Origin of the sequence: Amycolatopsis sp. cmx-4-54 (assembly GCF_046548895.1) — a bacterium.
In the GTDB taxonomy this organism is placed as follows: Bacteria; Actinomycetota; Actinomycetes; order Mycobacteriales; family Pseudonocardiaceae; genus Amycolatopsis.
On record NZ_JAEBEJ010000001.1, the window covers coordinates 1 to 56021 of the forward strand.

The 56021-nt window shown below is 68.4% G+C and carries 54 protein-coding genes (1 of these 54 running past the window's edge); 31 read left to right on the plus strand and 23 right to left on the minus strand.

The genetic code is table 11. The features are described from left to right. Nucleotides 1-198 precede the first annotated feature (198 nt). The gene (locus ACLJQ7_RS00005; protein WP_410645986.1) at nt 199-645 is read right to left on the minus strand and encodes a cupin domain-containing protein; all 447 of its coding nucleotides are present in this window, start codon (nt 643-645) and stop codon (nt 199-201) included. A gap of 75 nt (nt 646-720) precedes the next feature. Between ACLJQ7_RS00005 and ruvC the strand changes: the two genes are divergently transcribed. From ruvC to ACLJQ7_RS00050, 9 genes are all read left to right on the plus strand, one after another. Next, nucleotides 721-1320, plus strand: coding sequence for a crossover junction endodeoxyribonuclease RuvC (gene ruvC, locus ACLJQ7_RS00010; protein ID WP_410645987.1), 600 nt, complete (start codon nt 721-723; stop codon nt 1318-1320). Continuing rightward, complete coding sequence (gene ruvA / locus ACLJQ7_RS00015) at nt 1317-1916, plus strand: Holliday junction branch migration protein RuvA (protein WP_410645988.1); 600 nt, start codon at nt 1317-1319, stop codon at nt 1914-1916. The genes ruvC and ruvA overlap by 4 nt, the downstream gene beginning before the upstream one ends. Before the next feature lie 8 nt (nt 1917-1924). Next, nucleotides 1925-3001 (plus strand): Holliday junction branch migration DNA helicase RuvB, encoded by a 1077-nt coding sequence (gene ruvB, locus ACLJQ7_RS00020; protein WP_410645989.1) that lies wholly within the window; start codon nt 1925-1927, stop codon nt 2999-3001. Nucleotides 3002-3146: 145 nt separating this feature from the next. Continuing rightward, nucleotides 3147-3554: a preprotein translocase subunit YajC gene (yajC, locus tag ACLJQ7_RS00025; RefSeq protein WP_410645990.1), complete on the plus strand. Its 408-nt coding sequence runs from the start codon at nt 3147-3149 to the stop codon at nt 3552-3554. Nucleotides 3555-3933: 379 nt separating this feature from the next. After that, nucleotides 3934-5631, plus strand: coding sequence for a protein translocase subunit SecD (secD, locus tag ACLJQ7_RS00030; protein WP_410645991.1), 1698 nt, complete (start codon nt 3934-3936; stop codon nt 5629-5631). Between the two features lie 56 nt (nt 5632-5687). Next, nucleotides 5688-6830 carry a protein translocase subunit SecF gene (secF, locus tag ACLJQ7_RS00035; RefSeq protein ID WP_410646982.1) on the plus strand — a complete coding sequence of 381 codons (1143 nt, stop codon included), beginning with the start codon at nt 5688-5690 and terminating at the stop codon, nt 6828-6830. Between the two features lie 108 nt (nt 6831-6938). Beyond that, nucleotides 6939-7397 (plus strand): adenine phosphoribosyltransferase, encoded by a 459-nt coding sequence (locus ACLJQ7_RS00040; protein WP_410645992.1) that lies wholly within the window; start codon nt 6939-6941, stop codon nt 7395-7397. A 78-nt stretch (nt 7398-7475) separates the two neighbouring features. After that, entirely contained in the window at nt 7476-9806 is a 2331-nt protein-coding gene (locus ACLJQ7_RS00045; RefSeq protein ID WP_410645993.1) for a RelA/SpoT family protein, read from the plus strand. Nucleotides 9807-9836: 30 nt separating this feature from the next. Beyond that, nucleotides 9837-10616, plus strand: a complete 780-nt coding sequence (locus ACLJQ7_RS00050; RefSeq protein WP_410645994.1) for an enoyl-CoA hydratase/isomerase family protein — start codon at nt 9837-9839, stop codon at nt 10614-10616. Between the two features lies 1 nt (nt 10617). On the opposite strand, the gene ACLJQ7_RS00055 is transcribed toward ACLJQ7_RS00050, so the two are convergent. Continuing rightward, nucleotides 10618-11403, minus strand: a complete 786-nt coding sequence (locus ACLJQ7_RS00055) for an aminotransferase class IV family protein (RefSeq protein WP_410645996.1) — start codon at nt 11401-11403, stop codon at nt 10618-10620. A gap of 1 nt (nt 11404) precedes the next feature. After that, nucleotides 11405-12262: a peptidylprolyl isomerase gene (locus ACLJQ7_RS00060; RefSeq protein WP_410645997.1), complete on the minus strand. Its 858-nt coding sequence runs from the start codon at nt 12260-12262 to the stop codon at nt 11405-11407. Between the two features lie 156 nt (nt 12263-12418). On the opposite strand from ACLJQ7_RS00060, the gene ACLJQ7_RS00065 reads away from it, so the two are divergent. Both ACLJQ7_RS00065 and ACLJQ7_RS00070 read left to right on the plus strand, forming a co-directional pair. Further along, entirely contained in the window at nt 12419-13027 is a 609-nt protein-coding gene (locus ACLJQ7_RS00065) for an MBL fold metallo-hydrolase (RefSeq protein ID WP_410645998.1), read from the plus strand. After that, on the plus strand, nt 13027-13683 hold the full coding sequence (locus ACLJQ7_RS00070) for a hypothetical protein (RefSeq protein ID WP_410646000.1): 657 nt from the start codon (nt 13027-13029) through the stop codon (nt 13681-13683). Before ACLJQ7_RS00065 ends, ACLJQ7_RS00070 begins: the two co-directional genes overlap by 1 nt. A 158-nt stretch (nt 13684-13841) precedes the next feature. Here ACLJQ7_RS00070 and ACLJQ7_RS00075 read toward each other — a convergent pair whose 3' ends face one another. From ACLJQ7_RS00075 to ACLJQ7_RS00085, 3 genes are all read right to left on the minus strand, one after another. Beyond that, entirely contained in the window at nt 13842-14084 is a 243-nt protein-coding gene (locus ACLJQ7_RS00075; RefSeq protein WP_410646001.1) for a hypothetical protein, read from the minus strand. A 98-nt stretch (nt 14085-14182) separates the two neighbouring features. Beyond that, complete coding sequence (locus ACLJQ7_RS00080) at nt 14183-15592, minus strand: YibE/F family protein (protein ID WP_410646002.1); 1410 nt, start codon at nt 15590-15592, stop codon at nt 14183-14185. A gap of 41 nt (nt 15593-15633) precedes the next feature. Beyond that, nucleotides 15634-16611, minus strand: a complete 978-nt coding sequence (locus ACLJQ7_RS00085; protein ID WP_410646003.1) for a GlxA family transcriptional regulator — start codon at nt 16609-16611, stop codon at nt 15634-15636. A gap of 98 nt (nt 16612-16709) precedes the next feature. On the opposite strand from ACLJQ7_RS00085, the gene ACLJQ7_RS00090 reads away from it, so the two are divergent. Both ACLJQ7_RS00090 and ACLJQ7_RS00095 read left to right on the plus strand, forming a co-directional pair. Beyond that, nucleotides 16710-17420 carry a DJ-1/PfpI family protein gene (locus ACLJQ7_RS00090; protein ID WP_410646004.1) on the plus strand — a complete coding sequence of 237 codons (711 nt, stop codon included), beginning with the start codon at nt 16710-16712 and terminating at the stop codon, nt 17418-17420. An 86-nt stretch (nt 17421-17506) separates the two neighbouring features. Then, on the plus strand, nt 17507-20473 hold the full coding sequence (locus ACLJQ7_RS00095; protein ID WP_410646005.1) for a BTAD domain-containing putative transcriptional regulator: 2967 nt from the start codon (nt 17507-17509) through the stop codon (nt 20471-20473). 174 nt (nt 20474-20647) lie between these two features. On the opposite strand, the gene ACLJQ7_RS00100 is transcribed toward ACLJQ7_RS00095, so the two are convergent. Beyond that, entirely contained in the window at nt 20648-21766 is a 1119-nt protein-coding gene (locus tag ACLJQ7_RS00100) for an erythromycin esterase family protein (protein ID WP_410646006.1), read from the minus strand. Between the two features lie 412 nt (nt 21767-22178). Between ACLJQ7_RS00100 and ACLJQ7_RS00105 the strand changes: the two genes are divergently transcribed. From ACLJQ7_RS00105 to ACLJQ7_RS00115, 3 genes are all read left to right on the plus strand, one after another. Next, nucleotides 22179-23036 carry a helix-turn-helix domain-containing protein gene (locus ACLJQ7_RS00105; RefSeq protein ID WP_410646007.1) on the plus strand — a complete coding sequence of 286 codons (858 nt, stop codon included), beginning with the start codon at nt 22179-22181 and terminating at the stop codon, nt 23034-23036. 67 nt (nt 23037-23103) lie between these two features. Then, entirely contained in the window at nt 23104-24615 is a 1512-nt protein-coding gene (locus ACLJQ7_RS00110) for a CHAD domain-containing protein (RefSeq protein WP_410646983.1), read from the plus strand. A gap of 120 nt (nt 24616-24735) precedes the next feature. Next, on the plus strand, nt 24736-25044 hold the full coding sequence (locus tag ACLJQ7_RS00115) for an STAS domain-containing protein (protein WP_410646008.1): 309 nt from the start codon (nt 24736-24738) through the stop codon (nt 25042-25044). A gap of 61 nt (nt 25045-25105) precedes the next feature. Here ACLJQ7_RS00115 and ACLJQ7_RS00120 read toward each other — a convergent pair whose 3' ends face one another. From ACLJQ7_RS00120 to ACLJQ7_RS00135, 4 genes are all read right to left on the minus strand, one after another. Continuing rightward, nucleotides 25106-26563 carry a DNA polymerase ligase N-terminal domain-containing protein gene (locus tag ACLJQ7_RS00120; protein ID WP_410646984.1) on the minus strand — a complete coding sequence of 486 codons (1458 nt, stop codon included), beginning with the start codon at nt 26561-26563 and terminating at the stop codon, nt 25106-25108. A 111-nt stretch (nt 26564-26674) separates the two neighbouring features. Further along, the gene (locus ACLJQ7_RS00125; protein WP_410646009.1) at nt 26675-28717 is read right to left on the minus strand and encodes an ABC transporter ATP-binding protein; all 2043 of its coding nucleotides are present in this window, start codon (nt 28715-28717) and stop codon (nt 26675-26677) included. Next, complete coding sequence (locus ACLJQ7_RS00130; protein WP_410646010.1) at nt 28717-30450, minus strand: ABC transporter ATP-binding protein; 1734 nt, start codon at nt 30448-30450, stop codon at nt 28717-28719. Before ACLJQ7_RS00130 ends, ACLJQ7_RS00125 begins: the two co-directional genes overlap by 1 nt. 30 nt (nt 30451-30480) lie before the next feature. Next, complete coding sequence (locus tag ACLJQ7_RS00135) at nt 30481-31128, minus strand: TetR/AcrR family transcriptional regulator (protein ID WP_410646011.1); 648 nt, start codon at nt 31126-31128, stop codon at nt 30481-30483. A gap of 271 nt (nt 31129-31399) precedes the next feature. Between ACLJQ7_RS00135 and ACLJQ7_RS00140 the strand changes: the two genes are divergently transcribed. From ACLJQ7_RS00140 to ACLJQ7_RS00170, 7 genes are all read left to right on the plus strand, one after another. Further along, on the plus strand, nt 31400-32626 hold the full coding sequence (locus tag ACLJQ7_RS00140) for a sensor histidine kinase (RefSeq protein ID WP_410646012.1): 1227 nt from the start codon (nt 31400-31402) through the stop codon (nt 32624-32626). Next, nucleotides 32623-33057: a roadblock/LC7 domain-containing protein gene (locus ACLJQ7_RS00145; protein WP_005159022.1), complete on the plus strand. Its 435-nt coding sequence runs from the start codon at nt 32623-32625 to the stop codon at nt 33055-33057. The genes ACLJQ7_RS00140 and ACLJQ7_RS00145 overlap by 4 nt, the downstream gene beginning before the upstream one ends. A gap of 19 nt (nt 33058-33076) precedes the next feature. Further along, nucleotides 33077-33460, plus strand: coding sequence for a DUF742 domain-containing protein (locus ACLJQ7_RS00150; protein WP_034307728.1), 384 nt, complete (start codon nt 33077-33079; stop codon nt 33458-33460). Then, on the plus strand, nt 33435-34091 hold the full coding sequence (locus tag ACLJQ7_RS00155) for a GTP-binding protein (protein ID WP_410646013.1): 657 nt from the start codon (nt 33435-33437) through the stop codon (nt 34089-34091). The genes ACLJQ7_RS00150 and ACLJQ7_RS00155 overlap by 26 nt, the downstream gene beginning before the upstream one ends. 24 nt (nt 34092-34115) lie before the next feature. After that, nucleotides 34116-35342 carry a styrene monooxygenase/indole monooxygenase family protein gene (locus tag ACLJQ7_RS00160; RefSeq protein WP_410646014.1) on the plus strand — a complete coding sequence of 409 codons (1227 nt, stop codon included), beginning with the start codon at nt 34116-34118 and terminating at the stop codon, nt 35340-35342. 118 nt (nt 35343-35460) lie between these two features. Beyond that, on the plus strand, nt 35461-36315 hold the full coding sequence (locus ACLJQ7_RS00165) for a Ku protein (RefSeq protein ID WP_410646015.1): 855 nt from the start codon (nt 35461-35463) through the stop codon (nt 36313-36315). Nucleotides 36316-36464: 149 nt separating this feature from the next. Further along, nucleotides 36465-36677, plus strand: a complete 213-nt coding sequence (locus ACLJQ7_RS00170) for a hypothetical protein (protein WP_410646017.1) — start codon at nt 36465-36467, stop codon at nt 36675-36677. 157 nt (nt 36678-36834) lie between these two features. On the opposite strand, the gene ACLJQ7_RS00175 is transcribed toward ACLJQ7_RS00170, so the two are convergent. The 6 genes from ACLJQ7_RS00175 to ACLJQ7_RS00200 all read right to left on the minus strand — a co-directional run bounded on the left by ACLJQ7_RS00175 (nt 36835) and on the right by ACLJQ7_RS00200 (nt 41191). After that, nucleotides 36835-37056 carry a DUF2795 domain-containing protein gene (locus ACLJQ7_RS00175; protein ID WP_410646018.1) on the minus strand — a complete coding sequence of 74 codons (222 nt, stop codon included), beginning with the start codon at nt 37054-37056 and terminating at the stop codon, nt 36835-36837. A gap of 147 nt (nt 37057-37203) precedes the next feature. Further along, nucleotides 37204-37359: a DUF6131 family protein gene (locus tag ACLJQ7_RS00180; RefSeq protein ID WP_007034891.1), complete on the minus strand. Its 156-nt coding sequence runs from the start codon at nt 37357-37359 to the stop codon at nt 37204-37206. 294 nt (nt 37360-37653) lie between these two features. Further along, on the minus strand, nt 37654-39129 hold the full coding sequence (gene ahcY / locus ACLJQ7_RS00185) for an adenosylhomocysteinase (protein ID WP_410646019.1): 1476 nt from the start codon (nt 39127-39129) through the stop codon (nt 37654-37656). A gap of 245 nt (nt 39130-39374) precedes the next feature. After that, nucleotides 39375-40427, minus strand: coding sequence for a DNA polymerase IV (locus tag ACLJQ7_RS00190; RefSeq protein ID WP_410646020.1), 1053 nt, complete (start codon nt 40425-40427; stop codon nt 39375-39377). Nucleotides 40428-40437: 10 nt separating this feature from the next. After that, the gene (locus tag ACLJQ7_RS00195) at nt 40438-40863 is read right to left on the minus strand and encodes a YciI family protein (RefSeq protein ID WP_360135041.1); all 426 of its coding nucleotides are present in this window, start codon (nt 40861-40863) and stop codon (nt 40438-40440) included. A 61-nt stretch (nt 40864-40924) separates the two neighbouring features. Further along, entirely contained in the window at nt 40925-41191 is a 267-nt protein-coding gene (locus ACLJQ7_RS00200) for a DUF3040 domain-containing protein (RefSeq protein ID WP_410646021.1), read from the minus strand. A 229-nt stretch (nt 41192-41420) separates the two neighbouring features. Here ACLJQ7_RS00200 and ACLJQ7_RS00205 point away from each other — a divergent pair, with 229 nt between their 5' ends. Further along, nucleotides 41421-42479: a cobalamin-independent methionine synthase II family protein gene (locus ACLJQ7_RS00205; RefSeq protein ID WP_410646022.1), complete on the plus strand. Its 1059-nt coding sequence runs from the start codon at nt 41421-41423 to the stop codon at nt 42477-42479. A 24-nt stretch (nt 42480-42503) separates the two neighbouring features. Here the strand turns inward: ACLJQ7_RS00205 and ACLJQ7_RS00210 are convergent, their stop codons facing one another. Together ACLJQ7_RS00210 and ACLJQ7_RS00215 are read right to left on the minus strand one after the other, a co-directional pair. Next, nucleotides 42504-43130, minus strand: coding sequence for a LysE family translocator (locus tag ACLJQ7_RS00210; protein ID WP_410646023.1), 627 nt, complete (start codon nt 43128-43130; stop codon nt 42504-42506). Beyond that, nucleotides 43127-43693 (minus strand): GNAT family N-acetyltransferase, encoded by a 567-nt coding sequence (locus tag ACLJQ7_RS00215; protein WP_410646024.1) that lies wholly within the window; start codon nt 43691-43693, stop codon nt 43127-43129. The genes ACLJQ7_RS00210 and ACLJQ7_RS00215 overlap by 4 nt, the downstream gene beginning before the upstream one ends. Before the next feature lie 51 nt (nt 43694-43744). Between ACLJQ7_RS00215 and ACLJQ7_RS00220 the strand changes: the two genes are divergently transcribed. Further along, complete coding sequence (locus ACLJQ7_RS00220; protein ID WP_410646025.1) at nt 43745-44521, plus strand: alpha/beta fold hydrolase; 777 nt, start codon at nt 43745-43747, stop codon at nt 44519-44521. 204 nt (nt 44522-44725) lie between these two features. On the opposite strand, the gene ACLJQ7_RS00225 is transcribed toward ACLJQ7_RS00220, so the two are convergent. Further along, nucleotides 44726-45541, minus strand: coding sequence for a MerR family transcriptional regulator (locus ACLJQ7_RS00225; protein ID WP_410646026.1), 816 nt, complete (start codon nt 45539-45541; stop codon nt 44726-44728). 45 nt (nt 45542-45586) lie between these two features. Beyond that, nucleotides 45587-46741 carry an epoxide hydrolase family protein gene (locus ACLJQ7_RS00230; RefSeq protein ID WP_410646027.1) on the minus strand — a complete coding sequence of 385 codons (1155 nt, stop codon included), beginning with the start codon at nt 46739-46741 and terminating at the stop codon, nt 45587-45589. Between the two features lie 136 nt (nt 46742-46877). Here ACLJQ7_RS00230 and ACLJQ7_RS00235 point away from each other — a divergent pair, with 136 nt between their 5' ends. From ACLJQ7_RS00235 to gcl, 3 genes are read left to right on the plus strand one after another with little or no spacing between them, the layout of a single operon-like run. Next, nucleotides 46878-47705 carry a hydroxypyruvate isomerase family protein gene (locus ACLJQ7_RS00235; RefSeq protein ID WP_410646028.1) on the plus strand — a complete coding sequence of 276 codons (828 nt, stop codon included), beginning with the start codon at nt 46878-46880 and terminating at the stop codon, nt 47703-47705. Then, nucleotides 47702-48589: an NAD(P)-dependent oxidoreductase gene (locus ACLJQ7_RS00240; RefSeq protein WP_410646029.1), complete on the plus strand. Its 888-nt coding sequence runs from the start codon at nt 47702-47704 to the stop codon at nt 48587-48589. Before ACLJQ7_RS00235 ends, ACLJQ7_RS00240 begins: the two co-directional genes overlap by 4 nt. 3 nt (nt 48590-48592) lie before the next feature. Then, nucleotides 48593-50287 (plus strand): glyoxylate carboligase, encoded by a 1695-nt coding sequence (gcl, locus tag ACLJQ7_RS00245; RefSeq protein WP_410646030.1) that lies wholly within the window; start codon nt 48593-48595, stop codon nt 50285-50287. Nucleotides 50288-50332: 45 nt separating this feature from the next. Here the strand turns inward: gcl and ACLJQ7_RS00250 are convergent, their stop codons facing one another. Both ACLJQ7_RS00250 and ACLJQ7_RS00255 read right to left on the minus strand, forming a co-directional pair. Continuing rightward, the gene (locus ACLJQ7_RS00250; RefSeq protein WP_410646031.1) at nt 50333-50761 is read right to left on the minus strand and encodes a pyridoxamine 5'-phosphate oxidase; all 429 of its coding nucleotides are present in this window, start codon (nt 50759-50761) and stop codon (nt 50333-50335) included. Nucleotides 50762-51066: 305 nt separating this feature from the next. Continuing rightward, nucleotides 51067-52227, minus strand: coding sequence for a lytic transglycosylase domain-containing protein (locus ACLJQ7_RS00255; protein ID WP_410646033.1), 1161 nt, complete (start codon nt 52225-52227; stop codon nt 51067-51069). Nucleotides 52228-52477: 250 nt separating this feature from the next. Here ACLJQ7_RS00255 and ACLJQ7_RS00260 point away from each other — a divergent pair, with 250 nt between their 5' ends. From ACLJQ7_RS00260 to ACLJQ7_RS00270, 3 genes are all read left to right on the plus strand, one after another. Next, nucleotides 52478-53056 (plus strand): ArsR/SmtB family transcription factor, encoded by a 579-nt coding sequence (locus ACLJQ7_RS00260; RefSeq protein WP_410646034.1) that lies wholly within the window; start codon nt 52478-52480, stop codon nt 53054-53056. A gap of 97 nt (nt 53057-53153) precedes the next feature. Beyond that, on the plus strand, nt 53154-55475 hold the full coding sequence (locus tag ACLJQ7_RS00265) for a penicillin acylase family protein (protein ID WP_410646035.1): 2322 nt from the start codon (nt 53154-53156) through the stop codon (nt 55473-55475). Beyond that, nucleotides 55472-56021: the 5' portion of an alpha/beta hydrolase family protein gene (locus ACLJQ7_RS00270; RefSeq protein ID WP_410646036.1), read on the plus strand. The gene runs 776 nt beyond the window's last position; the window shows 550 of its 1326 coding nt (coding positions 1-550); its start codon is at nt 55472-55474; the stop codon falls past the right edge of the window. Before ACLJQ7_RS00265 ends, ACLJQ7_RS00270 begins: the two co-directional genes overlap by 4 nt.

Sequence of the window (56021 nt, forward strand, 5' to 3'; positions counted from 1 at the left end):
AAAACCCAGGCCTCACGAGTGCTCACCCGCCAGCAGCCACCACATCCAAGCCTGCCAAACCCAGCCCGGACACAACCCATTAGGCCTCCTTGAGGGACCCAGAGTCCCTCAAGGAGGCCTTCACGGACTCTTGCTGCGCGTGAAGGCCCCTTACCTCGGCTCAGCGGGAGAAACTCGGCCTTCACGGATTTCAGAGGACTAAACGCGCCAGGGCGCCAGGTCCTCCGCTGCCTCCGGCCACTCAGCGGCCAAAGCGGCCGCCGAGCGGAACTCCACGCAGTCGTCCGTGTAGGGCGGCACCACCACGGTCCCGGCCAGGCTCCACTCGCCGGTGCTCACCGACGCCTGCCACACCCCGGCGGGCACCACCACCTGCGGCCGCTGACCTGCGGCGACGTCCGGGCCCAGCACCGGCCGCGAGATCCGCCCGTCCGGTAACAACAGCAGCATCCGCACCGGCGCTCCGGCGTGGTGGGCGTAGATCTCCAACCGGTCCAGCCGGTGCGGCGCGGAGGTCTCCGGAGGCGCAAGCAGGTAATAGATCGCCGAAGCGGTCTCGTCTCGCCAGCTCTGCGCCCAGCGGCCACCTTCCACGGGCAGCGGCCGGAGACCCAGATGAACGGTGAACTCGTCGAGGCTCGGCATGTCCTCATCTTGCCCGGAGGCGGCTCCGGGTAGCCTCAGCCTCGAACGGATGTTCGCCGGAGCGGAGGAAAACGCGTGCGGGTACTCGGGGTCGACCCCGGTCTGACCAGGTGCGGGCTCGGAGTGGTCGACGGCGGTACGGGCCGCGCCGTCCGCGCCGTGGCCGTCGACGTCGTGCGGACCCCGCCGGACGCCGATCTTTCCGTGCGGCTACTGGGGATCTCCGACGCCGTCGAGCGCTGGCTCGATCGCTACAAACCCGAGGCCGTCGCCGTGGAACGGGTTTTCGCGCAGCACAACGTGCGCACCGCGATGGGCACCGCGCAGGCGGGCGGCGTCGTCGCGCTCGCCGCGGCCAAACGCGGGCTGCCGGTCGTGTTCCACACCCCGAGTGAGGTCAAGGCCGCCGTCACGGGCTCCGGCCGTGCGGACAAGGCGCAGGTCACCGGTATGGTCATGCGGCTGCTCGGCCTCGAGGTCAAACCGCATCCGGCGGACGCCGCGGACGCGCTCGCGCTCGCCATCTGCCATCTGTGGCGCGAACCGATGCGGGTCCGGCTCGCCGAAGCCGAGGCCAGGGCCGCCGAGATCGCCAAGAACCACAAGGCCAGGCTCGCCGCCGCGGCCAAGCGCGCCAAGAAAGACGAAGCGAAAACGCAGGGAGCGGCTCGATGATCTCCTCGGTACGCGGTGCAATCCTCTCCATCGGGCTCGACCACGTCGTGATCGAGGTCGGGGGAGTGGGCTTCGCCGTGCAGGCCACTCCCGCCACCCTCGCGACGCTTCGCCGCGGCGAGGAGGCGATGCTGCACACCGCGCTCGTGGTCCGCGAGGATTCCTTGACGCTGTTCGGTTTCGCCGACGCGGACGCCCGCGAACTGTTCGGCCTGCTGCAGACGGTCTCCGGGATCGGCCCGCGGCTCGCGCTCGCGACCCTCGCCGTCCTCGACCCCGACAAGCTGCGCTCCGCGCTGGTCGAAGGCAACATCACCGTGCTCACTCAGGTACCCGGCATCGGCCGCAAGGGCGCCGAGCGGCTCACGCTCGAACTCCGGGACAAGGTCACCGCGCTCGCGGGTCCGACGGACGGTTCGCCCGCGGTCGTCGCGCCCGGCGCGCTGCGGGGCGAGGTCGTCGAAGCGCTCGCGGGTCTCGGATTCCCGGCCAAACAGGCCGAGCAGGCCGTCGACAAGGTGCTCGGCGAGGGCGAAGGCCACACGACGTCGTCCGTGCTGCGCGCCGCGTTGGCCACCCTCGGGCGTAAGCGGTAGCCGGCCACATGGACCATGAGGCCGTGACGGATTTCGACGCCGAAGACGAGACACTTTCGGCGCTGCCGCAGACCGGCGAACGCGAGGTCGAGACCACGCTGCGCCCCCGCAAGCTGGACGAGTTCGTCGGCCAGCCACGGGTACGCGAACAGCTCGAACTCGTCTTGGAAAGCGCGCGACGCCGGGGGGTCCCGCCGGATCACGTCCTGCTCTCGGGGCCACCCGGGCTGGGCAAGACAAGTATGGCGATGATCGTCGCCGCCGAACTCAACGCCGCCATCCGGATCACCTCCGGACCGGCGCTGGAACGCGCGGGCGACCTGGCCGCGATGCTGTCGAACCTGGCGCCCGGCGACGTCCTGTTCATCGACGAGATCCACCGCATCGCCCGCCCCGCCGAGGAGATGCTGTACCTCGCGATGGAGGACTTCCGCGTGGACGTCGTCGTCGGCAAGGGACCCGGCGCCACCAGCATCCCGCTGGAGATCGCGCCGTTCACCCTGGTCGGCGCCACGACGAGGTCCGGTTCGCTGACCGGCCCGCTGCGTGACCGGTTCGGTTTCACCGGCCAGATGGAGTTCTACAGCGACAGCGAACTCGAACTCGTCGCCCGGCGCGCCGCCACGATCCTCGACATCGACATCGACCGGGACGGCTGCGCGGAGATCGCCCGCCGGTCGCGCGGCACACCCCGGATCGCGAACCGGCTCCTGCGCCGGGTGCGCGACTATGCCGAGGTCCGGGCCGACGGCAAGGTCACGCGCAAGATCGCGCGTGCCGCGCTGGAGGTCTACGACGTGGACGAACTCGGCCTCGACCGGCTCGACCGCGCGGTGCTGACCGCGCTGGTCCGCTCCTTCGGCGGCGGCCCGGTCGGAGTGTCCACGCTGGCCGTCGCCGTGGGGGAAGAACCGACCACCGTCGAGGAGGTGTGTGAGCCTTACCTGGTCCGCGCCGGTATGCTCGCCCGCACTCCTCGCGGCCGGGTCGCCACAGCGGCCGCGTGGGAACACCTCGGCCTGCCGGTCCCCGCCGGTGCCACGCGCGGCGAGCAGGGCGGACCGAACCTGTTCGACCAGGACTGACCGGACCGTTCACGCGGTCCGAGGCCCGTGGTGACGACGGGTGGTGGTGGAGTTTCCGCTGGCACCTGGCACACTCGGAGAGAGCACACCCCGCCAAACCGGACAAAACAGCGCACCGCGCGGCGTCCGCTCGAAATGGAGAATCATGAACCAGTTATTGCTGCCGCTGCTCCTGATGCTCGTTGTGGCGATTCCGCTCGTCATGGGCACCCGTAAGCAGAAGAAGGCGGCGGCAGCGCAGCAGGAGCTGCTCTCGAGCCTCGCTCCCGGTGACCGGGTGATGACCACCTCCGGTCTCTACGCGTCTGTCGCCGACGCTTCCGCCGACACCACGATCGACCTCGAGATCGCTCCGGGCGTCGTGACCACCTGGCTGCGCCAGGCCGTCCGCGAGAAGGTCGAGCCGGTCGTCGAGACCGACGTGGACGACGCTGACACGATCGACGACGAGGCCGTCGTCGAGCAGCCCGCCATCGAGTCGAAGGACGACGAGCGCGTCGAGGAGAAGTCCGGCGCTCAGATCGCTCCTCCGCTGGAGCACGGCAAGAAGTAGCACGTAGTGTCCGGTGAACCCGCGACCGCGATCGACGTCGCCACGGCGCTGGCTGGTCTCTCCGCATACAGTCGGCGGATCGGGGCGCCGTGGCACCGCGATAGCGGGGCCTTCGGCCGGGGCGGGTTCACGCGTCTGGTCACTTCTGGCGGGGCATCTCAGCTCCGCCGACAGGGGCTGTAAGGCCATCCCCGACACCAGACTTTCGTAGGTGCGGGGCCAACGCCGGGCTCACGCAGCACCGAGTAGTGTCTCGGTGCTGCGTGCGTGTCCGTCGTCATAGTCGTGCCCGTTCGCGGTACCACCGGACTCCCGTCCGGTGTGTGAACAGCCAAGTCCATTGGGGAACACCCAGTCCGTCCGAGGAGACCGAAGCACAGTGGCCGCACCGGCCGGGCATCTCCGCCCGGGACGCTATCTCGCCTTCTTCGCCCTGATCTTGGTGGCGCTGTACGCCCTGGTGTTCTTCACCGGTAGCGGCAAGCCGACGCCGAAGCTCGGCATCGATCTGCAAGGCGGCACGAGGGTTACGCTGACCGCCCGCAATCCCGACGGCGGCGACCCCCCGCGAGAGTCCCTCGAACAGGCCCGCTCGATCATCGAGCGCCGGGTCAACGGTATCGGCGTCAGCGGCACCGAGGTCGTCCTCGACGGCAGCAACGTCGTGATCACCGTCCCCGGCGAGCAGGGCGACCAGGCCAAGGCCCTGGGCAAGACCGCGAAGCTGGGCTTCCGAAAGGTCGTGACGTCGCAGCCGGTGACCCCGGTTCCGCAGCCGTCGACCCCGCCCGCTTCGGGCACGCCTTCTTCGGCCCCGCCGGCCTCGCCGGGCGCGAGCGCCCCGCCGAGCAGCCCGGCCAACGGCGGCGGTGGCGCGGTCGGCGCGCCGCAGCAGCAGCCGGACGAGAACGCGGACGAGAAGACCAAGAGGGAGATCGAGGAAGCCCGGAACCTCCGGCAGAACCCCGATCTGCTGTCGACGGACCAGGCGAAGCAGGCCGCGGCCGCCGAGAAGGCCTTCGCGGCGCTCAACTGCGACCCCAAGGTGTCGGACCCGCTGGTCGGCAACGACCTCACCGACAAGCCACTGGTCGCCTGCGGTGACAAGAACACGATGAAGTACCTGCTGGAGCCGGAGTTCCTGCCCGGAACGCAGATCTCCGACGCTTCCTCGGCCTACGACACCCAGAACTCCCAGTGGGTCGTCAACCTGAACTTCAAGAGCGAGGGTTCCCAGATCTGGGGCGACTTCACCTCGAAGAACACCCAGAAGCAGGCGGCGTTCGTCCTCGACACGCAGGTCGTCTCCGCACCGACCATCCAGTCCGCGATCCTCGGCGGTCAGACGCAGATCACCGGCCGGTTCAGCCAGACCGAGGCGAAGGACCTGGCGGATGTGCTGAAGTACGGTTCGCTGCCGCTGTCGTTCGAGTCCTCGGACGCGACCACGGTGTCCGCGACGCTGGGTCTCGCGTCGCTGCAGGCGGGCCTCATCGCCGGCGGTATCGGCCTGCTGGCCGTGTTCATCTACTGCATGTTCTATTACCGGCTGCTCGGCCTGCTGACGATTCTGTCGCTCGGCTTGTCGTTCGCGATCGTGTACGGGGTACTGGTGCTGTTGGGGCGGTGGATCGGGTACACCCTCGACCTCGCCGGCGTGGCGGGCCTGATCATCGCGATCGGTATCACCGCGGACTCGTTCGTCATCTACTTCGAACGCTTGAAGGACGAGATCCGCGAAGGCAGAACCTTCCGATCCGCGGTACCGCGCGGCTGGTCCCGGGCCCAGCGCACGATTCTCGCGGCGGACGCGGTCAGCTTCCTCGCCGCGGCGGTCCTCTACCTGCTGGCCGTCGGTGACGTGAAGGGCTTCGCGTTCACTCTCGGCATGTCGACGGTGCTCGACCTCGTCGTGGTCTACCTCGTGACGCATCCGCTGGTCGCGATGGTGTCCCGGTCGAAGTCGAAGTTCCTGTCCAACCCCAAGAATCTCGGCCTCGGCGCCGTGCAGCAGCTGGGCTCGGAGCGCAAGGCGGCCCGTCCCGCCACCGGTCGCCCGAACGTCAAGGAGGCGTGACCGTGGTCGACGAGAAGAACACCACCGAGACCAAACGCGAGAGCGTCTTCCACCGGATGTATGTGGGCAGCGGCGTGTTCAACGTCGTCGGCGTCCGCAAGCGCTGGTACCTCTTCTTCGGCGCGCTGGTGCTGGTGTGCATCGCGTCGATGGGGGTCAAGGGCTTCAACTTCGGCATCGACTTCGAAGGCGGCACCCAGATCCAGCTGCCCGCCAACGGCAAGAGCGGGCAGATCACCGAAGAGCGGGCCAAGGAGGTCTTCGCCGCCTCGCTGGGCAAGCCCGCCGACGAGGCGCAGAAGGTCGGCAGCGGCGTCTCGTCGACCATCCAGCTCCGTTCGGACACCCTGGACGCGGCCGAGGTCGCCAAGGTGAAGCAGGCCCTGTTCCAGGAACTGGGCCCGATCGGGACCTCCGGCCAGCCCAGTGTCCAGGCGATCAGTGACAGCGCGGTGAGCGCGTCCTGGGGCGGGGAGATCTCCCGGCAGGCGCTGATCGCGCTCGGGGTGTTCCTGCTTGCGGTCACGTTGTTCCTGGCGTTGTACTTCGACCCCCGGATGGCGGCCGCGGCACTGGTCACCCTGCTGAACGACATCGTGGTGACGGCGGGCGTGTACTCGCTGATCGGTTTCGAGGTCACGCCGGCGACGGTGATCGGTCTGCTGACGATCCTCGGGTTCTCGCTGTACGACACGGTGGTGGTGTTCGACAAGGTCCGCGAGAACACGCGCGGCCTGCTCGGCCTGACCCGCCGGACCTACGCGGAAGCGGCGAACCTGGCGTTGAACCAGACGCTGATGCGTTCGTTCAACACGTCGTTGATCGCGGCGCTGCCGATCCTCGGCTTGCTGGTGATCGGCTACCTCCTGCTCGGTTCAGGCACCCTGCAGGAGCTCGCGCTCGTGCAGCTCACCGGCACCGTGGTCGGCGTGCTGTCGTCGGTCGCGCTGGCCACCCCGCTGCTGGTCGACTTCAAGATGCGTGACCCGAAGTACCGGCAGCAGGCCGATCGGGTCGCTTCGCGGCGCGCGAACCAGGCCCGCAAGGCCGCCGAGCGCGACGACGACTTCGACCCGAACGACGAGGACGCCTTGGCCGCCGAACTCCGTAAGGAGAAGGCGTACGCCGCCGCGGCGAGCGTCCCCGCCAGGAACCAGAAGGCCCACAAGGGCCGTCCGTCGGGCAAGCGCAAGAGGTAACCGGCTTTCAAGCGCTATGAAGGGGCCTTTTATTGCAAAATTTGCAATGAAAGGCCCCTTCATAGCGACCGGTCACGGAACACAGGCGAGTTGGAGAGCAGGAAGAACATGGAGCTGGACAAGGCACTCGACCTCATCGCCGACGTGCCGGACTTCCCGGAACCCGGCGTGCTGTTCCGGGACCTGAGCCCGTTGTTCGCCGACGCGGCGGGTTTCCGGGCCGTCACCGACGCGCTGGCCGCCACCGTCGATCCCGAGGCGGCCCTGCTGGCGGGCGTGGAAGCACGCGGTTTCCTGCTGGCCGCCGCGGTCGGTTATGCCCGTGGCCTCGGTGTCGCGTTGATCCGCAAGCCCGGCAAGCTGCCCCGGGTCGCGGGCAGGGTCGGTTACACACTCGAGTACGGCACCGCGGCCGTCGAACTCTCCGAAGGCGTCGTCGAGCCCGGCCAGCGTGTCGCGGTCCTCGACGACGTGCTCGCCGGGGTTTCGGTGGTGATGGAACTCGGCGCGCTCGGTGGTCGTTCCGTGCTTGAAGGGCGTCGTGTGGAGGCCCTCCGGGTGTGTTGAACGGGCGTACCAAGTGAGCCGCGAGGGGGAGCGGTTACTCTTGATGTCCGAAGGCCGCACGAAGCGCAGGAGGTGCGGGTGAGCCAAGAGCTCGATGCCGCGGTGTCCTCGAAGGACGGCACCGAGCAAAGCGGTGCGGCGCGACAGGGGGCAGCGCCGACGCCGTCCGCGACGCGCCGTGTGCGTGCCCGCCTCGCCCGCCGGATCACCGCGCAGCGTGCCGCGCCGGTCAAGCAGGTTCTCGAACCGCTCGCCGTCATCCACCGCGAGCTGCATCCCAACGCGGACCTCGCGCAGCTCCAGCGTGCCTACGACGTAGCCGAAGAGCTCCACCGGGAGCAGCGGCGCAAGTCGGGCGACCCGTACATCACGCATCCGCTCGCGGTCGCGACCATCCTCGCCGAACTCGGGATGGACACCACGACGCTGGTGGCGGCGCTGCTGCACGACACCGTCGAGGACACCGGATATTCGCTGGAGAGCCTGAAGGCCGACTTCGGTGAGAAGGTCGGCGAGCTCGTCGACGGTGTCACCAAGCTGGACAAGGTCAAGCTCGGCACGGCCGCCGAGGCCGAGACCATCCGCAAGATGGTCATCGCGATGGCGCGCGACCCGCGCGTGCTGGTCATCAAGCTGGCCGACCGGTTGCACAACATGCGCACGATGCGTTTCCTGCCGCCGGAGAAGCAGGCCCGAAAGGCTCGCGAGACCCTGGAGGTCCTCGCTCCGCTGGCGCACCGGCTCGGCATGGCGACGGTCAAATGGGAGCTGGAGGACCTGGCGTTCGCCATCCTGCAGCCGAAGAAGTACGACGAGATCGTCCGCCTGGTCGCCGATCGCGCGCCTTCGCGCGACACGTACCTGCGGTCGGTGATCACCGAGCTGACCGGCAATCTCGAAGGCTCGCGGATCACCGCCAAGGTCGAGGGCAGGCCGAAGCACTACTACTCGATCCACCAAAAGATGATCGTCCGCGGTCGCGACCTCGACGACATCCACGACCTGGTGGGCGTGCGGATCCTGGTCGAGGACGTCCGTGACTGCTACGCCGCGATGGGCGTCGTCCACGCGCTGTGGCAGCCCGTGCCCGGCCGGTTCAAGGACTACATCGCGCAGCCTCGGTTCGGTGTGTACCAGTCGTTGCACACCACGGTGATCGGACCGGACGGCAAACCGCTGGAAGTCCAGATCCGGACCTACGAGATGCACCGCACCGCCGAGTACGGCATCGCCGCGCACTGGCGGTACAAGGAGACCAAGGGCACCCACAACGGGAACGCCATGGACGTCGACGAGATGGCGTGGATGCGCCAGCTCCTCGACTGGCAGCGTGAAGCGGCGGACCCGGGAGACTTCCTCGAGTCGCTGCGCTACGAGCTCGCTTCGCGGGAGATCTTCGTGTTCACGCCCAAGGGTGACGTGATCACGTTGCCGGTCGATTCGACGCCGGTCGACTTCGCCTACGCCGTGCACACCGAGGTCGGGCATCGCTGCATCGGGGCCCGCGTCAACGGCAGGCTCGTCGCGCTCGAGCGCAAGCTGGAGAACGGCGAGGTCATCGAGATCTTCACCTCGAAGGCCGAGACGGCGGGGCCGAGCCGCGACTGGCTGCAGTTCGCCGGTTCGCCCAAGGCCCGCGCGAAGATCCGGCAGTGGTTCGCCAAGGAACGCCGCGACGAGGCGATCGAAGGCGGCAAGGAGGCCATCACCAAGGAGGTCCGCAAGGTCGGCCTCCCGATCCAGCGGCTTGTCTCCGCGGAGTCGATGGGCGCGGTCGCCACCGAACTGCGGCATCCCGACATCAGTTCGCTGTACGCGGCCGTCGGCGAGGGCCACACCAGCGCGAAGCACGTCGTGCAACGCCTGGTCGCGCTCATCGGCGGGGTCGACGAGGCGGAGGAGGAGCTCGCCGAGCGCGCGACACCGTCCACGGTCACCCGCCGGCGTGGTTCGAACGACGTCGGCGTCGTGGTGAAGGGCGCCAGCGACGTCTGGGCCAAGCTCGCCCGTTGCTGCACGCCGGTGCCCGGCGACGAGATCCTCGGTTTCGTCACCCGCGGTGGTGGCGTCAGCGTCCACCGGACCGACTGCACGAACGCGGACGACCTGACGGCGCAGCCCGAAAGGCTGGTCGAGGTCGAATGGGCGCCGTCGGCGTCCTCGGTGTTCCTCGTCGCGATCCAGGTCGAGGCGCTGGACCGGCACCGGCTGCTCTCGGACGTCACGAAGGTGCTCGCGGACGAGAAGGTCAACATCCTGTCCGCGTCGGTCACCACGTCGCGGGACAGGGTCGCGGTCAGCCGGTTCTCGTTCGAGATGGGCGACCCGAAGCATCTCGGTCACGTGCTGAAGGTGGTCCGTGGTGTCGAGGGCGTTTACGACGTGTATCGGGTCACTTCGGCTTCGTGACCTCCGGTGGGTCCCGGCTAAAGTCCGGGCATGACTGACGGGTTCGAGTTCACTCGCGACGGCGAGGTCGCGCGGCTGACGTTCACCAGGCCGGAGAAGATGAACGCGATCACCTACGGGATGTGGTCGGCGATCCCGGACGTGGTGGCGCAGGTGGAGGCGGACCCGGCGGTCAAGGTCCTCGTGCTGACCGGCGCGGGCGCGCATTTCTCGGCGGGCGCGGACATCAGCGAGTTCCAGGAGCTGCGGTCCACCGCCGACGCGGCCGAGACCTACGACAAGGCCGTGGACGGGGCCGTGGCGGCGCTGATGGCGGCGCGGAAGCCGACCGTCGCGATGATCCAGGGCAACTGCATCGGTGGCGGATGCCAGATCTCGGTCGCCTGCGACTTCCGCTTCGCCGCGGAGGGCGCACGCTTCGGCATCACGCCGTCGAAGCTCGGGATCGTCTACCACTTCGGCTCGACCCGGCAGCTGGTGTCACTGGTCGGTCCCGCGCACGCGAAGTACTTCCTGCTCTCGGGTGAACTCGTCGACGCGCGGCGGGCGCGGGAGATCGGGCTGCTGAACGACGTCTTCCCGGCCGATGAGCTGGAGGCCGCGACCGGCAAGTTCGTCGACACGCTGGCTTCACGTTCGCAGGCGTCGGTGCGCGGGATGAACCGCATCATCGAGAAGATCGTGGCGGGACAGAAGGAATCCGATACCGAGGTCGACGAGATCCGGCTCGGTGCCTTGCACGGCGAGGACTACGCGGAGGGAGTCGCCGCGTTTCTGGCGCGGCGGCCGCCGAAGTTCACCTACCGCTGAGCTAGATCTCGTCCCAGGGGTTGCTTTCGTACGCTTCGGCGAGGAGCCGGCCGGTCTCCGGAGCGAACGGCAGCACGACGTCGTCCACCGACGCCACCGGCCAGCCGATCGACTCCGAGTTCGTCAAGAACATGGCGTCGAACTCGGAAAGGTCGGCAGGGCGGACGTCGCGGATCTCCTGTGGGATCCCGTTGCGCTCGAGGCCGCGGCGCACCAGTTGCTGACTGATGCCGTCGAGCACCGGCGCTTGCGGCCAGACCACCGTGCCGCCGTCGAGGAAACCGACGTTCCAGATCGACGCCTCGCTGACGCGGCCCTGGTAGTCGACGAACAGCGCGTCGTCGTATCCCGCCAGCTTCGCTTCGCGCGTGTGGTGGAGCAGGCCGAACGTACCGACGTGTTTGACCTCCGGCAGCACCCGTTCATAGCGCACGGACCGCAGGCGCAGCGGTGTCATCTCGTGCTCTTTGGGCGGCCCGACCCGGACGAGGACATCCGGTTTCGCCGGTGCGCCGGGGTCGGACCAGTCCATCGCCCGGGAGAAGATCAGCACCCGCACGGACAGCGCGTCCTCACCCCGGATGGCCTGCCGTACGTATTCGCGCACCGCCTCGGTGTCGAGATCGTGGGCGAACATGCGCCGGGTGCTCGTCGCGAGACGGCGTAGGTGGACGTCCAGGCCGCGGACCTTGCCGCCGCGGACCTGCATCGCGGTGAAGTGGCCATAGCCGAACGCGCCCGCCAGGTCTTCCGACCGGGCGGGCGCGCCGTTGACTTCCAGCTTCACGTCAGGCGTTGACCGTGACGCCGGTGAACTTGACCTCCGTGTTGGGCGGGCCGGTGCCGTCGCCGTTGCCGGCCTGCGCGTTCGCGCCCGCCTTGGCGACCTTGTCGAGCACCTTCAGCCCCTCGTCGGAGATGCTGCCGAAGACCGAGTAGTCCGGGGACAGTTCGGCTTCGCCGTAGACCATGAAGAACTGGCTTCCGCCGGAGTTCGGCTGCTGCGTCTTCGCCATCGCGAGGATGCCGCGGCCGTACTTGATCTCCTTGAACGCCTCGTCCGGCATGGTGTAGCCCGGGCCGCCCATGCCGCTGGCCTCGGGGTCACCGCACTGCAGCATCTGCAGGCCGGTGGTGCCGAGCCGGTGGCACTTGGTGTCGTTGAAGTAGCCCTGCTGCGAGAGGCTGATGAAGCTCTGCACGGCACACGGGGCGAGCGCGCGGTCGAGCGTCAGCGGGATGTCGCCCGCGGTGCTCTTCAGCACGACGTTCACCGTGCCGTTCGAAGAGACGTCCTTGCCTTCCGGCTTGTTCACCTTCTTCGAAGCCGGCTTGCCGGCGTCGTCCTTGTAATCACAGGCCACCGGGCTCGCCAGCGGCGTCGGCCGCTTCGGCATCGGAGCGCGCTCCGTGGGGATGGTGACCTCGGGGGTCGGAGGGGCCGAGCTCGGGGAAGCGTCGGAGGCGGCATCGTCACCACTGTTGCTGCTGACGATCCACCACACCGCGCCCGCCACGATGGCGACGACACCGACGACCGCTACCGAGCCGACGATCCTGCGCCGCTTGGCCTGTTCGGCCCGTCGCACGATCTGTCGCTCGAGCTTGCGCTTCGCGGCTTCGCGGCGCTGCTGGTTGGTCGGCACCCGCCCTCCCGGTTTCCACTCGATGTCACACGTCTGAGGTAGCGGGAGTCTATTGGCACAGCCTGTGAGGCCCCCGTACAGGGGCCGCTACTCTTACTTGATCGTGATCAGGGCCATCCTGTCACCTGTTCGGTGGAAGAATTGAGGAGGCGTTTCGTGCTGGTTGTCGGTTTTCCGGCAGGCCCCCTCGAAGCCAACTGCTATCTGCTCGCCCCGGAGGGCGGCGGGGAGTGCGTGATTGTCGATCCCGGTGAGGACGTCGTCGAACCGCTCGAGGCCGCGCTTTCCACGCACGGCCTCACGCCGGTCGCGATGCTCGCCACCCACGGCCACCCCGACCACGTCGCTTCGGCGGGCGAGATCGGCGCGCGCCACGGAATACCTCTCTATCTGCACGAGGCGGACCGGCCACTCCTCGGCCGGGACGCCGGAGAACGGAAGGACGGGATCGTGCCACTCGCCGAGGGTCCGCTCGGGCTGGCCGGACTGGAGATCACGGTGTCCGCTACACCGGGGCACACTGCCGGTTCGGTGGTCTTCGGGCTGACCTCCGCCGAGGGCGGCCGGATCGTGTTCACCGGGGACAGCCTGTTCGCCGGTTCGATCGGCCGGTCCGCCGGGGCCGGTGACGAGCTCGTGCGGTCACTCGATGCCAAGGTGATGACGATGCCGGACGACACCGTCGTCCTCCCGGGCCACGGTCCGGCCACCACGATCGGGCAGGAGCGGGCGGGAAACCCGTTCCTCGCCGGGACGGGCGCGTGATGACCGAGCCGACCGGGACCCCGGAGACCCCCGAGCGTCTCCCGCTGTTCCACGACGACCCCAAGCTGCGCCGCAGGCGTGGCTGCTCCAGCGTCGCCGGTGTCGTGATCTTCGCGGCCGCGTTCGGTGGGATCGCCGGACTGATCGGCGGTGAGATCGCCGGGCTCGTGGTCGCCGGCGTGATCGCGATACCGCTGCTCTACGTCATGTTCTACAACCTGCGCCGCCGCGTCTGGCTCGAAGGCGACACGCTCATCGTGCGGACCTGGGGCGTGCGGCGGATCGAGCTGACCGCGGCCGAGCGCATCGACCTGGTGATCAGCGACGTGCGCGGTACCCGGACGGTCAGCCTGCTGGTGAACGCGGGCAAGCGCCGCAAGGTCGCGAAGGTCGACCTGGCCGTCTACTCCGGCGCGGGCGGCAGGGAACTGGGCATCCTGCAGCTGCGCAAACTGGCGAACGCGCTGCTGAACAACACCGAGGCGAACGGTCTGGTGTTCTCCGAACTGCTGGTGGCTCAGCTGAAGTCGGAGGCGCGTGGGGACGCGGCGGCGGAGCGGCCGCTCTACCGGCTGGCCTCGGCGGCGCCCGCCGGGAAGTACATCCAGCGCTTCACGATGGAAGCGGTCAGCCGGTTCGTGGCGACGCTGGACTGAAGCTTCGGGCCGGTACGTGAGTCCGTGAAGGCCTCCTTGAGGGACCCAGAGTCCCTCAAGGAGGCCTTCACAGACTCGGGGATCGCCACCGCGCCCCACCTGCACCAGCTGTCCCAGCGGCTGCGCAGGCAAGTACATGAAGGGGACCTTCATGTACTTCAGGCGTCGGTGCGGGTCTCCAGCTTCTCCAGCCGCGCCTTGATCTCCTCCAGCTGGTAGACGATCTCCGGCAGCTCGCCCGCGGCGAAGGTCGCCAGCCGCTCCGAGTGCTTGAGCGTCGACCGCACGTCGTCGAGCGCGGCGGCGATCTTGGGGACCGCCTCGACGGCTTCGAGCGTCGAGACGAGTACGCGCCGCGCGACGGCGGTCAGCTGTCTCGGGACGGCGAAAACGTCGAACATGGCCCCTCCGATCACGCGGCGAATCTCGGGTGCGGCCTCTTCGTACCCGACTCCGGCCCGTGCTCGCGCGGTGGGCTCGCGCTTTGGGGCGCTTGTGTCTACAGGGACTCTTGGGGCTCCCGCGAGGCGATCAGCGCGGCGAGCACGGTGGTGACCGGGACCGCCGCGACGATGCCGACACTTCCGGCCAGTGTCCGGACGATCTCCTGTGCGATTTCCTCCGCGCCGAGGATCGAGCCGAGCCCGACCCCGGAAAGCGACGTGTACAGCAGCACCGGCAGCGCCGCCCCCGCGTACGCCATCACGAGCGTGTTGACCGCCGAGCCGACGTGGTCGCGCCCGATCCGCAGGCCCGCGCCGTACAGCTCACGCCAGCCGAGCGACGGGTTCGCCCGCCGGAGCTCCCACACCGCGCTCGTCTGCGTCACGGTGACGTCGTCCAGTACACCGAGCGCGCCGATCACGACGCCCGCCAGCAGCAGACCGCGCGCGTCGATCCCGTGCCCGAGCGACCCGATCAGCTGGGACGTGCTGTCGTCGAGCCCGGTCAGCGACGCCGCCGCCGAGAAGATTGCGGACAGGACACCGATCAGGACCAGGCTCACCAAGGTGCCCAGCACCGCCACCGAGGTTCTCGCGGACAACCCGTGCGTCAGGTACAGCGCGACGAACATGATCGCGCCGGCGCCCGCGATCGCCACCAGCAGCGGGCTTTCCCCGGCGAGGATCGACGGCAGCACGAAGAACGCCAGCACCAGGAAGCTCAGCCCGAGCGCGACCAGCGCCGCGAGACCCCGCCAGCGGCCCAGCACGATCACCGCGAGCCCGAACAACCCGGCGAGCAGCAGCAACGGCGTACCGCGCTGGAAGTCGACGATCTGGAACGACGAGGGGTTCGCGACGTCGCCGCCGTTGTAGGACAGCACCACCTCGTCACCAGCGGCGAATCGCGGCGTGCTCGGTTCGATGGGAAGCGTCAGCTTCAGCGACTTCCCGGCCCCGGGGCCGTCGGTCATCGTCAGTTCGCTGGTGAGACACGGCTTCGCGTCCGGCGGCGGTTCGCCGACCTGCACCTGGCCTTCGGCGAGACACGGACCGGTGATCGTCCCGGTGACCGTCGCGTTCACCGGTACTCCCTGGGGGAACACGCTTTTCGCCGCATCCTGGCCCCACGGGTAGAGCACGATCATCCCGGCGACGGTGGCGACGGCGAGCGGGATCAGCAGCCACATCAGCAAGAGGCGGACCCGGCGCGACGCGGGCGCGGCCGGCCCGTGGCCGTGCGAATGCCCGTGACCGACCGGTGGTTCTGGCTTCGGTTCCGGGGCGCGACGTCTGCCCGGTTCCGCCTGCCGTGGCCGCTGGGCCGGGGGACGGGGTCGCCGCGCCCCCTCGGGCGGCGGAGTCCGGCGCGGTGAACGGGACGTTCCGGGCGAACGATCGGACGGGGCGTCCGTAACCCGGCGAATCGGGCCGGTGTCGTCGTCGGAGATGTCGCGGCGGTTCACCCGCATATCCTCCACAGTCGGCGCCGCGTGCCGCACACGGCCTAGCCGAACGCCTGCCGAAGGTGGACACGGCGATAGGCCGAAGGCGGGGTGTCGAAGTGATCGAGGAAGGCCTGGCGCAGTGTCTCGGTCGAGCCGAAACCACACCGTCTCGCGATCGACGTCAGCGGAAGTTCGGTGCCGCACAACAGTTTCGCGGCGTTCTCGGTCCTCGCCGCCCGCACGTACCTGCTGGGCGTGGTGCTCAGGTGCGCGTCGAACAGCCTGGTCAGCTGCCGGGTGCTGATCCCGGCCCGGTCGGCGAGGACGGCGGTGCCGAGATCGCCTGCCAGGTGTTCCGCCACGTACGCGGTGATGTCGCGGACGAGCCGGTTCTCCGGCGGCGGCCCGGACAGGAACATGCTCACCTGCGCCTGGTTGCCCGGCCGCTGCAGGTAGGTCACCAGCATGCGCGCGACCTCCCTGGCCACGCTCGGGCCGTGGTCGGCCTCGACGAACGCGAGGGTGAGGTCGATCCCGCTGGTGACCCCCGCCGCCGTGTAGACGTTGCCGTCGCGTACGTACAGCGGCACCGGGTCCACGTTCACCTGCGGATAGCTCGTCGCGAGCCGGTTCGCGAACCGCCAGTGCGTGGTGGCGCGCCGCCCGTTGAGCAGCCCGCACGCGGCGAGCACCGTGGCGCCGGTGCACACCGAAGCGACGCGACGGCTCTGCTGCGCGAGCCTGCGGACGTGGGTGACGACCCTCGGATCGGCGGCGGCCGCCTCGTGCCCGGTGCCGCCCGCGACGATCAGCGTGTCCAGTTCGCCGGTCACCTGGTCGAGCCGGTGCTGTGCCTGCAGCGTCAGCCCGGACTCGCAGCGGATACCGCGTCCGTCGACGCTCGCGAGCATGATCTCGTACCCCGGCTTGCCGCCGAGTTTGGTCGCGGCGTCCAGGACGTCCGACGGACCGGCGATGTCGAGCAACTCGGCGTTGCTGTAGCCGACGATCAACACTCGTCTGGGTGAACCCGGCATGATCGAACGCTACCAGTAGTGCCGGCCGTCGGACGTTGTTCGCAGGAATCCGGACATCCCAGCCGCCGCGGTCGCGTGGCTGCGACACCGTTGTCCCCATGACAGACGACAAGAAGACGATCGCGTTCGTGGTGTACCCGGGGATGACTCCACTGGACATGGTCGGGCCGCTGACCGTGCTGGACGGGATGGCGAGCACGACGCAGGAGTACCGGACGGTCGTGGTCGGCGAGACGAAGGACGCGGTCACCACCGACAACCCGCTGAAGCTCGTGGCGACCCACACCTACGACGAAGTCCCGTCGCCGTACGCGTTGCTCGTACCCGGAGGTGCCGCACCGACGCTGAAGGCGCTCGCCGACGAGAAACTGGTCGGATACCTGCGGACCGCCGCGGCGAACGCGGAACTCGTGACCTCGGTGTGCACGGGATCGCTGCTGCTGGGGCAGGCCGGACTGCTGAAGGGGCGCAAGGCCGCGACCCACTGGATGTTCCGTGAACTGCTGGGCGCTTTCGGCGCGGAGCCCGTCGCCGAACGCTGGGTCGAGGACGGGAACGTGATCACCGCCGCCGGGGTGTCGGCGGGGATCGACCTCGCGCTGCACCTGGTCGAGCGCCTCGTCGGCGCGGAGATCGCGCGGACGATCCAGTTCGTCATCGAGTACGACCCGGAGCCGCCGCAGGGCCCCCTCGACTGGGCGAAGCGGCCGTACGGGGATCTCAAGCCGCTGCTGGAGCACACACTGAACGAGGCGCTCGCGGACGAACCCGCTTTGCGGGACAAGCTGCTCGCGCACACCGGGAACTGACTGGCGGCCATCCGGGTGAGAAGTCGCTGTCACGGGGACGGCACCGGGTTACATTCTGGGTCATCCGTCCTGGTGATAGGTGGTTCGTGGAGTTCAAGGTGCTCGGCCCGCTCGCGGCCTCGGTCCCGCTGCCGTCGGCGGCTCAGCCCCGCCGGGTGCTCGCGGTGCTCCTGGCCCGGCCGAACGAGTTCGTCCACCGGGACACCCTCGTGGACGAACTCTGGCCGCAGGGACCGCCGTCGAGCGCCGCCGCGGTGGTGCAGATGGCGGTTTCCAAGCTGCGTAAGGCGTTGTCGCCCGGCATGCCGGTGGACGACGTCCGGCAGCGGCTGCACTCCGGCCGGAGCGGCTACCGGTTGACCGTCTCGGCGGGGGAGTTGGACGTCACGGCCTTCTCCGAACTGACCGCCGCGGCCGCGAAGGCGACCGGCGCCGAGCGCAGGGCGTTGCTCGAACAGGCCCTGGGATTGTGGCGCGGCCGGGCGTTCGCCGACGTCCCGGTCGGTCCGCTGGTGGAGGCGCACCGGCTGTGGCTCGAGGACCAGCGAAGTTCGGTACTGGGCAAGCTCGTGGAGCTGGAACTGGCGGCCGGTGACCACAAGGCCGTCGCCGACCGGTTGGGATCCGAACTGGCCGCCCGGCCGGGCGATGAGCGCCTGGCCGGGTGGCTGGCCGAGGCGCTGCACGGGACCGGGCGGCGGGACGCGGCACTGGCCGTCCTCGACCGGTGCCGTCAGGCGCTGTGGGAGCACGCCGGTGTCTCGCCGGGGGAGGACCTGCTCGCGGTCCATCGCCGGATCACGGGCACCGGCTGGTCCGCGGGCGGCGCGCCGTGCCGTCTGCCGTCGGCGACGCCGGATTTCACCGGCAGGGCCAGGGAACTGGCGGACGTGGGTCGCGCGCTGCGTGGTCCGGCGCCGGTCGTGCTCCACGGAGCGGCGGGGTCGGGGAAGAGCGCGCTGGCCGTCCAGGCCGCGTGGCGGGTGCGCAAGCGGTTCCCCGACGGGCAGCTCGTCGCCGATCTGCGGGACGCCGGCGACGTACTCGCCGGGTTCCTCCGCGCGGTCGGCCTCGCGGAAGCGGAGATCCCCACCGACCGGGCCGCGCGGATCTCGTTGTGGCAGAGCCACACCGCGGACCGGCGGTTGCTGGTGATCCTCGAGAACGGCCGGTCCGAGGCCGAGGTGCGGCCGTTGCTGCCGAGCGGTCCCGGCTGCGCGGCGATCGTCACGACACGGCGCCGGCTGGCCGGGCTCGTCGGCGCCAGACCCGTCGAGGTCGGTGCGCTGTCCGACGCGGATTCACGGGACTTGCTCGGCGCGATCGCCGGAGAGACCCGGTTGTCCGCCGAACCCGACGCCGTGCGGCGGGTGCTGGCCTCCTGCGACGGTCTCGCGCTGGCGGTGCGCGCGGCGGGTGTGAAGCTGCTGCAGCGGCCGAGGCTGAGCGTCGCCGAGTTCGCGGCGCGCCTGGAGAACGAGCGCCTGCGCCTCGACGAACTCGCCGCCGGCGATCTCGGCGTCCGGCCGGTACTCGCCGATGCCCTCGCCGAGCTGTCGTCACGACAGCGGAAATCTCTGCGGTTGCTCGGTTTCCCCGGTGTCACCGAGTTCGCCGACTGGTTCGCGACGGCCATGCTCGGCCGGTCGAGCGACGAAGCGGCCGAACTGCTCGACGAGCTGGTGGACGACCACCTGCTCCACGCCGAGCCGGATCGAACGGGCTTCGTCCGGTACCGGCTACCGGGCCTGATCCGGCTCGCGCTCCGGGAACCACCGGATCCCGGAGCCCTTCGGCGCGCGCTGACGGCCATGGCGGCGTTGGCCGAACACGCTTCCGCCGCCCTCGGCGCCGAGTACCCGCCGACACGGCGTGCGGACGTCCCGGCGGCGGTGTCGGACCGTGTCGCGGCCGACCCGATCGGCTGGCGTGACACGGAAACGGCGAATCTCGCGCTCGCCGTCCGAACCGCGAAGAACCACGGTTGGACCGAGCTGGCCATGCGGCTGGCCGACGCCTACAGCGATCTCGTCGGCCCGAGGAAGGGCGGATCTCCGGCGTGGCTCGGGTTCGGCATCGTGCGCGATCGTGTCGATCTCCCCGCGGAGGCGGGGAAACTGCTCAAGCTCGGGCATGCCCACGCCGACGCGGGGGATCTGGCACGGGCGCGGACCTGTTTCTCGTTGGCGGAGGGCAGGTTCCGCACCGTGGGTGACCACCCGGGCACCGGGACCGCGCTCATCGCGCTCGCCGACGTCGACGCGGATTCGGGGCGGACCGGCGCGGCGGTCCACGCGCTGAGAGAAGCACTGGACCTGTTGCGGGACTGCGGTGACCTCGCCGGGCAGGCGATGGCGTCGGCCCAGTTCGGCTCGCTGTGGGACGACCTCGGCGACTTCCGCCGGGCGAAGGAATGTTTCGATGCGAGCCTCCTGCTCGCGCTCCATTGCGAGGACGGTCGGCAGCACGACAGGTCCGCCAAGCGCTACGCCGACGTCCTGCGCCGGAACGGCCGCATGGACGAGGCGGGCGAGCTGCTGACGAGCGCGCTGATCGGCACGCGCGGCTCGCGTGAACGCCACTGGGAGGCGCACGTCCTCCGGAGTCTCGGCGATCTCCATGCGAAGACCGGTGACGCGGGGGAGAGCGAAAGATGTCTCTCGCGGTCGCTGGAGCTGTTCGAATACGTCGGACACCGGCATGCGGCCGCCTACACGCACCGGAGTTTCGGCGAATCGCTACGCCTGGCGGGTGAACACGGCCGCTCCGCCGACCACCTGAGCCTGGCGATGAGTACCTTCCGTGACCTCGGAGACCGCCGAGGCGGCGGGTACGCCCTGCTCAGCTTCGGGCGCCTGCGCGCCGACGAAGGCGTCGCGACCGAAGCCGCCGAAGGACTCAAGAGCGCGGCGGGGCTGTTCCGTGAGCTGGGTTTTCCGGTGTGGGAATTGCGCGCGCTCAAGGACCTTTCCGCCGTGGACCAGAGCGGACGCCAGCGGGACCGCGCTCGTGAAGCGTTGACGAAGATCCGCTTCGGGGTTGCTCCGGCATAGCCCGGTGGACGACCGCCGGCCGCGGCGTTTGGCGAAGTTATGGCACCGGTGTGTTGACTCCTGCTCACGTGAGCGGACTTCGCGCCGCCCCGGATCGCGGCACTGGGGGTGGCGGCGCGTACTCGTGGCCGGGTGACGCCTTCCGAGGGCAGGAGGCGTCACCCGGTTCGACGCCTAGGACCGGACGTGCAGGATCGCGTCCGCGTCGTTCAGCATCTCTTGATCGAGCGGGAAATAGCCCTGCCGCGGGATGGGGTCGGTCCGGACACTGGCGGGCGGGATCTCCGACGGGGTGAGCAGGCCCCAGTCCGTGGTGACGTGCTTCTGAAGGAACCCTTCGTAGGTATCGGGCTCCGGCTCCTCAAGCGCTATGGCCTCGCTTCGGCCGAGGCTGGTCGCGACGAAGACGTAGCGGTCACCGAGCAGCGGAGCCACCAGCGCACCGGCGGGGAACCAGGTGGTCTCGGTTCCCGCCACTCGCATCGTGCTCGCCTGGCGGCGCAGGTGAAGATTGTGGGAGAAGACCAGCGTCCTGCCCCGGACGGCTTCGGCGGCGCGGATGTCCAGCAGATTCCGCGCCATGATGGCGTCCCTGGTCGCGACGAGGGGCGCATAACGCTCGTGCGGCTCGAGCGGTTCGGCGCATTGCCGGTGGTAGCGCAGCAGGTCGATGCCCGCCATGAGCTGGATCTCCGCCCGCGACCAGTCCTCCGTGACCGGTTCCGGTTTCCGGGAGCGGAGCGCGGCGAGCAGTTCGGCCGCGATCGCGCGCAGCCGGTAAGCGTCGGCCGTGGCACCGGGCGACGAAGCCGCTTCCATGACGGCTTCCGTGCGGCCCCAGCGTTCGTCGTCGCCCGCCGAGCCCGCGATGTCCACGTCGGAGCCCAAGAAGTCGCGGGCGTACTCGAGATAGGGCCGCGGGCTGGGCGCGGAGGTGTTCTCGGTCTGGGTGTCGAAGCCGTGGAACGAGAGCCGCTCCTCGGGAGGCCGGTTTTCATTGAACTCGCGCATCCAGGCGATCAGTCGCCTGTTCGCGTCCACGCCACCGAAGACGTGTGAAAAGCCTTCGCTCATCGCGAGGTCGAGGGTCCCGGCGCCGTCCCGGACGAAGTCGTTCGCGACGAGCGCGGCCACGCGATCCGTTTCGAGGGCGATCGAGCGGAAGCCGCGCTCGACCAGCTGGGCGAACAATACGTTGCGGACGTCCGCGAAGACGGGGGTCGCATGCGTCGGCTCGCCAAGGGCGAGCAGGTCGCAGGAGGTGGTCACGAAGTCTCGGATGTCTTGACTCATGAGGTTCAAGCGTATCGTTGAAGCCTCGTTTGAAACTTCGGCCGCTTTACCTCGGCCTTAACTCAACAAAGCCTCAAACCGCGTGTCAGATGGTCGAGCCGCCGGGTGCCGGTCCGTGAAGGCCTCCTTGAGGGACCCAGAGTCCCTCAAGGAGGCCTTCACGGACCGGCAGAGCGGGATGACCCCGACGCGAGACAGCGCCCGGGTGCCGTGCCGCAAGAAATCCACTTCCGGATAACTCGCTCTCATTCCTTTCGTCCGCTATAAAGTTAAAGAACGCTTCGCGCGCGAAGGCGCTTCGCTTGCGAAGTGGCCCTTCGCGGAAATGCGCGAGCGCAAGTTATCAGCAGTTGAGGTGAATCACCGCGTGGCAATCGCCGCGCGGCCGGAGTTCGGCCCTATTTTGGCCCGCATGGTTGAGAAGGATTCGACGGCGCGGACCCGGGAACTGGGCCACCGCATGAGGGCGTTCCGGCAGCGCAGGCACTTCAGCGGCGCCGACGTCAGCCGCCGTAACGGCTGGTTGCAGAGCAAGGTCACGAGGTGGGAACAAGGGCTGCGTGAGCTGTCCGTGGTGGACGCGGCGCTGTATCTCGCGACCTGCGGCGAGGCGGAGCCCGAGCGTGACCTGCTGCTGGAACTGACCCAGCCCGGCGGAGACCTGTACTGGGTCCGGCCGTATTTCGACGAACTCGTCGATCCGATGAAATCCCTTGCTATCCAAGAGAATCTCGCGCACACACTGGTGCGTTACGAGTCGCTGACCCTGCCTGGGCTGCTCCAGACCGAACAGTACGCCCGCACCGCCTTCGAGCTGATCGGCAACCGCGACCAGGCTCAGCTGGACCGGGTCGTGAACGCCAGGATGGAGCGGCAGCGGTTGCTGCAGCGTGATCGTCCGCCGCGGTGCCGCTTCTATGTTCACGAGCGCGCGCTGCGTTCGGTCGTCGGCGGTCCCAGGATCATGCACGAACAACTGCTCCACCTCGTCCTGTCGGCGAACCTGCCGTATTGCTCCATTCGTATCGTCCCGGAAAGCTTCGGCTTGGGCGCGGTGCTCGAGAATTCGTTCACCATCATGGAATTCACCGAACATCCCGCGGTGGTGTACACGGATTCCTATGCGGCCGGGGTGTTCATCGACGACCGGGTGGCGGTCGAGGCCTATTATTCCCTCGTCGCGAGACTGGGAAGCGATACCCTGACCGAGGAGAGGTCCCGGCAAACGCTCGCCGAATGGGCGGACCGGTACGACCGGATGGAGGAGTGAGCGTTCCGGGGTTTCCCGCGGTCACCTCCCGGGGTAATCCTTCCTGGTAGCCGAGATGAAGGAGTTCGTGGTGACGAAGACGCAGGGTGGTGCCCCGGTCTCCGAGACGGAAATCGAGCGGAAGTACGACCTGGCGGCCGACAGGCCCATCCCGCCGCTGGTCCCGGCCGGTCCCGTGACGGCCCAGGCCGACCCGAGGGCCGACGTCCTCGACGCCACGTACTTCGACACCCCTGACTTCCGGCTCGCGCAGGCAGGTATCACGTTGCGGCGGAGGCTGGGCGGGAGCGACGAGGGCTGGCATCTCAAACTCCCGGTCGGCGAAGACCGGCGCGAGGAACTCCGTCTGCCGCTGTCCGGCAAACCGGACAAGGTGCCTGGCGCGCTGGCGAAGCTGGTCCGGGCGCACACTCTCGGCGCCAAACTCGTCCAGGCCGCCCACCTGCGTACCGAGCGCACCTCGTACGCCTTGTTCGACGCCGAAGGACATGAGCTCGCGACGCTGACCGACGACGTCGTCACCGGTGAAGCGGGCGGAGAGAAGGCACACCTCGACCGCTGGCGGGAGATCGAGATCGAACTCTCGCCCGGCGCCGACCCGGAAGTGCTCGACAGTCTGGACCAAGCGGTCGTGGCGGCGGGCGCCGAGCGGTCGCGGTGGCCGTCGAAGCTCCGGCGCTTGACCGACGAACTCGTGCCCTCCGCCGGAGGAGCGTCGGGTTCGGTGCTGGCGGACTACCTCGCCGCGGAGCTGGACGCGCTGCGACGCCATGACATCGGGGTCCGCCGGGACGCCGAGGACTCGGTGCACCAGATGCGGGTCTCGAGCAGGCGGTTGCGCAGCGCGTTGCGGACGTTCCGGCGATCCCTCGATCCGGACGTCGCGGACGGGCTGTCCGCGGAGCTTCGCTGGCTCGGGGGCGAGCTGGGGCCGGCGAGGGACACCGAGGTGATGTCGGCGCGTCTGCACGACGAGGTCAGGGCGCTGCCGGCCGAGCTGGTGCTGGGCAACGTCGAGCAACTGATGACCCGGCACTTCGCGCGAGAGGCCGAAGAGGGCAAGGCGCGGGCGATCCGGGCGCTCGACAGCAAGCGGTACACGGAGTTGTTGCGAGCGCTGGAAAAGCTCGTCCGCAAACCGCGGAAGATCAAGGACGACAAGAAGGAACTACGCAAGGCGGTCGCTCGCTCGGGCCGGCAGCTGGGCAAGGCCGTCGCCGCGGCGCACGACCTGGAGCCAGGCGCGGAGCAGGACGCCGCACTGCACGAAGTGCGAAAGAAGGCCAAACGAGCCCGGTACGCGGCGGAGACGGTCCAGCCGGTGACCGGAGCGAAGCTCCGAAAATGGCGAAAGAACGTCAAGGCGGTGCAGTCCACGCTCGGCACCCATCACGACATCGTGGTCACCAGGGATGTCCTGCGGCTCCTCGGCCTGCGCGCCTACGCCGAGAACGAAAACGCTTTCACCTATGGGGTTCTGCACGGACGTTCGATGGCCGCCGCCGAGTCCGAGCAACGACGTTTCGCCGGACAATGGCAAGACTTGGGTAAAGGCTCTCGCCCGAAATGGCTCAAATGAGGTAACCCGGGTTGACCTCTCGCCCTGGCCGGGTACCGTCGAGGGGAATTGGTGGTCTGGAGAGAGGCGCCCCCAATGTTGCCTGGCCAGCGCGTATTCGGCGAACCGCCGCCCCTGGCCGTGACCACCAGTCGCCGCAAGGACGGCGTCCTCATCCTCACCGCGGTGGGGGAGATCGACGCGGCCACGGTCGGACGGTTCCGCACCGAGCTCACCGGTGCGTGTGTCACGGGCAAGCAGGTGATCCTGGACCTCTCCAGGGTCGGTTTCCTCAGTTGTGCGGGATTGCACGTGCTCGAGGAGGCCAACGCCGTGGCACCCCGGTTCTCGGTGATTGTGAAAACCCCTTTGGTGTCACGGATACTGGACGTCAGCGGGGTCGGAGCCGATCTCGACGTCCGACGTGACGTGGAGGATCTGCGGCTCTAGGCGCTGTCCTCCGGCAAGTCATGTTCGCGGTCTTCGCGCCCAGACTGACAAGACACCGCCTCTAGGCTTCGTCGAACTCGACATCGTCGGCGGTGACGTCCGGCAGAAGGCCGCGCCAGCGCGGGTTGCGCAGGCAGCCCGCGTCGGTCCAGCCGCCGAAGACGACCTCGCCGACGATGGTCGGCCGCGACCAGCGCGCGTCCCGCGCCTGTTTTTCCGGGACGGAGTGGAACGGGGATGTCTTGCGTTCCAAGCGGAACAGCCGCTGGGAAAGCTCGGCCAGTTCGCCGCCCGCGAAGCCGACACCGACGTTTCCGATGTACCGCAGGCCATCCTCGTGCGGGACGCCGAGCAGCAATGAGCTGAACGTGTCCGCCCGGCTGCCGCCGCCCGGCCGCCAGCCGCCCAGCACCACCTGCTGCACCAGGGTTCCGGTGATGGAAAGCCATTCTCCGGTGCGCTTTCCCGGGTGATACGCGGAGCCGGTCCGTTTGGCGACGATACCGGCGAGCCCGTGTTCGCGGGCCGCCCGCGCGACCGCGCCGCCGTCCCCTTGGTAGTACCGCGAGACTTGCCAATGCGGTCCGCTCAGCCCGAGTCCGTCGAGGAGTTCTCGTCGTTCGACGTAGGACGCGCCGAGGCAGGAGCTGCCGTCGAGGTGCAGGAGGTCGTTCACCAGGTAGAACGCCGGATACCGGGGCGTGAGCCGTTTGGCGGAGTTCTTCGTCGCCCGCGCGCGGTGCCCGAGCCCTTCCGGACTCGGCTTCCCGCCGTCGAAGACGACGATTTCCCCGTCCAGAAAGACCTCTGTGGCACCGAGTTGTTCGCCGAGGCCGCGGAACTCGGGATACAGCCCGGTGACGTCGTCGCCTGAATCGTCGTAGGCGGTGATCCGTCCTCCGGACACCCGGATCAGGGTGCGGCGCCCGGACCAGTCGAATTCATAGGCCCATTCCGCGTCTTCGCTCGTCGAAGGAAGCCGCCCCGGTTTGGTGAGCATCGGGGCGAGGAACGAGGGGAGTTCCGCGCGGCCGGGATCGGCCGGGTCGAGTCTTTTGAGCAGCCAGCCGTTGTCCCTGCCGTCCTTCTTCACGTTGATGAACAGGTATTTCCCGCGTGCTCGCTCACCGTGGAAGACGATTTCGACCTTGTGGTCGTTGAAGTGCAGCGTTTCGTACCGGCCGGTGTCCCAGATGGTCATGGTGCCGCCGCCGTATTCGCCCGCGGGTATCTCGCCTTCGAAGGTGAGGTATTCCATGGGGTGGTCTTCGGTGTGCACGGCGAGCCGTTCGAGATCCGGCGACATCGGCAGGCCTTTCGGCACCGCCCAGGAGACGAGCACTCCGTCCCGTTCGAGGCGGATGTCCCAGTGCAGGCTGCTCGCGTGGTGCTCCTGGATGACGAACAGATCGTCGGCACCGGTCTTCCCGTCGCGATCCGGAAGGGGCTCGGGAGTCCGCCCTGGTCTGCGTTTACGGCGGTATTCGCCGAGTTTCTCCGCCATGGTCGGCCGGCGCACCCCTCTCCGGGTCAAGTCACGCAAGCCTAGCGCCGTTCACGCTCCTTCCGTACGCCGAAGGCCCCTTTTCCCGCGGTAACAGCAGGAAAAGAGGCCTTCGCGCGATGCGGGTCAGTCGGTTTCGGCCAGCGCCTCCGCGAACTGGGCGGCATAGAGCCGGGAGTAGGCACCACCGGTGAGCAGCAGTGTTTCGTGGTCGCCCTGTTCGACGATCGATCCGTTCTCCATCACCAGGATGACGTCCGCGTCGCGGATGGTGGAAAGCCGGTGCGCGATGACGAAACTCGTCCGGCCTTCGCGCAGCGAATTCATCGCCCGCTGGATCAGCACCTCGGTCCGGGTGTCGACGGAGCTGGTGGCCTCGTCGAGGATGAGGATCGCGGGCTTCGCCAGGAACGCCCGCGCGACGGTGATCAGCTGTTTCTCACCGGCGCTGACCGTGCCGCCCTCGTCGTCGATCACCGTGTCGTACCCGTCGGGAAGGGTACGGACGAACCGGTCGACGTGGGTCGCCTTGGCGGCCGCGACGACCTCGTCGTGCGTGGCGCCCTCCGAACCGTAGGCGATGTTCTCCGCGATGGTGCCGCCGAACAGCCACGCGTCCTGCAGCACCATGCCGGTCTTGGCCCGCAGGTCCTCGCGGTCCATCCCCGCGATGTCGACGCCGTCGAGGGTGATCCTGCCGCCGTCGAGTTCGTAGAACCGCATGAGCAGGTTGACCAGTGTGGTCTTCCCGGCGCCGGTGGGGCCGACGATGGCGACGGTGTGCCCCGGTTCGACGGTGAGCGACAGGTCCTCGATGAGCGGGGTGTCCTCGGTGTACCGGAACGACACGTGCTCGAACTCGACCTGACCCCGCACAGCCTCCACGCGCGCGGGTTCGGCGGGCTCGGGTTCCTGCTCGTCCGCGTCGAGCAGCGCGAAGACCCGCTCCGCGGACGCGATCCCGGACTGCAGCAGGTTCGCCATGCTGGCGATCTGGGTGACCGGCTGGCTGAACTGCCGCGAGTACTGGATGAACGCCTGGACGTCGCCGAGCGACAGGGTGCCGGACGCCACCCGCAGCGCGCCGATCACGGCGACGAGGACATAGCTCAGGTTGCCGATGAACATCATCGCGGGCTGGATGGTGCCCGAGATGAACTGCGCCTTGAAGCTCGCGCCGTAGAGCGTGTCGTTGTGCTCGCGGAAGACCTCTTCGGCCTCCTCGCGGCGGCCGAACACGTTGACCAGCGAGTGCCCGGTGTACATCTCCTCGATATGCGCGTTGAGCCGTCCGGTGGTGGACCACTGCTTGATGAACTGCGGCTGCGCCTTCTTGCCGATCTTGGCCGCGACGAGCACCGACGCCGGCACCGAAAGCAGCGCGACGAGCGCCAGCAGGGGCGAGATGACGAACATCATCACCAGCACGCCGACGACCATCAGCAGCGACGACACGATCTGCGCGAGGGTCTGCTGCAGGGACAGCGCGAGATTGTCGATGTCGTTGGTCGCCCGGCTCAGTACTTCGCCGCGCGGCTGCCGGTCGAAGTAGCTCAACGGGAGCTTGGCGAACTTCTCCTCGATCCGCTCCCGCAGGTCGAACACCGCCCGCTGGACCAGGTTCGTGGTCAGCCTGGCCTGCAGCAGCGAGAAGAACGACGCCACGATGTAGAGCAGCAGGACCCACAGCAGGACCTGGCCGACGGCGTCGAGGTCGATGCGCTGGCCGGGAACGAAATCGATCCCCGAGTACAGGTCGGCGACGGTGTTGTCGCCCGCGGCCCGCAGCCCGGCGATGACCTCTTCCTTGCTCACGCCCGCGGGCATGTCCTTCGCGACGACGCCCGCGAAGATGAGGTCAGTGGCCATCCCGAGGATCTTCGGGCCGATGACGCTCAGCGTGACACTGACGATGCCGAAAACCAGGATGCCGTACAGCACGGCGCGCTGTGGTTGCAGCAGGCGCAGCAGTCGTTTCAGGGATCCCTTGAAGTCCAAGGCTTTCTCGGCGGACGGCCCGCCCATGAAGCCGGCGGGGCCGCGGCCGAGACTGCCGCCTCCGGGGCCTGGCCCCCGTGCCGCGCTCGCGCGCTCGCCTGCCGGTTTGGTCGTTTTATCCGAAGAGGACCCTGTGGACCCGGTGGACTCTGTCGATTCGGGCGCGCTCATCAGGCGGCCTCCTGCTCGGTCAGCTGGGACAGCACGATCTCCCGATAGGTCTCGTTCGTGTCCATGAGTTCGGTATGGGTGCCGCTGCCGACGACGCGGCCTTCGTCGAGCACGACGATGCGGTCGGCGTTGCGGATCGTGCTGACCCGCTGCGCGACGATGACCACGGTCGCCTCGGCGGTCTCGGCCGCGAGTGCCCGCCGCAGGGCGGCGTCGGTCGCGTAGTCGAGCGCGGAGAAGGAGTCGTCGAAGAGGTAGATCTCGGGACGCCGCACCAGCATCCGCGCGATCGCGAGCCGCTGCCGCTGCCCGCCCGAGACGTTGGTCCCGCCCTGGGCGATGGGGGAGTTCAGCCCCTCGGGCATCCGCTCGACGAAGTCCTTGCCCTGGGCCACCTCCAGCGCGTGCCAGAGCTCCTCGTCGGTGGCGTCGGACTTGCCGTAGCGAAGATTGCTTGCGACCGTCCCGGCGAACAGGTACGGCTTCTGCGGCACCAGCCCGACGGCGTCGGACAGCACGGTCTGATCCAGTTCCCGGACGTCGACGCCGTCGACCCGCACGGAGCCGCCGGTGGCGTCCATCAGCCGGGGGATCAGGTTGAGCAGTGTGGTCTTGCCGCTGCCCGTGCTGCCGATCACCGCGGTGGTCTCACCGGGCAGGGCCAGCAGCGAGATCTCCCGCAGCACCGGTTTCTCCGCGCCGGGGAACCGGAATTCCACATCGGACAGTTCGAGCCGTCCGTGCACTTCGCCGGGGCTGATCGGGTTCTCCGGGAGGACGACGCTGGTTTGCGTGTCGAGCACCTCGGTGATGCGCTCGGCGCTGACCTCCGCGCGCGGCACCATCATGAACATGAAGGTGGCCATCATGACCGCCATCAGGATCTGCATCAGGTACGACAGGAACGCGGTGAGCGCGCCGATCTGCATGCTGCCGTCGTCGATCCGCAGCCCGCCGAACCACAGCACGGCGACGCTGGAGGCGTTCATCACGAGCATGACGATGGGGAACATCAGGGCCATCAGCCTGCCGACGACGAGGGAGACGTCCAGCAGTTCGGTGTTGGCCTTGGTGAACCGCCGCCGTTCGTGCGTGTCCTTGACGAACGCCCGGATCACGCGGATGCCCATGATCTGCTCGCGCAGGATCTGGTTGATCTTGTCGATGCGCTCCTGCATCAGCCGGAACGCCGGGCGCATCTTCGCGATGATGACCCCGACCGAGACACCCAGGATCGGCACCGCGAGCACGAGCAGCCACGAAAGGGTGACGTCCTGGTTCAACGCCATGATGATGCCGCCGAAGCACATGATCGGCGCGGACACCATCAGCGTGAAGGCCATCAACGTCAGCATCTGCACCTGCTGGACGTCGTTGGTGGTGCGGGTGATCAGCGACGGCGTCCCGAAGTGGCCGACTTCGCGGGCGGAGAAGTCCTGTACCCGGTGAAAGATCGCGCCGCGGACGTCGCGGCCGACCGCCATCGCGGTCCGGGCGCCGTAGTAGACGGCGCCGATCGAACAGGCGATCTGTACCAGCGACACCAGCAGCATGACGCCACCGACACCGAGGATGTAGTCGATGTCGCCCTTGACCACACCGCCGTCGATGATGTCGGCGTTCAGTGTGGGGAGGTAGAGCCCGGCGAGGGTCTGGACGAACTGCAGCAGCACGATGAGCCACAGGTCTCGCCGGTACGGGCGCAGGTGAATGCGCAACAGCTTGGTCAGCACAACGGTTTCTCCCCAGTGGTGGGTCGGGTGTTACTGCTTCTTCGTTTTCTTCGCCGGTTCGGGTCCGGTGAGCGAGGGGATGCCGGCGGCGGCCTCGCGCAGAAGGGCCGCGGCCGTCTCCAGGAACGGCTCGGCACCCTCGTTCATCAGCCAGTGGAAGAACGCCGTCTTCACCGCGGACTCCACGATGGCCGCCATCAGCCGGGCGTTCAACGCGTTTTCCGGGCCCGCCCCCGCCCGTTCGAGGATCCCCTCCGCCAGCACCCGTTCGACGGTGGCGTGCGCCTTGAGGAACTCACCGTGCACCGACGGGTGCAGGATCATCGAGCGCGCGACCTTCACCGAGTCGCGGTTCGGCTCGCCGTCACGGCCGTAGGTCTCCAGTGTCGCGGCGCTGACGGCTTCCCACAGCGGCTCTTCGGGGGGCCTGTCCCGCAGGGCTTCCAGCACCCGTTCCTGCCGTTCGACGATGAACGAGCAGATCGCCTCCTCCTTGCTGGAGAAGTAGTTGTTGAACGTGCGCGGGGAGACCCCGACGGCGTTGGCGATGTCGTCGACGCGGACCTGCTCGACGCCCTTCTCGGCGGCGAGTTTGAGCGCTGCCTCGCTCATGGCACGACGGGCCGCGCGCTTCTTGCGCTCGCGCAGTCCCAGGGGCACGGTCGGGTCGGAGGCCATGCGCTCAGCCTAGGAAAAAGTTGCGTGGCACGCAAATTAGTGCGCGCTCCGCACTTTTCGAGCATCCCCCGTGGCGCGAAACACGCAGATGCAGCCGAATGGCCTAGCGCGCCGCGCTCACCAGCCGTAACGCGTTCGTGACCACGTCACTGCCAGCGGTTGTCCGGAGACCGACTGTGGACACGGATAGTGACTTCTGCTTGCATGGCCGTCGTTGTGCTGGGGAGTGCGACACGGGTCCGGGTATGCGAAGAGAAAGAAGTGGAAGCACATGGTGACGCGGGCTCGAGGCTTGCTTGACCGCTCACGGGTTCTTCTGGACCGTTCCAGGGTCGCCGCGGCGCAGTTCCTCGCCGCACCGCCCCGGCACGCTCCGTCGGTTCCGCAGGCCGAACAGCCGGTGGAACAACGCCCGGCGGTGGAGGCGCCGGACGCCGGCGCGCTCGCCGGGGTCTGCTCCAATGTCGCGTTGCGCGACCTCAACCTGCTCGACCAGTTGCTCGCGCAGCTGGAGACGATGGAGGCCGGGGAGGAGAACTCCGACCGCCTCGCCGAGCTTTACCGCCTCGACCACCTGGCGACCCGGTTGCGGCGCAACGCCGAGAACCTGCGCGTCCTCGCCGGCCGCGACGCCGACGACACGACCGCCGCGATCTCGTCCGTGCTCGACGTGATGCGGGCCGCGATGTCGTCGATCGACCACTACTCGCGGATCACGATCGGCCGCGTCGTTTCGCTCGGTGTCGTCGGCTTCGCCGCCGAAGACGTCAGCCGGATCCTCGCGGAACTGTTCGACAACGCGGCGAACCAGTCTTCGCCGAGTTCGCCGGTCAGCGTCAGCGCGCATCTCACCGAACAGGGCAGCGTGCTGATCCGCATCGAGGACGAGGGCATCGGCATGCCGCCCGAACGTCTCGCGGCGCTGAACGAGCGGCTGGCGGCCGGCCCCGTGCTCGACGACGATTCCGTGCGGCATATGGGACTCGCGGTCGTCGGCAGGCTCGCCGACCGGCACGAGATCACCGTCAAGCTCGACCGCCGCACCCCGCACGGCACGGTCGCGACCGTGCTGCTGCCGGTCCCGGTGGTGTCGGAACTGGCCGAGAAGCAGTGGTCCGGTTCGCAGACCGTCGTGCTGCCGCAGGCCAGGATCACCAACGGAGCGCCCGTGGGAACCCCGGTCGCGACACCGTCCGGGCTGCCGCGGCGCCGCCCGGCCCCTTCAGCGGCACCGGAACCGGAACGGAAGCCCAGCCCGCGTCCGCGCACGGCCTTCGAGCCGCCCGCCGACGGCGGCACCACGGCCAGCGGTCTTCCGCGCCGGGTTTCCCGCAGTATCAGGACTTTGCCCGACGAACCGGCCCCGCCGACCACCCCGCCCGCCGACGCGGCGGACGGGCACGAGGCGCTGCTGGCCGACCTCGATGCCTTCACCGACGGCGAGCGTGCCGCCCTCGGCGACCGGCACGAGCGTGAGACCGGAGGAAACACCCAGTGACCGCCCAGGACGCGACCACGGATTTCACGTGGTTGCTCGACGACTTCGTGCGCAAGGTGCACGGTGCCAGCCACGCGCTGATCATGTCCGTCGACGGCTTCCCTTTGACCGCCTCCGAATCGGTGTCCAGCGACGACGCCGAGCAACTCGCGGCGATCGCGAGCGGCCTGCTCAGCCTCGCGGGCAACAGTGCCGCGCTGTTCGGCAAGGGCAACTGCGAGCAGATCATCATCCGGCTCACCCGCGGGTACTTCCTGTTCATGGGGATCGGTGCCGAAGCGGGGCTGGCGGTGCTCACCGAACCGGACTGCGACATGAAGGTCGTCGCCTACGAGATGACCCAGTTCATCACCAACGCCGGTCACGCGCTCACCCCCGAGGTGCGAGCGGGACTCCGGCAGGTCCTGACCGCCCGACGGCCGCAGGCCTGAGAATCCGGAGAAGGAAGGGATGACCGTGTCCAGCGACCAATCTCCGGACCGGCCCGTCAAGATGCGCAGCCGCAGAATCCGGCCGTACGCGCTGACCGGCGGCCGGACCAAGAGCAGCCAGCTGCTGCTGGTGGAGACCCTGATCTCGGTCCCGCGTTACGACCCGTCACTGGCCGAGGCGCTGATGCCCGAATCGCGCTCGCTGTACGAGCGCGCCCGGGATCGCTCGTCGATCGCCGAGCTTTCGGTGGGACTGGATCTGCCACTGGGCGTGGTCCGGGTGCTCATCGGCGACCTCGCCACCCAGGGCGCCGTCTTCGTGCACCCGACGGCCCACGCCTACAACCACGATACGAACGTGCTCGAGAGGATCCTCGATGGACTCAAGCGCCTCCCGGTCTGACGCCGATCTTCTCGCCATCTCCGCCAAGATCGTGGTCGCCGGTGGATTCGGCGTTGGCAAGACGACGTTCGTCGGCTCCGTCTCCGAGGTCCCGCCGCTGAGCAACGAAGCCTGGATGACCGAGGCGGGGGCCGGCGTCGACGAACTGGTGCCGCCCGGAACCAAATCCACCACCACGGTCGCGATGGACTTCGGCCGGATCACCCTGCGAGAAGACCTGCTCCTGTACCTGTTCGGCACCCCCGGGCAGGCCCGGTTCTGGTTCCTGTGGGACGACCTCTCGCGCGGCGCGCTCGGTGCCGTCGTGCTGGTCGACACCAGCCGGATCGACCAGTCGTTCGCCGCGATCAACTACTTCGAGAACGACTCCGAGCTGCCGTTCATCGTCGCGGTCAACCAGTTCGAGGGCATGCCGGTGCACGACCTCGAAGAGGTGCGCGACGCGCTGGCGCTGTCCCCGGACATCCCGCTGGTCACCTGCGACGCCCGCGACCCGAAATCGGCGGTCGCGACGCTGCAGGAACTGGTGTCGCACACGCTGTCTCTCGCGGTGGTCTCCGGGCCAGGTCGCCACCCCGAAGCACGTTTTTCCGCTGAGGGGCAATCAACTCCGTACGCCTCACTCAGCTAAAAGGTTCTGGGAGGAACGTCGAGGATGCGCAAGGTTCTGATCGTCGGTGCCGGGCAGTCGGGGTTGCAGCTGGCCTTGAGCCTGCTCGCCCACGACTACGACGTCACGGTGATGTCGGCCCGGACGCCGGACGAGATCCGGTCCGGCAAGGTGATGTCGACCCAGTGCATGTTCCACTCCGCTCTGCAGCACGAGCGGGACCACAGGCTGAATCTGTGGGAGGAAGAGACCGTCAAGGTCGAAGGGCTCGGCGTTTCGATCGCGGGACCGGACTCCAGCCGCGTGCTGGACTGGTTCGGGTCGTTGGAGCACTACGCGCAGTCGGTGGACCAGCGGGTGAAGATGGCCGCCTGGCTCGAACTGGTGGAGGACCGCGGCGGCAAGGTCGTCATCCACGGCGTCACCACCTCGGATCTGGCGCCGCTGGCGAAGCTGTACGACCTGGTCGTCATCGCGGCGGGCAAGGGTGAGCTGGTCCAGCTGTTCGACCGGATCCCGGAGCGCTCGCCCTACACCGAACCCCAGCGCGCGCTTTCGCTGGCGTACGTGCACGGACTCGAGCGCCGGCCCGAGCATCCGGACAAGGCGGCGGTGCGGTTCAACATCATCCCCGGCGTGGGTGAGCTGTTCATGATCCCCGCGTACACGCTGAGCGGGAACTGCGACATCCTGTTCTTCGAGGGTGTCCCGGGCGGCCCGCTCGACTGCTGGGACGACCGGCCGTCGCCGCAGCAGCATCTCGACCGGATCCTGTCGCTGATGAAGCAGTTCCTCCCGTGGGAGTACGAGCGGTCCCGGAACGCCGTGCTGACCGACGACAAGGCGACGCTGGCAGGCGGATACACACCCGTCGTGCGGAACGCGGTCGGCAAACTGGACTCGGGGACCGTCGTGCTCGGCATGGCCGACGTCGTGGTGGCCAACGACCCGATCACCGGCCAGGGTTCCAACAACGCGAGCCACTGCGCGGCGTCCTATCTGGACTCGATCCTCGAACGCGGCGACAAGCCGTTCGACGAGGAGTGGATGTCCACGGCGTTCGAGAAGTACTGGGAGTACGCCCAGCACGTGACGGTCTGGACCAACGCGATGCTGCAGCCGCCGCCCCCGCACGTGCTCCAGATCATCGGCGCGGCGGGGGAGAAGCCCGCCGTGGCGAAGCGGTTCGCGAACGGGTTCTCCGATCCGACCGACTTCCAGCACTGGTTCCTGGACCCCGCGAAAGCCGAGAAATACCTGGCCGAGGTCTGATTCCGGGACCGCGACAGTCCCGCGATCGGGTTCGCGGGGCTGTCGCGGTGCGCCGTTTCGGGCTACCGTGGTCACCGTGCGTGAGTACGGTCGGTGACGGCAGCGGAGGTGCGGCTCGATGCGTTCGATGTGGAAGGGCTCGGTGTCCTTCGGGCTGGTGAGCATCCCGATCCAGCTGTACGCGGCCACCGAGAACAAGAACGTCTCGCTGCGCCAGGTGCACGAGGCCGACGGCGGCCGGATCCAGTACAAGCGGTTCTGCACGATCGACGGCGAGGAAGTGCCCTACGCCGAGATCGCCAAGGGGTACGAACTACCCGACGGCGAGATGGTCGTGCTCACCGACGAGGACATGTCCGAGCTGCCGCTGGCGTCGTCGCGGGCGATCGACGTGCTCGAGTTCGTGCCGCTGGAGTCCATCGACCCGATCCAGTTCGACAAGACCTACTACCTCGAACCGCAGAAGAACGCCGTCAAACCGTACGTGGTCCTGCGTGACGCGCTGCAGAAGGCGAGCCATGTGGCGGTCGCGAAGGTCGCCATCCGGCAGCGCGAGACGCTCGCGATCCTCCGGGTCCACAGCGACGTCCTGACGATGACGACGATGCTGTGGCCCGACGAGGTCCGCGTCCCGGACTTCGGGTTCCTGCACGACGATCCGCCGCAGGTGCGGCCGCAGGAGCTGACGATGGCGGGTTCGCTGATCGACTCGCTCTCGGAGCCGGTGTTCGAGCAGGAGAAGTACAGCGATTCCTACCGCGAAGCACTGGAAGCCATGATCGAGGCGAAGGCCGCGGGCAACCAGACGACGAAACCGAAGGTCGTCGGCGCGAAGGCCGACGTCGTGGACCTCATGGAGGCCTTGCAGGCCAGCGTGAGCGAGGCGAAGAAGAGCCGCAAGCCCGCAACGGCCAAGAAGACCACGGCGGCCAAGAAGCCCGTCTCGGGCAAGCGAACCCCGAAGAGCGCCTGACCCTCCTTTGTGGACTGTGTGCCCGGTGTCACCGCACCGGGTACCACGACACGCCGTGCCTATACCAGGATTTGTCGCCCCTCGGTGGTAGTAAGGCAATCGAGGAGAACTTTTCCGGAGCGATCTTCGATTCGATCGCGGGAGGCGGCATGAACATGGAGTGCGCGTTCTGCGCCGGTGGACTCGATCACTGCCACGGGACCCTGGTGGTCCACGTCGACGGTGGTTTCAGCGAATGCAGCGAAGACGGCTGCGTCGACCTCGACCTCTCACGGCACACGCTGACGATCGGCTGTTTCGACGTCGACGGCGGCTGCTCGTGTGCGGAGATGGCGGCCCAGCTGCTGCTGCGGGCTTCTTGACCGGCGGCCAATACACCAGTCCGGCCCGAATCGGGCGATCGTGCCCGATTGCCACTCGAAGGTGTATGCGTTCGTGTACATCGCGGCCGGGAATGTGTTAACTATGACGGGGTCCTCCGGCTCTCCCTCCCCCTCGGAGCCGGGGGACCCCTTCATGTCACGGTGCTTCCTTCGCGGTGTCGTGGATCGGCGCCCCGTTGCAGGAGCGTACGGCCTCCCACACGCCGTTACCGTCCGCGTAGTCATTCGCGGGCAACGTGCCCAAGGGGCCCAGGACATCGTCGCCCGCTCCGGCCGCCGCGGCGGCCCGCAGGAGTTCGTCACGTCCACACGGGTACTTCGCGCCCGTCAGGTACGGGCGAGGGTCCATCCCTGCCATCGGCTCTCCCTCCTTCTCCTCGTCCGAGGTGGATACCCGGCGGGCGGAGTACGAAAACAGCCCGGGCACCCGGCGTGAGGGGAACGCCGGGTGCCCGGGCTGTTTCGGCGCCGGTACCGGGGGCTCGGTACCGGTTCGGTCCGGTGCTCAGTACCAGTGGGCGCGACCGCCGATGGCCTTCCCGGTGTTCCCGAGAACGGCCAGGATGATGCCGATGACCGCCAGCGCGATCCCGATCGAGTACAGGACGGGGATGCTGGCGATGACACCGACGACAATCAGGATGACGCCGAGAATGATCACGGGAACACCTTCTCCTTCGTAGTCGCCCGGCTCACGTGCTGCCGGGGTGTGGCTACGTAAGGGATGCCCGCCCTGATCGAGGTGAAAACAGGGCCATCCGGCCGAAATTTTCACGCATTCGGCCTAGTGGCCGGTCTTGCGGTGCCGCCGTGGGTTTCGGCCGTGTTGATCGCAGGCGCGGGTCCGTGAAGGCCTCCTTGAGGGATCCAGAGTCCCTCAAGGAGGCCTTCACGGACCACGCGCAGCCCAGTGACCCCACCAGCCTCAGCGACGGGGCGTGCCACCGCGGGCGAATCAGTACCGGTAGTGGTCCAGCTTGTACGGACCCTCGACGTCCACGCCGATGTACTCGGCCTGGCGCTTGGTCAGTTTCGTCAGCCGGACGCCCAGGGCGTCGAGGTGCAGGCGCGCCACCTTCTCGTCGAGGTGCTTCGGCAGCACGTGGACGTCGGTGGTGTACTCGCCCTGCTTCGTGAACAGCTCGATCTGCGCGATCGTCTGGTTGGTGAAGGAGTTCGACATCACGAAGCTCGGGTGGCCGGTCGCGTTCCCGAGGTTCATCAGCCTGCCTTCGGACAGCACGATGATCGAGTGCGTCTCGCGGTCCGCCGTGGCGGGGAAGACCCACTCGTGCACCTGCGGCTTGATCTCGATCTTCTGGATACCCGGGGTCTTCGCGAGGCCCGCCATGTCGATCTCGTTGTCGAAGTGCCCGACGTTCGCGACGATCGCGTTGTGCTTCATCTTGGCCATCTGGTCGGCCATGATGATGTCGAAGTTGCCGGTGGTGGTGATGAAGATGTCGCCGCGCTCGACGACGTCGTCGAGCTCCACGACGTCGAGTCCCTCCATCGCCGCCTGCAGCGCGCAGATCGGGTCGATCTCGGTGACGACCACGCGGGCACCCTGGCCGCGCAGCGATTCCACGGCGCCCTTGCCGACGTCGCCGTAGCCGCACACGACCGCGACCTTGCCCGCGATCATCACGTCGGTGCCGCGGTTGAGACCGTCGATGAGCGAGTGGCGGATACCGTACTTGTTGTCGAACTTCGACTTCGTCACCGAGTCGTTCACGTTCATCGCCGGGAAGAGCAGCTCGCCTTCCTTGGCGAGCTTGTAGAGCCGCTTGACGCCGTTGGTGGTCTCCTCGGTGACCCCGCGGACCTCCTTGGCGATACGGGTGAACCGGCCGGTGTCACGGCCGAGGCTCTCGCGCAAGGTCTCCAGCACGAGGTGGTACTCCTCGGGGTCTTCCTCGGTCGCCTGCGGAACGGCGCCGGCGGCCTCGAACTCGACCCCCTTGTGGATCAGTAGGGTCGCGTCGCCGCCGTCGTCCAGGATCATGTTCGGGAGGCGGCCGTCACCGAAGTCGAAGAGCTGGTCGGTGCACCACCAGTACTCGGCGAGCGTCTCGCCCTTCCACGCGAACACCGGCGAACCCGACGGCTTGTCGACGGTGCCCTCCGGGCCGACGACGACGGCCGCGGCCGCCTCGTCCTGCGTGGAGAAGATGTTGCAGGACACCCAGCGCACCTCGGCGCCCAGCGCGACGAGCGTCTCGATCAGCACGGCGGTCTGCACGGTCATGTGCAGCGAACCCGCGACCCGCGCGCCCTTCAGCGGCTGCGAGGCGGCGTATTCGCGGCGCAGCGCCATCAACCCCGGCATCTCGACCTCGGCGAGGCGCAGCTGCTTGCGGCCGGCCTCGGCGAGGGAAAGGTCGGCGACGGCGAATTCGATCCCGTTGACCTTGGACAGGGTCGGGCTCATGGGTTCTCCAATCAGGAAGGAAGACAGGGTGGAGCGGTCCTTTACGCCCGTGGCGGAAAGGACGGTGTCACTGCGGGGGTTTCAGTGCTCGGCCTCGAAGACCGGAAAAGGGTTCAGACGCAACAAAGGCACCTCCACAGTGGGAGGCGCCCTTACGTCTGTCGCAGCGGGCCGAGCGTGGCGGAAGAATTCCGTCGCAGCGCCTCTCGACCCGGAACCAGAATGGCAAAACGCCGCGAGCGCTGTCAAGGCGACGCGGATCGCTCCGCAGGCGAGAGGAATTCGGCGCGGACGCCCAACAGGCGGACCGGTCTGCCGAGGTCGAACATGCCGAGCACGGCCAGCGCCGCCTTCTCGATTTCGGCCGGATCCGAGGTCCGCGCGGGCAAGGTCACGCTGTGCGTATGGGTCTGGAAGGGGGCGAACCGGACCTTGACCGCGACCCGCGCGGCGGGCCTGCCTTCCTCGGCGACGTCCTGGGAGACACGTTTCGCGAGTGCGACGACCTCCGCGGCCATGGCCTCGGGATCGGTGAGGTTCTGCTGAAAGGTCGTCTCGCGGCTACGGGACCGCGCGACGTACGGCGTCGCGGTGACCTCGGCGTCGCCGATTCCGCCGGCGAGGATCCGGTACCACGGGCCGAGCTTCGGACCGAACCGGGCCGCGAGGTCCGCCGAATCGGCGCCCGCCAGTTCCAGCACGGTGTGATAGCCGGCCTCGGCGAGTTTCTTCGTGGTCTTGGTACCGATACCCCAAAGGGCGTCCGTCGGCCGCTCGGCCATGACGTCCCACCAGTTGTCGTGGACGAGCCGGAAGATCCCCGCCGGTTTGGCGAACCCGGTGGCGAGTTTGGCGCGCAACTTGTTGTCCCCGATCCCGACCGAGCAGGAAAGCCCGGTCTCTTCGGCCACTTCCCGCCGGATGCCGGCGGCGAGTGCTTCGGGATCGTCGGTGGTGACGCCGAGGAACGCTTCGTCCCAGCCGAGCACTTCGACGACCACGGGGAATTCGCGCAGCGTCGCCATCACCCGATCGGAGACCTCTTGGTACGCGGGGGCGTCCGTGGCGAGGAAGATCGCGTCAGGGCAGCGTTTCGCGGCGGTTCGCAGGGGCATCCCGGACCGGATGCCGAACTCCCGTGCCTCGTACGACGCCGTCGCCACGACGGCCCGTTCCGTGGGATCGCCAGTGCCGCCGACGACGACGGGCTCACCGCGCAGCTCAGGCCGCCGGGCGACCTCGACCGCCGCGATGAACTGGTCGAGGTCGACGTGAAGTACCCACTCCCCGGCGGCCATGGAACCGAGCTTAGGACCGTTCCGCGATCTCGTCGCGCATCCGCTGCTCGTTCTCCTGCAGTTCCGGGGTGAAGTTCTCGCCGAAGTCCTCGGCTTCGAGGATCTTGCGGACCTCGAGCACGGTGTCTCCGGTCGGGGGAGTCGGGCAGCGCTTCGCCCACTCGATCGCTTCGGCGCGCGAAGGGACATCGACGATCCAGAAGCCGCCGACGAGTTCCTTGGCTTCGGTGAACGGGCCATCGGTGACGGTGGCCCCGGCCGCGCTGAGCGTGACCCGTGCGCCCTTCGAGCTTTCCTGAAGGCCTTCGCCGCCGACCAGCACCCCGGCGTCGAGCATCTCCTGGTTGAACTTCGCCATGGCGGTCAAAGCCTCCATCGGCGGCATCTTCCCGGCTTCGGAATCCTCGTCCGCCTTGATGATGATCATGAAACGCATGCGTCTTCCTCCCAGTGAACCGGACGTATCGCCCGGACTCTACCGGCGGACGAGAAGACGATCAGGCGCGCCCGAATCGGGAGAGGTGCACGATCACCGCCGTGGTCACGGTGATCATCCCGATCAACAGCAGGGCCGGGCTGTTCGCCACGATGCCGAGCAGCATGAGGAACCCTGCGGTGATGTCGAGGCCGAGGATCAGGGCCAGCCGGGCCGGCGGGGGAGGGGCGGGCCTGCCGGACCGGAGTCGGGCGGCCAGCGCGGGCTCGGTGAGTTCGAACCAGCGCTCGATCTTCTCCAGCTCTTGCCGATCGTGATGGCTCAGCATCGGTTTCTCCTTCGGCGCGCCCCGGCCGTCGACATCCACGGAATACCCAGGAGCAAGGCCGGATAAGCATCGAATTTCACCGAGCCTCGTATAACGACCTATACGGCTGGCCGTTGCGCCATTAGGGGTTTCGGCACGCGGAAAGATCGTCAAGGAAGGGAGCGCTCGGTAGTTTCCACGCTTGTGGCCATGGCGGCCGCGGGTTGTGCCATCTGGGAGGACGCGAGCGATGACCATACCCACCGAACCGATCGGCAGTATTCCCCGTCCCGGCTATCTCATCGAAGCGCTCGGTGAGCACGCCGCCGGGCGGCTCGACGCCGACGGACTCGGCGAGTCGCAGGAAAAAGCTCTCGTGGAGACCATCAAGCGGCTTGAGGAGACCGGCTCGCCGGTCATCACCGACGGCGAACAGGGCAAGCCGAGTTTCGCCACGTATCCCTTGGCGGGCCTCACTTCGCTGGCTCCGGACGGCGTCGTCATCCCGTTCGCCGACGGGCACACCCGGCAGCTTCCGAGGCTGACCGCCGGGCCGTTCCGCTATCAGACCTACGCCGACGCCTACCTGCGCGAGGCGAAGAAGTACGCGACCCAACCGGTGAAGCAGGCGGTGATCGCGGCTTCGGCGATCAGTCTCGTCTATCCCGGTGAAGAATTGGCCGGATACGACAAAGAACAGTTCATCGCCGACCTGGTGAACGAGGCCGAGGCCGACATTCGCCGCAGTCTCGACGCGGGCGCGGACAGTGTCCAGATCGACTTCACCGAAGGCCGGTTGTCGCTGAAGCTCGATCCGTCCGGCGGGCTGCTGCAGTCCTTTGTGGACTTGAACAACGCCGTACTGGACCGGTTCTCCGAGGAGGAGCGGAAGAAGATCGGCGTGCACACCTGTCCGGGTGGGGACCAGGACTCCGTGCACAGCCTGGACGTCGACTACGCCGGGCTGCTGCCGACGTTGTTCCGGTTGAAGGTCGGCAACGTCTACGTCCAGCTGGCCAGCGAGCCGGACCCCGAGCGGGCACTGCGGGTGATCGCGGAGCATGCTCGCCCGGAGCAGCGGGTTTTCGTCGGGGTGACCGACCCGATCGACCCGCGCGTCGAAACCGCCGAAGAGGTCCGGGACAGGGTTCTCCAGGCCGCGCGGTTCATCCCGCCGGACCGGCTGGGCACCTGTGACGACTGCGGTTTCTCGCCGTTCGCCGACGACACCTCGACGTCGCGGGACACCGCGTTCGCCAAGATCGCCGCCCGTGTCGAAGGTACGCGCCTCGCCGCCGAAGCCCTCTGACGCCGGGTGATGGGCGCCTTCGGGTCAGTTCTGCACCGCGACCCGGATGCCGAGTCCGACCAGGAAGGTGCCCATCACCGCGTCCATCGTGCGGCGCACCCTGCCGGAGCTGAAGAACCTCCGCAGCGAACCGACCAGCGTCGCCAGGACGAAGGTCCAGACGACGGCCACCATGGTGGCCAGCACGGCCAGCTGCAGGGTCTGCGCGGTCGAGGCCGAATGCGGGAGGAACTGGGGGATCAGGGCGAGGAAGAACATCGCGACCTTCGGGTTGAACAGGTTGGTGAGCAGCCCCTGCCGGAACGCCTCCTTGGGCGCGACGACGGGCGCCACCCTGTCCTTGAGCTCGCTGTAGTCACCGCGGCGGACCGCCAGCCACGCCTTGACACCGAGGAAGATCAGATAGCCGGCGCCGATCAGCTTCACCGCGGTGAAGGCGATCGCCGACGCGGTGAGGATCGCCGCGACCCCGAGCGCGATCGCGACCACCCAGACGAAGACGCCGAGCGCGATACCGAGTCCGGCGGCGATCCCGGCCTTGCGCCCGCCGAGGATCGCGCTGCGGGTCACCACCAGGAAATCCGGGCCCGGTGCCATCGCGCCGAGCAGGCAGATCAAAACGAACGAAAGCGCGGTGGTCCCGGAGATCATGTTCCGATGCTAACCGGCCCGTCGATGTCCCTGGCCATGACGGCACCCGCTACTTCGACGCCGTCGGGTGTCGTGACGATGACCCGTTCGACTTCGGTGAAGCCGAACGACAGGTACAACGGGACACCGGGCAGGGTCGCGGTCAGTATCAGCGACGTGAACCCCTCGGCCTTCGCCGCGAGACGACAGGACTCGAGGATCGCGCGCCCGAGCCCTCGGCGTGTCCAGTCGCCGCGGACGAACATGGCACGCACGCGCGCGGGTTCGGTGGCCGGGTCGAGCGGACGGTCGTCGTCCGACGCGTCGCCGGCGCCCGCGTGGGTCTTGTTGCGCCTGCTCCACCCTCCGCAGGCGACGATCTCGCCGTCCGCCTCGTGCACGAAGTAGGTGCCGTCTTCGATCAACCGCAGGTCGAGACGCGCGATATGGTCCGCCGCGCTCGCGGTCTGCCGTTCGTCGTAGAACCTGGGGAACAATTCCAGCACCGAGGCTCGCATCAGCGCCGAGATGGCGGGTGCGTCGGCGAGGGTGGCCGTCCGCTGCGGCGGCGTGTACGTCGTCATGTCGCGGAAGATAGTCAACGGCCGCGGCCAGGCCTACCGGATAATCACGTGGTGATCACCGACGACGGCTGCGAGCTGTGGACCTCGGCGACCGGCCGGGGAGAACCGATCCTGTGCTGCCACGGCGGCCCCGGTCTGTGGGACATGTTCGGCACCCTCGATCTGGGCCCGCGGTTCCGGTTGGTCCGGTGGGATCAGCGCGGTGCCGGGCGTTCGGAAGCGCGCGGTCCGTACACACTCGAACGGATGGTCGCCGACGTCGACGCCGTCCGCGAGTGGCACGGCCTCGACCGTGTCCCGGTTCTCGGGCATTCGTGGGGCGCGCATCTCGGTCTCCTTTACGCGCTCGCGCGACCGGAACGGGTGAGCGCGCTCGTTTACGTGTCGGGGGTCGGTCTCGGTCACGACTGGCACGCGGAGTTCCAACGGAACTTCGAGCGGGTGGCGGGCGGGAAGCCTCACGGTGAGGGCCGCGAACGCGCGCTATGGCAGTGGAAGGCCGATTTCGTGACCGACGGCGCGCGCCACGCCGAAGCGATGGCGACGCCGTGGTTCCCGGTCAACTACGAGGCGAACACGGCGCTCAGCGAGGAGATGCGGACCGTGCCGGAGTCGGAGCTCGTCTCGGCCTGCGAGTCGTTGGGGGTGCCGACGCTGATCGTGGACGGAATGGCCGACAACCGGCCCCGGTGGGCGGTCGACTCCTTGGAGCAAGCGCTGCCGTCGGTGCGGCGGGTGCGGTTCGAAAAGGTCGGCCACGTGCCGTGGCTGGAAGCTCCGGAAGAGTTCCGTTCCACCGTGGTCGAGTTTCTGACCGCCCGGCATTGACCGGTGAAGCCCCTCCGCAACCTTGCCGTGCCTCCGATGGAGCGCCGCGGTTGGCACCGGTGTCGTGACCCTGGGCGAACGGGTTGCGAAAGCCACTTTCGCACCTTCAACGTTGCGAAAGTGGCTTTCGCAACGTCGGATCGGCCAGGCGTGATTGTGAGTGCTGCGGCACCTTTGCTCGGGCTCTCGCGAGTCGCGTGAGCGTCAGGCCTTGGTGATCGGCTGCTGCAGCTCGGTGACCCATTTGTCCCCGTCTTCCGGGCACTCGAGGTAGAACTCCCGCGCCGGGCCGCTCGCGCGGTACCCGTGGGCGTCGACCCACTTCGCCAGGGCCTGGTAACTGGAGAGCACGGTCGCCATCGAACCTCGGTGCAGGATCGTCGCCGCGGTCGCGACCTCGGCGAGGCGGACCGTCGAGAATCCTTCCGTGCCATCGGTTTCGGCCGAGATGGGGACGGCGGCGTGGATCAGCACTCGTTCGCCGTCGGTGTCGTCTTCGTAGTAGGCGATGAGCGGTCCGGACGGCGTGATCGGGCCGAGCGCGCCGAAAAGTTCCTTGTAGAGCCCTTGGACGACGGGCCCGATCTCGTCGTTCACGTAACCTCCCGCCGTCCCGGTCAGCTCGGCGACGCGCACCGCGGGCAGGCTTTTGACGACGACGTCTTCGGAAGGCATGGTTCCCTCGCTTTCGATCGATTGGAGCCTCGCTTCGACGGCCTTGAGCCGAGCCTCGTCGGCCTCGATGGCCGCTTCGAGTTCTGCGCGGCGCAACCGCAACATTCCACGCAGTTCGTCCGCGCCGATCTCCGTGTCGAGGATCTCCTGCACCTGGGTGAGGGTGAAACCGAGATCCTTGAGCGCGATCACCCGGTTGAGCCGGGCCAGTTGCTCGCCGGTGTAGGACCGGTAGCCGCTGAACGGGTCGACGTGGGCGGGGTGCAGCAGCCCGATGGCGTCGTAGTGACGCAGCATCCGGACCGACACCCGGCCGTGCTTGGCGAAATCTCCGATGCTGAACATGACGCCTCCCAGCGCACAGCCTGACACGGTGTCACGGTCAAGCGGTCATCGCACGAGCCGGAAGAACGACCGCACCTCCTCGGTGAACACGTCGGGCTGTTCGAAGGCCCCGAAGTGGCCGCCCCGGTCCAGTTCGTTCCAGTACCGGATGTCGGTGAACCGGCGCTCAGCCCAGCGGCGCGACGGGCGCGGGATCTCGCGCGGGAAGATCGAACAGCCGGTCGGCACGCTGATCATGTCCACAGTGGACTCGGCGAACCAGCTCGACACCTCGGCGAAACTCTCCCAGTACAGCCGGGCGGACGAGGCGCCGGTTCCTGTCAGCCAGTAGAGCGTGATGTCGTCGAGCATCGCGTCGCGGCTCAGCGCGTTCTCCGGATGGCCACCGCAATCGGTCCACGCCTGGAACTTTTCGACGATCCACGCGCACAGTGCGACCGGCGAGTCGGCCAGCGCGTAGCCGATCGTTTGCGGCCTCGTTGCCTGCTGGATCGCGTAACCCGACCCGTCGGCCTTGGCGCTTTCGAGATCGGCGAGCGATTTCCGTTCGGATTCGGTCAGGTCGTCGAACGTCGCCGGGTCCGGCGCCGCCAGTGGTGGGTTGAGGTGGATCCCGGCCAGCCGCTCGGGCGCCGTCCGGCCCATGAGCGTGGTGATGCTGGTGCCCCAATCGCCTCCTTGGGCGCCGTAGCGCTCGTATCCCAGGCCTTCCATGAGGCGGATCCACGCCTCGGCGATGCGTTGGATCGACCAGCCTGCCCGCGCGGGTTTGTCGCTGAAGCCGTACCCGGGCAGGGACGGGACGACGACGTGAAAGGCGTCCGCCGCGTCACCGCCGTGGGCGACCGGATCGGTGAGCGGGCCGAGTACCTCGAGGAACTCGAAGACCGAACCGGGCCAGCCATGGGTGAGGATCAGCGGCAGCGCGCCGGGATGCGGGGAGCGGACGTGCAGGTAGTGGATGCCGAGTCCGTCTATTTCGGTCCGGAACTGGGGGAGCGCGTTGAGCCGGGATTCGGCGGCCCGCCAGTCGTAGTGCTCGGCCCAGTAGGAGCACAGCTCGCGCAGATAGGCGGCGGGTACGCCCTGTGACCAGTCGTCGACGGTCTCGTCTTCGGGCCAGCGGGCACGGCGGAGCCGATCACGGAGGTCTTCGAGATCGGCCTCCGGGATCCGGGCTTGGAACGGCGTGCTGTCCATGCCGGCTGACGCTAACGAAGGGGTCCGACAATTCCCCGGGTTTGGCGGTCCGCCGCCCGTTGACCGAGCACAGGTCAGCGGGCTATTCTCGATATACGAAAGAAAGTTTCCGCAGAGCGAAATTGCAGAGGTTTCGATGGCTGATCTTGCCGGTTCGCGTCACGCGCTGCCCTACGTGCTGAACCTGTCGCTCGTCTTCACCGAGTTGCCGCTGCTCGACCGTGCGGAGGCGGCGCGCGAGGCGGGCTTCACCGCGGTGGAGTACTGGTGGCCCTTCGAGACTCCGGTGCCGGACAGCGCCGAGGTCGACGCCTTCGTGGCGTCGGTCGAGCGGGCGGGCGTCACGGTGACCGGGCTGAACTTCTTCCCCGGTGACATGGCGGGCGGTGATCGCGGCCTGGTCACGTGGCCCGGTCGTGAGGACGAGTTCGCCCGCGCCATCGCCTCGGCGATCGACCTTGGCGAGCGGCTCGGCTGCCGTCGGTTCAACGCGCTGTACGGCAACCGGATCGACGGTGCGGATCCGGCCGGGCAGGACAAGCTCGGCCTCTCGAATCTCGCGCTCGCGTCGGACGCGGCCGCACGGATCGGCGCGGAGATCGTCCTGGAGCCGTTGTCGGGGGCGGAGAAATACCCGCTCAAGACCGCGGACGACGTACTGAAGGTGCTCGACGAACTCGGGCGGGACAACGTGAAGCTGCTGGCCGACCTGTACCACCTGGCGGTCAACGGTGACGACCTCGACACGGTCACGACCGTCCACACCGGACGGATCGGCCATGTGCAGATCGCCGATGCCCCAGGGCGGCACCAGCCGGGGACCGGAACGCTGGACATCGAGGGATACCTGGAAAAGCTGCAGACGGCGGGCTACCGCGGGCAGGTCGGCGTGGAGTACAAACCCGACGGACCGAGCGCGGATTCGCTGTCGTGGCTGCCTTTCGAACGAAGGGGACTGGCATGACCATGCTGGGATTCATCGGCCTGGGCATCATGGGCGGGCCGATGGCGGGACATCTCGTCGCCGCCGGCCACGAGGTGAGCGGATTCGACACGAACGCCGACGCGCTGGCGAGGCTGGAAGCCGCGGGCGGCCGGGCCGCGAACGGGGTGACGGACGCCGTGGCGGGCGCGGAGGTCGTCATCACCATGCTGCCGAACCACCCGCAGGTCGAGGCCGTCGTGCTCGCGGCGGGTGGGGTGCTGGAGTCGGCCAAACCGGGCACCCTGCTGATCGACATGAGCACCATCCGGCCGGAGACCTCCATCGAGGTGGCCGAGCGGGCGGCCGAACGCGAGATCCGGGTGCTGGACGCGCCCGTTTCCGGTGGCCAGGCCGGGGCCGAGCAGGCTGCACTGTCCATTATGGCCGGTGGTGACGGCGAAGACTTCGCCGCGGCGCTCCCGATCCTGGAAGCGGTCGGCAAGACGATCGTCCACGTCGGACCGCACGGCGCCGGCCAGGTCGTCAAGGCCGCGAACCAGCTGGTGGTCGGCGGAACCTACGCGCTGATCGCCGAGGCCATCGTGCTGCTCGAAGCCTCCGGCGTGGACGCCGGTGTCGGGCTGGACGTCCTCGCGGGCGGCCTGGCGGGCAGCCGGATCCTCGAACTCAAGCGGAAGTCCATGGTGGCGCGGGAATTCGCGCCGGGGTTCCGGATCGACCTGCACCACAAGGACATGGGCATCGCGCTCGCCGCCGCCAGGCAGGCCGAGGTCGCGTTGCCGCTCACCGGGCTGGTCGCCCAGCTCGTCGCCGCCGGACGGGCGATGGGCCACGGCTCGCTCGATCACTCCGCGCTGCTGAAGGTCGTCGAAACGCTGTCCGGCGCGGAAAACAAGGAGTGACGCATGCCAAGAATCCCCGCCATGCAGGCCGTCGTCGACGTCCTGGTCAGTGAGGGCGTCGACACCGCGTTCGGCTGCCCCGGCGCCGCGATCCTCCCGCTGTACCACGCGATGCAGGACAGCGGCATCGAGCATCTGATCGTGCGCCACGAAGAGGGCGCGACCCATATGGCCGACGGCTGGGCGAGGACCACCGGCAACGTCGGCGTCGCGATCGGCACCTCCGGGCCCGCCGGGACGAACATGATCACCGGCCTCTACACCGCGCAGGCCGACTCGATCCCGATCCTGTGCATCACCGGGCAGGCCGACTCGCGGAAGCTGCACACCGAGGCGTTCCAGGCCGTCGACATCGTCGAGATCGCCAAGCCGGTGACGAAATGGGCCGTGCAGGTCAAGGAGGCGGCCCAGCTGCCGTGGGTGTTCCGGGAGGCGTTCCGGATCGCGCGGTCCGGCCGTCCGGGCCCGGTGCTGATCGACCTGCCGATCGACGTCCAGCGGCAGGAGATCGAGTGGGATTCCAGTATCGACTCGCCGCTGCCGGTCACCAGGGCGACGCCGTCACCGGCCAGGGTCGAGCGAGCGCTGGATCTGCTGCTCGCCGCCGAACGGCCGCTGATCCTCGCCGGTGGCGGCGTGGTGCTCGGCGACGCGAGCGACCGGCTGCGGACCGCGGCCGAACTGCTCGGTGTCCCGGTCGGCGTGACGTTGATGGGCAAGGGGACCTTCCCCGAGGACCACGAACTGTTCGCCGGCATGGCGGGTGTCCAGACCTCGCAGCGGTGGGCGAACGCGGCCTTTCTCGAAGCGGATCTGGTGCTGGCGCTGGGCGCGCGGTTCGGCGACCGGCACACCGGTGACCTCGACGTCTACCGGGGGAACCGGAGGTTCATCCACGTCGACATCGAGCCGACGCAACTGGGCAAGGTGTTCGGGCCGGACCTCGGCATCGTGTCGGACACGGGCACCTTCTTAGACGCGCTGATCGAGGCGGCGTCGAAACGTTCCCCGGCGCGGGATCGCGCGTGGCCGCGGCGGATCGGCGAACTCAAGGAGAGCCTGCCGCGCCGCGAGGACTTCGAGGACACGCCGATCAAGGCTCCCCGGGTGTTCAAGGAGATCAACGAGTTCTACGGCGAGGACGCCTACTTCGTCACCGCTATCGGGCTCTACCAGATCTGGTCCGGGCAGTTCCAGCGCGCGCACAAGCCACGGCATTACCAGGTGTGCGGTCAGGCGGGCCCGCTCGGCTGGGAGATCCCGGCGGCGATCGGGGTCAAGAAGGCGAAACCGGAGGCCGAGGTCGTCGGCGTCGTCGGGGACTACTCGTTCCAGTTCCTGGTGGAGGAGTTGGCGGTCGCCGCGCAGTACGACGTCGGATTCGTGCTGATCATGCTGAACAACGAGTACCTCGGGCTCATCCGGCAGGCCGAGACCGGCTACGAGATGAACTTCGAGGTCGACATCCACTACGACAAGATCGGCACGGACAACGTGAAGGTCATGGAGGCCTACGGCTGCTCCGGCACCCGCGTCACCGAGCCGGGCGAGATCCGGACGTCGCTGGAGTGGGCGCGCAAGGAGGCCGAGCGGACGTCGCGGCCGGTGCTGGTGGAGATCATGATCGAACGCGAAGGGAACGCCGCGATGGGCAAGGCACTCGACAGCGTCGTCGAGTTCGAACCGATCGCGGGCTGATGACGGTGTCCCGGCGGGTCCGCCCGCCGGGACACCGTCATGCGGTCAGGCCTTGCCCTGGTCGTTGCTCAGCCACTTCTCCGGCCGGACGCGGACCAGCACGGAGTTGTCGCTGAGCGCGCCGTCGACGTACTTCGTGCCCTCGTCACCGGGCAGGTAGCGGTGCGCGATCTTCAGCGCCTGCTCCCTGGTCGGCGGCGTGTCGTTGGCGATGACCGGACCCTCGGCCGTCACGTACTTGTAGGGAAAGGTCTCTGTCTGCGCGACCAGGCTGAGCCTGCCCGCCTTCTTGATCGCCTTGTCCTTGACCGAACCGCCGTCCATCCAGATCAGGAGCTCGCCGCCGGGCTCGTAGTCGTACCAGACCGGCACGGCCAGCGGGGCCCGGCCTTCCCGCTCCACGGCCAAGACCCCGATGTGGACCTCGCTCAGGAAGGCTTCTCGTTCTTCGGCGGTCATGACGAAAGACGACATCCGTGTCTCGCTTCTCTCGGTTGGTGGCTACGAGAAGCGGTAACGCGGCACGTCTTCGGGACATTCCGGGCGCTCAGTTCGTGGCCCCGTCGGCTTTCGCAACACGCCACCGCCGCCTCTTCGGTACATGAAGGACCCCTTCCTTGCGCCTAGGTGCAGGAAGGGGTCCCTCATGTACCTGGGCAAGGGGCCTTCATGCGCAGCCGCTGGACTCCTGCTGCAGGTGCGGTCCGTGAAGGCCTCCTTGAGGGACCCAGAGTCCCTCAAGGAGGCCTTCACGGACCGGCGTTTGGGGAAGCGATCGGTTACGGGGTCGGCGAAGTGGTGGTGCTGGTCGGGGTCGTTTCGCCGGTGTCCCCGGCCGGCGTCGAGGCCGGCGGCGCGGAAGACGTGCTGGACGGAGGGGGCGTCGTCGAGGACGGAGGCGTGCTCGACGGCGGCGTCGACGAGGGAGGTGTCGACGAAGGCGGGGTGCTGGTCGGCGGTGTGGTGCTGCTCGGCGGGAGCGATGTGCCGGGCGGCGAGGTCGGCGGCGGCGTGGTCGTGCCGGGCGGGGGAGTGCCGGGCAGGGTCGGCACCGGGACCTGGCCGCCGGGCGTGCCGGCGGCGACGTCCGGGGAGTCGGACGCGCCGACGGGCACCTGGCTGTCCGGTGTGGTCGCGACGCCGCCGCGGTAGGCGACCGCCCACCGGATCACTGTGTCCACATAGGACAGTGAGTGGTTGTAGCGGTACACGGCCACGCGCTGGGTCTGCTCCGACGTCAGGTCGACACCGCCGGAGCAGAGGTACCGGCCCGAGGCCAGCGTCGCGTCGTAGATGTTGTTCGGGTTCGACTCGCCGTCGCCGTTGCCGTCGGAGGCGTAGCCCTTCCAGGTCGACGGGATGAACTGCGTCGGGCCGACGGCGCGGTCCCACACCGTGTCGCCGTCGTACTTGCCGCCGTCGGTGTCGGAGATCGCGGCGAACGGCCCGGCGCCGTTGAGCTGCGGGCCGAGGATCGGTTCGAGGGTGTTGCCCTTGGCGTCGACGTAGCCGCCGCGCGCGTGATTGGACTCGATGCGGCCGATGCTGGCGATCAGCGCCCAGTCGATGTGGCAGCCCGGCAGTTCCTTCGCGAGGATGTCGGCCGCGTTCTGGTATGCCTTCATCATGCTGGCGGGGATGCCGAGCGCGCCCGACGGTGCGAACGCGCCACCGACGTTCCCGCTGTGGCCGGGGACGATCAGCGGATCCGGCGTGGGTGGCTGGGGAAGACTGCCGTCGACGGCGATCTCCGGGACGGTGCCCGCCGGCGGTTGCCAGGCCGCGGCCTGGTTCTGCGGTACGGCCGGTTTCGGCGCGGCGTCCGGGCCCGCCGACGCGGTGACCGCGGGCAGGACGGCCAGTGCGCCACCGGCGAGCGCGAAGGCCGTCCGGTGCCGGGCGGACAACCTGTCCGTCTGTCGAGGGCGGTGCTTCGGCATATTTTCTCCCGCAAGGTCGACTCCGGGCAAAACTATCCGATACAACCGAATTTCGGGGACGACGCAACGAAAAACCCGCGAACCTGTCGAGTTTTCGTCCGCCCGGCACAAGACCTTCGTAGTGAAGTTGTCAATTTCACGCTGAGTTCACCGAAACGTCAGCAGAATCCTCGCTCGCTCCGCGGCGGTGGTCTGAACCGCGTGCAAAGAGACCTTTGCACAATCTTCTTTGCACGTCTACCTTGGGGTCATGACCGGTCCGCCGCCACCCGAAGAGATCGCCGACGCCGCCGTGCTGAAGGCGGTGATGCACCCGCTGCGCCGCCGGATCATGGAGGCGCTGGGCCGCGGACCCGCGACGGCGACGAAGCTGGCCAAGGAGCTGGGGGAGAGCTCGGGTGCGACCAGTTACCACCTGCGGGAACTGGCGAAGTACGACTTCGTCGACGAGGCGCCGGAACTCGCGCACGGCAAGGAGCGCTGGTGGCGTGCCCGGCCACGCGACATCCGCTGGCCCCGGCACAGCGAGCAGAACGACGAGATGCGCGCGGTGTTCGACGAGGCGCAGCGCGCCGCGTTCACCGAGGACCTCGAACAGCTGGCGCGTTTCCTCGAGCGGCGCGGTGAGCTGGGCGAATGGGGAGACGCGCTGGTGTTCTCCCGTGGCTCGGTCCACCTGAACCTCGAAGAGCTCAAGGAGTTCTTCGACGAGTACCTGGACTTGCTGCGCCGCTATTGGCGGCCGGAGCCCGGCCCGGACGCGCGGAAGGTACTCGTGCGCTGGACGGCGTTCCCGGACGCCGACGGGGAGGTGGGGGAAGGGAACTGAATAACCGGTGGGAGAGCGGCCACTCGACCACCGGCATCGCGTCACCACGCCGGACGGCGTGTCTTCACGAACGACTCCACAGACAAGGGGGAGCAGCGTGCTGCTCTGGAAGAGAATCGCGGCCGTCTGCGCCGCGGCGAGCCTGCTCGCGGCGGGGACCGCTGCGGCCGCGCAACCGCCGGACGGGGCATCCCGGCCGGACGCCACCATCCGTTACACCGAATACGGCATCCCGCATATCGTCGCGAACGACTGGGTGAACCTGGGCTTCGGGCAGGGGTTCGCCGCGGCCAAGGACAACATCTGCGCGATCGCGGACGTCGCGGTCACGACGCGGGCCGAGCGTTCCCGCCGGCTCGGGCCGGACGCGCCGCCCACGAGCGGGGTCAGCCAAGCGAGCACGAACCTCGCGAGCGACCTGTACTTCCAAGGTCTGAACGAAAGCGGCGTGATCGAGCGGCTCCTTTCGGCGCCCGCGCCGCGCGGGCCGTACCGGGAGGTCCGCGAACTGGTCCGCGGCTACGTCGAGGGGGTCAACAAGTACCTCCGCAGCGGCGAGAACACCGACCCGGCCTGCCGGGGCGCCGGCTGGCTGAAGCCGATCACCGAACTCGACGTCTACCGCCACAGCCACGCGGTCGGCATGATCTTCGGTCAGGGCGGCGTCGCGGACTCGATCACCGCGTCGCTGCCGGGTGCCCCGCCCGCGGGTGGCGGTGCCGAACAGATGCTCGGGGAAACCGGGATCGGCAGCAACGCGATCGCGGTCGGATCGGCCGCGTCGGCGAACGGACGCGGTGTCTTGCTGGCCAACCCGCACCTGCCCTGGCAGCTGAGCGGGACCAGGCTGTGGCAGTCGCAGCTGACGCTGCCCGGCAAGCTGAACGTCAGTGGCGCCGGTATCCCCGGTATTCCGCTCATGTGGCTGGGGCACAACGAAACCGCCGCCTGGAGTGGAACCGCGACCGACCAGACGCGTACGTACACGCTGTTCGAGTTGAAGCTCGTGCCCGGCTCACCGACGACGTACCTGGTGGACGGGAAGCCCGAGCGGATGCGCCGCCACGACGTGAGTGTCCTGTCGCGCAAGGCCGACGGCTCTTCGGAACGAGTCATACGTCCACAGTGGACGACCCGGTACGGCCCGGTGACGACGCGGCTCGGGCAGCGGGAACTGCCGTGGACGGCGTCGACCGCGTTCGCCATCGCGGACGCGAACGCCACGAACGTCGGGATGACGAACTCGATGTTCGCGATCGCCCGCGGCCGGACGGCGGGGGAGATGATCGACGCGGTCCGCGAGACCCAAGGGCTGCCGTGGATGAACATCCTCGCCACCGACGATCGCGGGCGGGTCGAGTTCAGCCAGATCCACGGCGTCCCGCACGTCACCGATGAGAAGGCGGCGCGCTGCAACACGCCGCTGGGCAAGGAAATGTTCGAGGCTGACGGGGTCGCGGTGCTCGACGGTGCCAAGACGGCCTGCGCGTGGGGCCGGGATCGCGACGCGCTGCGCCCGGGCGTCTTCGGTCCGTCCAGCCTGCCGAGTCTGAGCCGGTCCGATTACGTGGCGAACTCGAACGACAGCTACTGGCTGCCCAATCCCGCGGTGCCGAAGACCGGTTTTCCCCGGATCGTGGGCCCGGTCCGCTACGAACAGAACATGCGGACAAGGGGCGGTTTCGTCGAGATCGCCGATCAGCTGGAGAAGGGCGGCTTCACCGGGCAAGCGATGCGGGACCTGATGTTCTCGCACCGGGACCACGCCGCCGAACTCGTCCGGGCCGACGTCGTCGCGATGTGCCGCACGATGCCGGGCATGGACGCCGCGTGCGCCGTGCTGGCGGGCTGGGACGGCCGTTCGGACGCGGACAGCCGGGGCGCTCTGCTGTTCGACCGGTTCTGGTCGGCGGTGGATCGGGTGGGTCCGTCGATCTGGAAGGTCCCGTTCGACGTCAAGGATCCGGTCAACACGCCGAACACCCTCGACACGGGTAACGCCGCGATCCGCGAGGCGCTCGCCGGCGCTGTCGCGGAGTTGCAGGCGGCGAAGATCCCGCTCGACACGCCGTACGGCGACAACCACTACGTCGTCCGTGACGGCCGGAAGATCCCGCTGGGTGGCGGAACCGCCGGCCGCGGTGTCTACGACTCGCTGGGCGGGCCGTGGGATCCGGCTCGCGGCTACACCGAGATCACGCACGGCGGGACGTACCTGCACGTCGTGGCGTTCAACGGCACGGGGTGCCCGGACACGACGACGCTGGTGACCTACTCGCAGTCCGCGAACCCGAAGTCCGCGCACCACAGCGACCAGACGGAGTTGTACTCGCGCAAGCAGTGGGTCACCGAACGGTACTGCGAGAAGGACATCCTCGCGTCGCCGTCGCTGGAGGTCGTCCGGGTGAGCAGGCGATGATCGGCGCGTTGCTCGCGACCCTCGTGGCGATCTCGTCACCGCTGCCCGCCTCGGCTCCGGACAGCGAGGTCTCGTTCACCAGCCACGGGGTCACCTTGCGGGGAACGGTGGTCGCGCCGGAGGGCGGTGGTCCAGCGCCGGGCATCGTCATGGTGCACGGATCCGGCGAACACGACCGGGACGACTACCGCGCCGAGGCGGAATCCTTCGCGAAGGCGGGGATCGCGACACTGATCTACGACAAGCGGACCGAGGGTTATTCGCTGTTCGAACGGGACTACTCGGTCCTGGCCGACGACGCTCTCGCCGCGGTCCGGGCGCTGCGTTCGCGTCCGGGGGTGGACCCGGCCCGCGTCGGCGTGTGGGGCCTGAGCGAAGGAGGCTGGGTCGCGCCGTTGGCGGCGTCGAAGTCGAAGGACGTCGCCTTCGTGGTCACCGTCGGTGCCAACGGTGTTTCGCCCGATCGCCAGCAGTCGTGGGCCTTCGAGACCTATCTCCGCCGCGGCGGGGTCACCGGTTCGATGGTGGACATGGTGTCGTCGACGA

Excerpts from the sequence above, each read along its gene's own strand:
- ACLJQ7_RS00250 (WP_410646031.1), bottom strand. The coding sequence starts at position 50,761 with ATGTCGTCTTTCGTCATGACCGCCGAAGAACGAGAAGCCTTCCTGAGC.
- ruvA (WP_410645988.1), top strand. The coding sequence starts at position 1,317 with ATGATCTCCTCGGTACGCGGTGCAATCCTCTCCATCGGGCTCGACCAC.
- ruvB (WP_410645989.1), top strand. The coding sequence starts at position 1,925 with ATGGACCATGAGGCCGTGACGGATTTCGACGCCGAAGACGAGACACTT.
- ACLJQ7_RS00040 (WP_410645992.1), top strand. The coding sequence starts at position 6,939 with ATGGAGCTGGACAAGGCACTCGACCTCATCGCCGACGTGCCGGACTTC.
- ACLJQ7_RS00075 (WP_410646001.1), bottom strand. The coding sequence starts at position 14,084 with ATGTTCGACGTTTTCGCCGTCCCGAGACAGCTGACCGCCGTCGCGCGG.
- ACLJQ7_RS00125 (WP_410646009.1), bottom strand. The coding sequence starts at position 28,717 with ATGAGCGCGCCCGAATCGACAGAGTCCACCGGGTCCACAGGGTCCTCT.
- ACLJQ7_RS00135 (WP_410646011.1), bottom strand. The coding sequence starts at position 31,128 with ATGGCCTCCGACCCGACCGTGCCCCTGGGACTGCGCGAGCGCAAGAAG.
- ACLJQ7_RS00210 (WP_410646023.1), bottom strand. The coding sequence starts at position 43,130 with ATGATCTCCGGGACCACCGCGCTTTCGTTCGTTTTGATCTGCCTGCTC.
- ACLJQ7_RS00105 (WP_410646007.1), top strand. The coding sequence starts at position 22,179 with ATGGTTGAGAAGGATTCGACGGCGCGGACCCGGGAACTGGGCCACCGC.
- gcl (WP_410646030.1), top strand. The coding sequence starts at position 48,593 with ATGCCAAGAATCCCCGCCATGCAGGCCGTCGTCGACGTCCTGGTCAGT.
- ACLJQ7_RS00240 (WP_410646029.1), top strand. The coding sequence starts at position 47,702 with ATGACCATGCTGGGATTCATCGGCCTGGGCATCATGGGCGGGCCGATG.
- ACLJQ7_RS00140 (WP_410646012.1), top strand. The coding sequence starts at position 31,400 with ATGGTGACGCGGGCTCGAGGCTTGCTTGACCGCTCACGGGTTCTTCTG.
- ACLJQ7_RS00050 (WP_410645994.1), top strand. The coding sequence starts at position 9,837 with ATGACTGACGGGTTCGAGTTCACTCGCGACGGCGAGGTCGCGCGGCTG.
- ACLJQ7_RS00085 (WP_410646003.1), bottom strand. The coding sequence starts at position 16,611 with ATGCCGGGTTCACCCAGACGAGTGTTGATCGTCGGCTACAGCAACGCC.
- ACLJQ7_RS00190 (WP_410646020.1), bottom strand. The coding sequence starts at position 40,427 with ATGGCCGCCGGGGAGTGGGTACTTCACGTCGACCTCGACCAGTTCATC.
- ACLJQ7_RS00205 (WP_410646022.1), top strand. The coding sequence starts at position 41,421 with ATGACCATACCCACCGAACCGATCGGCAGTATTCCCCGTCCCGGCTAT.
- ahcY (WP_410646019.1), bottom strand. The coding sequence starts at position 39,129 with ATGAGCCCGACCCTGTCCAAGGTCAACGGGATCGAATTCGCCGTCGCC.
- ACLJQ7_RS00165 (WP_410646015.1), top strand. The coding sequence starts at position 35,461 with ATGCGTTCGATGTGGAAGGGCTCGGTGTCCTTCGGGCTGGTGAGCATC.
- ACLJQ7_RS00100 (WP_410646006.1), bottom strand. The coding sequence starts at position 21,766 with ATGAGTCAAGACATCCGAGACTTCGTGACCACCTCCTGCGACCTGCTC.
- ACLJQ7_RS00225 (WP_410646026.1), bottom strand. The coding sequence starts at position 45,541 with ATGTTCAGCATCGGAGATTTCGCCAAGCACGGCCGGGTGTCGGTCCGG.
- secF (WP_410646982.1), top strand. The coding sequence starts at position 5,688 with ATGTATGTGGGCAGCGGCGTGTTCAACGTCGTCGGCGTCCGCAAGCGC.
- ACLJQ7_RS00195 (WP_360135041.1), bottom strand. The coding sequence starts at position 40,863 with ATGCGTTTCATGATCATCATCAAGGCGGACGAGGATTCCGAAGCCGGG.
- ACLJQ7_RS00175 (WP_410646018.1), bottom strand. The coding sequence starts at position 37,056 with ATGGCAGGGATGGACCCTCGCCCGTACCTGACGGGCGCGAAGTACCCG.
- ACLJQ7_RS00150 (WP_034307728.1), top strand. The coding sequence starts at position 33,077 with ATGACCGTGTCCAGCGACCAATCTCCGGACCGGCCCGTCAAGATGCGC.
- ACLJQ7_RS00005 (WP_410645986.1), bottom strand. The coding sequence starts at position 645 with ATGCCGAGCCTCGACGAGTTCACCGTTCATCTGGGTCTCCGGCCGCTG.
- ACLJQ7_RS00230 (WP_410646027.1), bottom strand. The coding sequence starts at position 46,741 with ATGGACAGCACGCCGTTCCAAGCCCGGATCCCGGAGGCCGATCTCGAA.
- yajC (WP_410645990.1), top strand. The coding sequence starts at position 3,147 with ATGAACCAGTTATTGCTGCCGCTGCTCCTGATGCTCGTTGTGGCGATT.
- ACLJQ7_RS00260 (WP_410646034.1), top strand. The coding sequence starts at position 52,478 with ATGACCGGTCCGCCGCCACCCGAAGAGATCGCCGACGCCGCCGTGCTG.
- ACLJQ7_RS00160 (WP_410646014.1), top strand. The coding sequence starts at position 34,116 with ATGCGCAAGGTTCTGATCGTCGGTGCCGGGCAGTCGGGGTTGCAGCTG.
- ACLJQ7_RS00090 (WP_410646004.1), top strand. The coding sequence starts at position 16,710 with ATGACAGACGACAAGAAGACGATCGCGTTCGTGGTGTACCCGGGGATG.
- ACLJQ7_RS00170 (WP_410646017.1), top strand. The coding sequence starts at position 36,465 with ATGAACATGGAGTGCGCGTTCTGCGCCGGTGGACTCGATCACTGCCAC.
- ACLJQ7_RS00255 (WP_410646033.1), bottom strand. The coding sequence starts at position 52,227 with ATGCCGAAGCACCGCCCTCGACAGACGGACAGGTTGTCCGCCCGGCAC.
- ACLJQ7_RS00200 (WP_410646021.1), bottom strand. The coding sequence starts at position 41,191 with ATGCTGAGCCATCACGATCGGCAAGAGCTGGAGAAGATCGAGCGCTGG.
- ACLJQ7_RS00070 (WP_410646000.1), top strand. The coding sequence starts at position 13,027 with ATGACCGAGCCGACCGGGACCCCGGAGACCCCCGAGCGTCTCCCGCTG.
- ACLJQ7_RS00215 (WP_410646024.1), bottom strand. The coding sequence starts at position 43,693 with ATGACGACGTACACGCCGCCGCAGCGGACGGCCACCCTCGCCGACGCA.
- ACLJQ7_RS00155 (WP_410646013.1), top strand. The coding sequence starts at position 33,435 with ATGGACTCAAGCGCCTCCCGGTCTGACGCCGATCTTCTCGCCATCTCC.
- ACLJQ7_RS00235 (WP_410646028.1), top strand. The coding sequence starts at position 46,878 with ATGGCTGATCTTGCCGGTTCGCGTCACGCGCTGCCCTACGTGCTGAAC.